Below are 42,282 nucleotides of genomic sequence, written 5' to 3' on the forward strand. Positions count from 1 at the left end.
GCCGTCAGGTTCTGGCGCTGCTGCAAGAGCACGCGTAGGAGACGATATTGCGCGCCATTGCTGTCTTGGTATTCGTCCACCAACAGGTACCGAATGCGATCCTGCCAGTAGGCACGCGCTGCCTCGTCGGTGCTGAGGATACGGGTGGGCAGCAGGATCAGATCGTCCAGATCCACCGCATTACAGGCGTGCAAGGACTTGTTGTATTCGGGGTAGAGCGCTTGCGCCAGAACACCGATCTGATCATCGGCTACGACTTCCTCCGGCGAAAGACCATCGTTCTTGAAGCGCGAGATGCGCGCCTGGACCGCCTCGGCAAGATCCGCTGCGCCGTTGCTCTGGCGCAGCAAGCCACGTACGACTGCCAGACTGTCGCCGGGATCAATGACGCTGAAGGCTGGCCCATAGCCTAGGCGTGGCAGCTCCCGGCGCAGAATCTGCAGGCCCAGGCGATGAAAGGTCGAGACCAGCAACCCCCGTCCGGTCCGGCCCTCCAGACGCTGGGAAATCCGCGCTTTCATCTCGCGCGCCGCTTTGTTGGTGAAGGTAACCGCGGCGATGTGCTGCGCTGCAACCTGCTCATTCTGAATCAGATGGATGATCTTTTGGGTGATCACCCGGGTCTTTCCCGAGCCCGCGCCGGCGAGTACCAGCAATGGCCCATGCACATGGCGCACCGCCTCCCACTGCGGTGCATTGAGATCGGGACCGTTACTCAGCCTGGGCCTCCAACGGCACCGCCGCGCTGTGCGTCTGTTCAGCGAAGCCACCGCGATAGGCCCACCAGATGATGACCGGCCCGAGAAGAATCATGGGAATAGAGAGCACCTGCCCCATAGTCAGGGGACCCAGGACAAAACCCAACTGGATATCCGGTTGCCGCACGAATTCGACCAGAAAGCGGAACACGCCGTAGCCAAATACAAAGAGTCCACCCACCGCACCGATGGGACGGGGGCGACGGCTGTAGATGGCGAGAATCAAAAACAGTAGGACTCCTTCGAGAAGGAATTCATAAATCTGCGAGGGCTGGCGCGGCTGCGGCCCCCCGGCCGGAAAGACCATCGCCCAGGGCAGATGGCTTACCCGACCAAAGAGCTGATCATTGATAAAGTTGGCAATGCGGCCGAGACCCAAACCGATGGGAACTGCGGGTGCGATAAAATCAAGAGTGGGCATGAAACCATGCTCCGGTTTGCTTTTCGCGAAAAGCCAGCAGGCCAACACCACACCAAGCAGGCCACCGTGGAAGGACATACCGCCATCCCAGATATACAGCATGTGCAAAGGATGCTGCACATAGTAGGGGAGATTATACCAGAGCACATAACCCACGCGACCGCCGAGGATGGCGCCGATCGCCACAAAAAACTCGAGATCGACCACCTCGGATTTTTTCCAAGGCGTATGGCTGCGGCGTCCGCGGCGAATGAGCCACAGGGTAGCGATGACAAAGCTGATGATTTCCAGCAGGCCATACCAATGGATGGTAATCGGCCCCAACTGGAAACCCATGGGATTGATATTGGGATAGTGCAGCATGAAACTCCCCCTAGCGATGGCCCACGATGGCCACCCGGTAGCATTCTGTCAAGGCAGCCCCTCAGGCAGGAATCTGCATGGTCACACAATGCAGACTGCCATGCTGGCGCGCCAGCTCCAGACAGGGAAGCAAGACGATTTCCCGGTCCGGAAATGCGGCCGCCAGTCGCTCCGCTGCCACCGCATCGGCGGGATCATCATAGCCTGGCAACAAGACAGCACCATTGATGATCAGAAAATTGGCATAGCTCAGGGGCAATCGCTCGCCCTCTTCATCATAGCGAGCAGCTGGCCAAGGCAACGGAATCAGGTGATAGGGGCGGCCATCGATCTGCGGGAATCCCGCCAACTCCGCCGCCATCTGCTGCAGGGGGGCAAAATGATCGTCCAGGGGGTCGTCGCAGCACTGATAGGCAATGACCCCCGCGCTGCAGAACCGCGCCAGGGTATCCACATGGGCATCGGTATCATCGCCCTGCAGGTAACCGGACTGCAGCCAGAATACGCGCTCGACACCAAGCAGGACACAGAGCTGGCTGCTGATTTCTTCTCGGGACCATTGCGGATTACGATTGGGCGACAGCAGACAGGCGTCCGTCGTCAGCAGGGTACCCTGGCCGTCGCTATCGATGCTACCGCCCTCCAGGACCATGCCCAGGGTCTGCAAAGGCAGATCACCATACGCTCCAGCAGCATGCAGGCGACGCGTCAATTGATTATCGAGATCGGCGGCAAATTTCAGTCCCCAGGCATTGAAGGCAAAGTCCAGCAGTCGACGGCGCCCATCCGGGTGCCGCAGGGTAATGGGGCCATGATCTCGCGCCCAGGAATCGTTGCTGGGACCCCGATGAAAATGGCAACGCGCAAGATCAGCGCCCGCTGCGCGCAACTGTCGTTCACATTCGCGTTGGCTAGCCTCGTCGTGCAACGCTACCAGCAGATCTTCCCGCTGGCTGATGGCCGCACCGATAGCGGCAAATACTGGCAAGACTTGCTCCAGCCTTGGCGCCCAGTCCGTTGCCGGATGCGGCCAGGTCAATTGCACCTCCTGCTGTGCTGCCCACTCTGCAGGCAGGGTAAACCCCTCGGCCATGATCGCTCCCCAGTGCTAACTCAGCCCGCATTGTAGGTCCTTGCAACGCTTCCGTCACCGCCTCCGGGCGGCTACACTCCGCTGATGACTGTTAGACAAGAGCGCCTCGACCACCTTCTTTCCCGGCTCGGCTATTGCAGCCGTTCGGAGGTACGCGGCTGGCTACGCGAGGGTCGCATCCAGGTCGCCGGCGTGGCGGATAGGCTGCGATCTGGAAGCAAGGTCAATCCTGACCAAGTCCGCGTCGATGGTGAGGCCATCGATCCGGCAGGCCCTCTCTATCTGCTCTACCACAAGGATCTGGGCACGGTCTGTGCCCACGATGATCCGCGCAGCATCTATGATGACCTGCCGATGCGCTGGCGCTATCGCCGCCCGCTCCTGAACAGTGCCGGGCGCCTCGATCGCGACACCAGCGGCCTGCTGCTACTGAGTGACGACGGGCGATGGCTGCACCGCTGGAGTCACGCGCGCCACGCGATTCCCCGTCACTATCAGGTGCAGTTAGCGGAGCCATTGCGGGACGATGCCGAGCAGATCCTTGCCAGCGGCAAGCTGCTTCTGGAGGGCGAAAGCATGCCTTGCAAAGCGGCGCAGCTACAGAGACTGGGCGAGCGGGAAATCCGCCTGACCTTACAGGAAGGGCGCTACCATGAGGTGCGCCGCATGATGGCTGCTTTGGGCAATCACGTACAGGCATTGCACCGCGAGGGCTTTGGCCCCTTCACTCTGGGCGATCTGCAGCCTGGTGCCTGGCGCTTTTTGCAGGAAACCGAAATCCAGCAGGAATCTGCCGCATGAGATGGAGCCCGCATGTTACCGTTGCCGCCGTCACCTGTGATACCCACGGGCGTTTCCTTCTCGTCGAAGAGCTCATCGATGGCCAGCCCTGCCTCAATCAGCCTGCTGGGCACTGGGAAAAAGGGGAAAGTCTGATCGACGCGGTCATCCGCGAAACCCTGGAAGAGACTGGTTATGATTTTGTCCCCGAAGCCATTTTGGGCATCTACCACTGGCGACATCCGCACAAAGACCTTACCTATCTCCGCATTGCCTTCGCCGGCCACACCAGCGGGTATGATCCACTGGCTCCTCTGGATGCCGGCATCATTGGCCCGCGTTGGTTGCGGCCAGAGGAGCTCTCGGCGGCACGACTCCGTACGGTAATGGTAGAGCAATGCATTCACGATTTTCTTGCTGGACAACGCTTTTCCCTCGACCTCCTGCACTCGCTGTAAAATGCAAGTGTGCCGCCCGCAAGCGCCCATGACCTCTATCCAGAATTTTGTTAGAGTACGATAAATTCTGTAGAGAGACATAGCGATGATCGACGCAGACGGCTATCGCCCCAACGTGGGCATGATCATTTGCAACCAAGACAATCAAGTACTCTGGGCGAAAAGAGTGGGTGAAAATGCCTGGCAGTTTCCCCAGGGCGGTATTGATGGCAGCGAGAGTCCCGAGCAGGCGGTATTTCGTGAGCTCCTGGAAGAGGTGGGCACCAACAAGGTGTGTATTTTGGGCCGTACCCGGGGTTGGCTACGCTACGATGTGCCCAATGCGCGGAACCGTAACCGGCAACGGCGCTATCGCGGACAAAAACAGATTTGGTTTTTATTGCGCTTTGAGGGTAGCGAAGCAGAAATCAACCTGCAGACTGCGCACCCGGAATTCGAGGACTGGCAGTGGGTGGATTATTGGCGTCCGGCAGCAGAAATCATTGCCTTCAAGCGGCGCGTTTACTGCCTGGCCCTGCAGGAGCTGGCGCCATTGATCGGCGCGCCACCGGCGCCCTTCCCCGTTCCAGAACGGGGCAACCCGCTGCCACATCGCGGAAACCGTTACCCACAACGTCGTCGACACCCAAGCCGCGCAACGTAAAAAGGCTGGCCACGCCGCGGCCAGCCCTTCTTTCCTGCACAAACCTGGATTACTTCTTCTTCAGGCAGCTGCTCATGAAGGACTTGCGCTGCTCGCCTTTCATACCCTTCGCACGGGCATTGCAGGTCTTCATCTTTTCCTGCTGTGCGGTAAGCTTGCGCGGGGCTTTGTGCTGCTCTACCTTCCTTTCCATCTTCTTCGGCGCGGCCGGTGCAGCGGTTTCCGCAAAAGCGGCGCCAGAGAGCAGGAACGACGCGGCAACACAGGAAGCCAATACTTGTTTCAACATGGTGTTCTCCTTTGGTTTGCGTACAGCAGGGCCTGATCCAGACCTCCTGCGACCGGAGCCTCGCCCTCCGGCGTCAAACGATCGATGATCCCTGGGAGGGCCCAACTCAATCCCTGCGTGAGGGTTTGCGGATCCACACCGATTGCGCTGGCGATGTTTTGAATCCGATCACTGCCAATGGCGGATTCGATCTGATCCACGCTGATCGGCTGGTTCTGTCCATTGAACATCCACGAATCGACAACGGAACCCAGCCCGTTATCGTGCAGCTGTTGCAAGGTGCCGCTCACACCGCCGGGCTGACTCGGCAAAAAGCGAACCGCAGAGCCCAAAAAACCACCTTGAGTCAGCACCAAGGGCTGCCATGCCACTGGATGCCACTTATCAAACAGGCCCATGTTTCACCTCCCGTTTTCGCATGTCCGAAACGGAAATACCTCAGGATATCAGGCCATTCAAGGATCAGCGTGGAATGCTGCGCCGCTTACGCACTTCCACGGTAACGGATCGTGTACTCGAACGCGAACTTGGCTGAGTAGTGGCCGGACGTGCCGACTCCTCTGGGATAGGCAGATCTTTTGGGTACCAGAACTGCGGTCGACCAGTCTGATCGATATTTTCGGGGGGCACAGGCTCAACGGAGCGCCGGGGAACGCGCTGTTCCGTTCCAGTTTCCTGATCCCGCGCACGCTTGCGCTCTGGGGTAATACCATACTGCGGTGCAACGATGGGCATATCGCTCCCTGCTCGGTCAATCCTGACATACTTGCTCGACGGGGGAGGCCTTCCGAACCACCCCTACCAGCAAGACTCTAGCATAGTTTGGTGGAAAGAAAAAGAAATATCAGGCAGTTCCAGAAGCAAAGAGGAGGCGACCCGCCCGACTCCGGCGGGTCAACGCGCAGGAAAATCGATTAATAAGATTGTATTAATGTAATAATACGTAAATTTAACCACTAACTTTCAATAAGAAAGGTTATATGATAATCAGAAAAATAAAAAAATAATAGTTGCTTTGCGATTTCTATTTGACTATAAACCAGATGAAAGAATGCTTTTTATCATTCTTTCCATTTTTCGGGACAGGAATAAAGGAGGTACACCTATGAATACACAAACACTCGGGCGGGAAGATCGTATGACCCTATTCTCCTGGCAATTGCTTTTTGCCCGGGGTATCGCCGCGCTAGCTTTCGTTATCGCTGCGTTGCTGGATTTCGGTGCCACCATGACTTTGCTCATCTGGTTTTTTGCCGTCTATGTCTTCTTTGATGGTGGCTACTCGGCAATCCGTCTGACACAGAAAGGCTCTGGCACCTGCCCACGGGTACTGATTGCCTTGAAGGCCATCGTTGGAGTCGCGGCCGGCATCGCCGTTATCATTCTGGCTACGCAGGGCAACATAGTGTTTACGCTGTTGACCGTATTTGCCTGGATCGCCATTGTGGGCGTGCTGGAAGGGATCTGGGTGATCCGCAACGTCCAGAACAAGGAAATGGTCCTGATCATTGGATCTTCCGCCTACCTCGCCCTGGCCATTTGTCTGCAGGTGATTTTTGCCGTCGCTCCACAAGCAGGCTCGGGCATCTACAACTGGATCATCATCGGCTTCTCGGCGGCCTTTTCGGCAGCCATGCTGGGCATGAGCTGGGCGATGCGCCGTAATGCCCTGCGCACCACCAGTGGAGGCAAGCCCTCCACCGTTGTCGCTCATTAGACCCAATTATCAAGATTTCCTGTGCCATCGGCGTGAGGAAGTGCTGAGGCGCTTCCTCCGTGTTAACGGCCACACAACGACCGACTACAAATGTTCAACAAAAATACCGAATGTGCCCTCCGCTGTTTGCTATTCCTTGCAGAGCAGGGAATTGGAGTACCCATTCTCTGTCGCGACATTGCGCACGCCGTAGGGGTTTCGGAACCCTGCGTGGCTAGCGTATTACGGATTTTAGCCAAACGTGGCGTATTGGAATCTCTCAAGGGCAAGGGTGGCGGCTTTGCGCTGCGACCTGAGGCTGCGAGCCTGAGCGCCTATGACATTCTGCAAGCGGTAAGCACTGCCCCAGAAAAACAGGTGCACTGCATTCTCGGACAAAAAGAGTGTTCTGACCTCCACCCCTGCCCGCTGCACACTGCGTGGATGGAATTGCAGGAACAACAGAACAACCTGCTCAGGGGATTCTGCTTGGCCAGTCTGATTCCGTCCTGAGGGACAACAGAAGCGTCATACGTTGAACAGAAAGTTCATCACGTCACCGTCATGGACGACATAGTCCTTGCCTTCGGCACGCAGTTTACCGGCCTCTTTGGCACCCGTTTCGCCACGGTAGTGAATGTAATCTTCGTAAGAGATCGTCTGCGCCCGAATAAAACCACGCTCGAAGTCGCTGTGAATGACCCCGGCGGCCTGAGGCGCAGTAGCCCCTACCGGGATCGTCCAGGCACGCACTTCCTTTTCGCCGGCGGTGAAATAGGTCTGCAGACCTAAAAGCTGGTAGGCAGCGCGGATGATCCGGTTGAGTCCTGGCTCTTGTAACCCGAGGTCCTGCAAAAATGCGAGCTGTTCTTCCGGCTCCAACTCCGCCAGTTCGGCCTCGATGGCGGCACAAACTGGTACCACCTGCGCGCCCCGTTCCCCCGCCCATGCCTCCAAAGGTGCCCGCCACGGGCCGTCTTCGAGCTCGTTCTCCGCCACATTGGCGATGACCATCAAGGGCTTCAGGGTAAGCAGAAAGAGTTCGCGCAGCACTTGGCGCTCCTCTGCCGTCAGCGGCGCGCTTTGTGCCGGCTTGCCGACGTTCAGGTGCGGCTGCAGCTTGTTCATGGCGGCAAGCTCCGCAATCGCCTCTTTATTCCCGCCCTTGGCCTGCCGCGTCACGCGCGTCAGTGCCTTTTCCAGGCTGGCCAGGTCCGCCAAGACCAGCTCCGTCATGACGGTTTCCAGGTCAGCAACGGGATCGACCTGCCCATTCACATGCACCACATTCGGATCGACAAAACACCGGGTCACCAGGGCAATGGCGTCGGTCTCGCGAATGTGGGCGAGAAATTGATTACCGAGACCCTCTCCCTGGGCGGCACCAGCCACCAACCCGGCGATATCGACAAACTCCATCACCGCCGGCACGACCTTCTGCGGATGAACGATTTCCGCCAGGGCCAGCAAGCGCGGATCCGGAACACTGACCAGCCCCACATTGGGTTCAATGGTACAGAAGGGATAGTTTTCTGCCGCAATCCCCGCCTTGGTGATGGCGTTGAAAAGGGTGGATTTACCAACGTTGGGCAGGCCAACAATGCCGCAAGCCAAACTCATGGAGGGCTCCTATTCGCTGTGCAGGGTCTTCATGGCGGCATCCGCCCGCCCGGCGAGAAAATCATCCAGAACACCCAGACTGCGGTCGATGGCGGCATGGATTTCCGCTTCTTCCGTAGCCCCAGGGCGTGCTAGCACATATCCCACGACCCGATCCTTGTGGCCGGGATGCCCAATGCCAATACGCAGGCGCCAGTAGTCCCGCGTCCCCAGGGCGCGATCGAGATCGCGCAGACCATTGTGCCCACCGTGGCCACCAGACCATTTGAAACGGGCCACACCGGGAGGAAGGTCGAGTTCGTCGTGCACCACGAGGATACGCGCAGGCGAAATCTTAAAGAAGGCGGCAGCGGCCTGCACCGGCGCTCCGGAACGATTCATGAAGTCCTGCGGCTGCAACACGACCAGATCATGGCCGCCGATCGCGAACCGGGCAAGCTCCGTCTTCCAGGCCTTCTCCAGGCGCCAAGAAGCTTGGTGGCGCTGCACCAGTTCCTGCACAAAGCAAAAACCCGCGTTGTGGCGGGTTTTTGCATAGTCCGGACCGGGATTACCCAGACCGGCAATCAACCAGTCCATGAAGCGGGTTACTCCGCCGCAGCGCCTTCTTCTTCACTGGCCGCCGGACCATGTGGGGCATGGATCGACACCACTTCCTTGTCATCCCCATGCTTGAGCGCAACCAGCACGACATTGGCCGGCAATTTGAGGTTGGACAAATGGATACTTTCGCCCACTTGCAGCTCGCGCACATCCACTTCAATGGCCTCTGGCAGCTTGCCGACCGGGGCCTGAATCTCGACTTCCGTCAGCGCACGATGCAGCAGACCGCCTCCCATCTTCACTCCTACGGCGTTTTGTTCGTTGAGCAGGTGCACAGGCACACTCAAGGTGACCAACTCACCTTGGTGCACGCGCATAAAGTCCACATGAAGGATATCATTCTTATAGGGATGCATCTGCAGGTCGCGAATCAGCACGCTTTCCTTGCGGCCACCCAGGTCTAGGGTAATGACGTTGCTATACACCTGCTCATTGCCAAGAAACTTGTAGGCGGCAAAGACATCCAGGCTAATGGATTCCGCCGGCTTGCCGTCGCCATAAACGACCGCCGGGATCCGGCCCGCGCGGCGCAAGCGTCGGCTGTTACGACGGCCTTCTTCCTTGCGTGGCTCGGCAGCAAGGACAAAATTTGCTTCGGTCATTGATGATTACTCCTTCTATTGCGTTATCACGAGCGGGGCGAGGGACGACCGTGCCTTTCTCCCCTGAACGAGGCGCAAACTATACGAGGATCAAGACCCTGGCGCAAGGCAGGGATACGCCCTCTCCCCGGGGCGGAATCAGTCACTCCAAGCCGGGGGGAGGACCCATGACGGAATCCTGGGGATATACCTCGCCCGTACCGAGGGTATCGGCACGGCCGGCAGGCACACCGACCTCTCGCGCCGCCTGGGTCATCATGCGCCGATATAATATCGTGCCAGTGCCGGATTTTTGCTGACGCCCAGCCCCTTTTCATAGGCCAGGCCGAGGTCGAAATCAGCCTTCGCCACCCCCAGGTCGGAGGCGATGCGATACCAATGCAGGGCTTGCTCCCAGCTCTTGGGCACCGTGCGTTCCTGTTTGCAAATGGGTGGCGCGTAGAGCGTACCCAGAAAAAACGCCGCCTCAGCATGGCCGTTGCGTGCTGCTCGCTGCAGTTGCGCCAGGGCCTGCGGATCCTGTTCCGCCTGATTGCGCAGGGCTTCCCAATCCTGCGCGAAGGCTGGCAGCGCAAGAAAGGCGGCAACCAGGGCAAGGGCACGGAGGGGCACTCTCATGCGCCGGCATGCTCGCGAGTGGCATGGAAGATGATCTCCGGCCAGCGCTCCTGGGTAAGCTCCAGATTCACCCGTGAAGGCGCGAGATAGGCAAGACGATTGCCGGCGTCTTCCGCCAGATGTTCTTCCAGCTTGCGGCTGAATTCCGCCAGGCGCTTGGCATCCGCGCATTCCACCCAACGCGCGGTCTGCACGCTCACGGGTTCAAAGCTGGCCTCGACGGCATATTCGCTCTTCAGCCGCTCCGCCACCACATCAAACTGCAAGACCCCGACCGCGCCGAGGATGAGATCCCCACCCTGCAACGGACGAAAAACCTGGGTTGCGCCCTCCTCTGCCAACTGCTGCAGACCTTTCTGCAACTGTTTGGCCTTGAGGGGATTGCGCAAACGCACGCGGCGGAACAGTTCCGGGGCAAAGTAGGGGATGCCGGTAAATTGCAGGTCTTCGCCCATGCTGAAGCTGTCACCGATCTGGATGCTGCCGTGGTTGTGCAGACCGATGATATCCCCGGCATAGGCGTCTTCCACCAGTTCACGCTCACGCGCCAGGAAGGTGATGGGATTGTGAATTTGGATCTCTCGCCCCAGGCGCAGGTGACGCACGCGCATGCCGCGCTGAAAGTGCCCAGAACAGATGCGCAGAAACGCGACCCGATCGCGATGCTGCGGGTCCATGTTGGCCTGGATCTTGAAGACGAAACCAGAGAACTTTTCTTCATCGGGCTCGACACAGCGGCTCGTGGCGGGCCTGGGAAGCGGTCCCGGAGCCCAGTCGATGAGTGCCTGCAACAACTCGCGCACGCCAAAGTTATTGATTGCCGAGCCAAAAAAGACCGGCGTTTGCTTGCCCGCAAGAAACGCTTCCAGATCGAAGGGATTGGCGGCGGCACGCAGCAGCTCGATTTCATCACGCAAGTCCGCCATTTCCTCGGGAAAACGACGGTCCAGTTCCGGATTATCGAGACCGGAGATAACCTCCAACTCCTGCTCGCGACTCTCCTGCCCTGGGGTAAAGACCAGCATCTCGTCGCGCAACAGGTGATAGACGCCACGAAAGCGCTTACCCATGCCCACCGGCCAGGTGACTGGCGCGCAGGCAATGCCGAGCACCGACTCGACTTCATCCATCAGCTCGGTGGGGTCGCGGCTTTCGCGATCGAATTTATTCATGAAGGTGATGATGGGGGTATCCCGCAGACGGCAGACCTCCAGTAGCTTGATGGTCTGCGCCTCGACGCCGTTGGCGGCGTCGATGACCATCAGTGCCGAATCCACTGCCGTCAACACGCGATAGGTATCTTCGGAGAAGTCCTGGTGACCTGGCGTGTCGAGCAAATTGATCACGTGATCGGCATACTCGAACTGCATCACCGAACTGGCGACCGAGATGCCACGGCTCTTCTCAATCGCCATCCAATCGCTAGTGGCGTGACGACTGCTTTTACGTGCCTTTACCGTCCCTGCCATCTGGATGGCCCCACCAAAGAGCAGTAGCTTCTCTGTCAGGGTCGTCTTGCCCGCATCCGGGTGCGAAATAATGGCAAAGGTGCGACGGCGACGAATCTCGTCCAAGCTGTGGGGGCGCGCCAGCGCCTCGGCATTTTCCGACATTTCGTTCAACTCTCAGACAACGTGGAGAGGGCATTGATCAAGGAGCGAGACAACACCAAGGCATCCTCGCGACCCTCTTTGTTTCGATAATACTGCAAACGCACGCCAATTTCATGAAAGCCTGCCTGATGGTAGAGCTCCTGCGCGGCATGGTTGGAAACCCGCACCTCGAGAAACGCTCGTTCGGCACCCAGTTGTTTGGCGCGACCGAGTAACTGTTGAAGCATTTCTCGGCCATGACCACGGCGACGATAGAGCGGATGGACTCCCAAATTCAGTACATGCGCCTCCGCCGCCCCCACCGAGAGGACGCCAAAACTGAGCAACTGGTCACCTGCCACCCCCACCCAGGCATCGTAACCGGCAAGCAGACAGTCCCGAAAAATCCCTCGCGTCCAGGGACCAGGGGATATCTGCTCTTCCAAAGCCGCCACGGCATCGAGATCATCGCTGGTCATGATCCGCAGCGCCACTACTTGCCCTCCTCGGCCTGGGAAGGACGGATGTAGTGCGGTTCCAGTGCTTCTGGCGGGACTCCCGGGTCGCTCGACGCGGCGCGCCGCCGCGCGATTTGCAAGACCTGCGCCGCTTGGGGATAGGCGTCGCCGCGCCAGCAACGAACGTCGGACCAGCGCGGCGCATACTGGGTCCAGCCCGTACCCAGGCCCAGCCAAGGATCTGGTGTCGGTGGCCAGGCGAGATCTTCCGGGCGGCAGACCCGTTCTGCGCCAATCAGCTCGGGAATACCAGCTTCATCCGAGCGGAAGGCCGCCGCGTAAACTTCTCCCTTGCGGGCGTCGAAAGCGACCAGCGTTGGCTCAGCCGGCGCCGCCGCGGCAAGGGCCTGGAGGCTCGAGACCGGATAGATCGATCGTCCGCTTGCGATGCCCAGGCCCTGCATCGTGCTAATTCCAAGGCGCACAGCGGTGAAGCCGCCCGGCCCCACGCCACAGGCGAAGGCATCGATCTGCGCCAGCTGCAATCCAGCGTGCGCCAGGAGGCCATCAATCATCGGCAAGAGCAGATCACTGTGGCGGTTGGGGGCTACAACCACGTCCTGCCATAGATTCTGGCCATCCGAAATGGCTACTGAACAGGCCTCAGTTGCGGTCTCGATGGCTAACCAGATTTTCTTCACGCGCGTTCCCGCCAAAAATCCTGCACCTCTGCAAGCTCGCTACTCTGCCGCATGGGCGGCAGACTCTGCAAGAAGATGCGTCCATAACCCTTGCTGCGCAACCGTGGATCACAAAGCATCAACACCCCGCGATCCTGCTCCGAGCGAATCAAGCGGCCAGCCCCCTGACAGAGGGCGATGACCGCCTGCGGGATCTGCAGGTCACGAAACGGGTCGCCACCCCGCTCCCGAATCCGTTGCATGCGCGCTTGCAGCACCGGATCCCCCGGACTGGCAAAGGGAAGTTTATCGATGATCACCGTCGATAGCGCCTCCCCCTGCACATCGACCCCCTCCCAAAAGCTTGCCGCTCCGAGCAAGACTGCATCGCCGGCAGTACGGAAGCGTTCGAGCAGGCGTGAGCGCGGTGCCTGCCCCTGCACCAGTAAGGGATAGCGCAGACGACTGGAAAGAATCGCCGCCGCCTCCTGCAGGGCGCGATGGCTGGTAAAGAGGAAAAATGCCCGGCCTCCACTGGCCTCCAGCACCGGCAGGGCTGCCTCCAGACAGGCACGGGTATAACCGGGACTGCTCGGCTCGGGAAGCCCGGCAGGCAGGTACAGCAAGGCTTGGTGTGCGTAGTCGAAGGGTGCTACTGCCAGAAAATCCTTACTTTCCGGCAAGCCGAAGAGCTTGCGCGTTTGCGCGAAATCTCCGCCAATACGCAAGGTAGCACTGGTGAGCAGGACCGCATCGAATTGCGAAAACAGGTGTTTTTGCAGGGTCTCGGCGGGATCCAGGGGGGTAGCGTGCAATAACAGCCCGCGTCCCCGACGCTCACACCAACGAACTTCCTGCTCCTCCAGACCAGGTGCGGCGAAATGCGCCAAGACACTTTGCAGCTCTTCGCCACGCCGGGCGCACTGCTCCAGACCCTTGCCGCGCGGCGCGGCGCTGCGCAACTGCTCCTGCAAGGGCGCAAAACAGCGCAACAGCGTACGGAACTGCTGGGCGACGCCCGCATCGTCATCCGGGCACCACTCCTGTCGTCCCTCCCCGGCACTCTCCAGCCAACGTTGCACGGCATGTTCCCAATCCTGCACCGCTGCACGCAAGTCGCCATCGTCGGCAGCCTCTGCCAGCGCTGCAACCCGGATATCCCGCCCCCATTCGGCCAGCCGATGGGCACTCAGATGCTGGCCAAAAAACTGTGCCGTCAGCTCCGGCAACTGATGCGCCTCATCCACAATCAGCGCATCTGCACTCGGCAACAGGTCGCCCTTGCCCTCCGCCTTCAGTGCGAGGTCGGATAGCAAAAGATGATGATTGACGACGATCAGTTCCGCTTCCTGCGCCTGACGCCGCGCCTCCAAGACCGGGCAGGAGGACTGAGCGGGACAGTCCGCACCAAGGCAGTTATCCCGGGTAGAGGTCACCAGCGGCCAGATCGCAGAATCCTCGGCCACGCTGCGCAACTCTGCAATGTCGCCATCCCGGGTGGCGGCGGCCCAGTCCGCAACCCGCAGCAGATCACGCTGCAGGGTAGCCGTCACGCCCTCCCGCAGTGCTTCCTGCAAACGATAGGGGCAGATATAATTGCTGCGCCCCTTGAGCCGCAGGCTACGCAGCGACTGCGGCCACGCCGCGCGCAAGATCGGGAGATCCTTTTCGATGAGCTGGTCTTGTAAGGCGCGGCTGCCAGTAGAGACAATGACCTGCCGACCAGAAAGAAGCGCGGGCAGGAGGTACGCAAAACTTTTGCCCGTTCCCGTACCCGCCTCTATCAGCGCCACCCCGCCATCGCCCAATACTGCGGCGACCCGCGCCGCCATTTCCTGCTGTTGGCCCCGCACGCGGAATCCCGGCAACAACGCGGCAAGGGGACTCGTCGCCCCCAGCATCTCCTCCCAATCGACCAGCCTCTCCGCAGCGCTCATGGGCTGGTCCAACGGGCAACTCGACAAAAGAAATCGAGCGGTTTACCCTGCCGTGCATGTATAAACGCCGCGCCCATATCGTCTTTTTGCACGAACAATACCCGGGAATCGCCGAGCGCGCTGTCGCGCTGGCCGAACAGTCTGGCGGAAAATGGCTGGAAGCGCGACATGAACACCTGGATCGAGACTGGCCTGATTTGTTGATCCTATTGGATGGACGAGACCCAGACAAGTTGGAACTCGCCAGCCACACCCGCGGGAAGTCCTGGCCCTTGGGGCCAGACTGGGAGGCAGAACTGCAGCAGCGTATTGGCGGCATGATTGGCGGCTTCCGCCTGCTGGCCCGCCTAGATGACAGCGGCGCGCCAAATCCCTAGCACGTTTTCCGGATCTGTCCCAGCCCGGGCAGTTTTTTCCAAGGAATTGTGCAGCACGGTCCAGCCGGAAATCGACTGTGCACTACAAATCGTGATCCCCCTGAACCTGATCGTGCGGCCCCAGAATTGCTACACTTCGGCAGCAAAACAGCAAAATCAGGGAGGCAACCGCATCATGTCTGTTCAACTCGAACAGCAGTACACCCGTTTTGACAAACCGTTCCCAAGCAGTCTCAAACAAAATCTCGCCTGGACGGCCTTTCTCACTGTCGGCGCCCTTGGCATATGGGTAGTTTTCCAGGCACAGTTCTGGATGTGGCAGTACATCGTCCTCGCTCTGTGGTACGCAGGCCTATTGTGGTTTGGCCTGAAATGGCCGCATTTTCGTTTGTTCACTCTGGCAGTGTTAGCGATTGCCGGTGTTGGTGTAGGACTCTATGGCCTCGGCTACCGGGATGGGGATAGCCTGCTTCTGCGCTACGTCCTCCACAGCAATGCCATGTTCGACTGGATGAGCGTCGCCATTCTCTGCAGTGCCATTGGCTACTATACCTACCTCTTTCGTGGCAGTGAGATTGGCGGACGCTGGGGTCAACGCTTTGCCTGGGCGGCATCGGCCCTGGGCTTCGCCGGACTCGCCATTCGCTGGCGGGAAACCTACATCGGCCACCCCAGTTGGGGGCACATTCCCGTCAGCGACATCTACGACGTCATGGCCTTGTTCTGCGCCATGACCATCCTGTTCTACCTGTACTACGAAGAAGAGAGCCAGAGCCGTGGTCTCGGGGCGTTTGTTCTACCCTTGGTGCTGATTGCCGACATCTTCATGTTCTGGGTGGGCGCGGCCTATCACCTCGACCGCATTGCGCCGTTGATTCCCGCACTGCAAAGCTTCTGGATGAAGATTCACGTACCATCGATGTTTGTCGCCTACGCAAATTTCTATATCTCTGCCATGGCCGGCCTTGTCTATCTGCTCAAGGACCGCGCAGTCAAACAGGGTGGTTTTTTGCGTGATCGCCTACCCAGTCTGGAAATCCTGGAGCGCAGCTACTCGGGGAGCATCGCTTTCGGATTCCTGTTCTTTACTGTCGGCACTATTCTCGGAGCGGTCTGGGCGGCGAAAGCCTGGGGTGGTTTCTGGTCTTGGGACCCCAAAGAGACCTGGGCTCTGATCGTCTGGCTGAATTACGCCGGTTTTCTGCATGCGCGCAGCCAAAAAAACTGGCATGGACGCCCGATGGCCTGGTGGGCGCTGATCAGCCTCATCGTCGTCACCATCTGTTTCATTGGCGTCAATCTTTTCTTGGGTGGTCTCCACTCCTACGGGAAACTCTGAATCACAGAGCCCAGGCGAGGCCGCAAGCCTCGCCTCTCGTTACGCGAAGATCAGGAAAGGCTGACCCCGTGCGGCAGCCGACGGGCACCGTCAAAACGCGCGGCCCAGTAGGGATCGTTGAGACTGGCCACCTGCACGCCCGTAGCTGGCGTTTGCGCACTCACAAACTTGCCTTGACCGATGTAGATGCCAACATGGGAAAACGCGCGATGCATGGTGTTGAAAAAGACCAGATCACCCGGCTTCAGATCCCGGCGGGGGATTGCCGGCAGGGCGGCCGCCTGCGCGTAGGACGTACGCGGGACGAAAATGTCAAACTTGGCGAGGATGTACTTCACAAATCCACTGCAGTCGAAGCCTGTGCGCGGACTGGTCCCACCCCACACATAAGGCGCACCGATAAAACGCAAAGCTGCTGAAACCAGACCATGAGGTGAAAGCCAGCTGTCGGATGCCGCTTCTGCCGTTGCGTCCTGCGCCGCCAAAGCCACATCGTTGCGCAGTTCAGAGCGGGCGTTATCTCCAGCAGCAAAATCCCCTTCCTGCTGCAGCGCCTCCAGAGGATGACTCGCCCAGTAGTAGGCCTGACTGGCAAGCATCTGCAGGGCAACCCCCAGCGTTCCACCCGGGCGCGATGACACGCCATTCTCTGTGGCTGGTGTCACGGCCACGGCCTCGCTCGCCTTGACTGCCGGAGCGGCAGCCACAGGCGCGTTATCCGCCACTTTGTCAAGGATCAGAGCGGCATTGATGAAATGTGCCGAATCCACTGGATGCACTTCGTCAGGGATGGGGCGCGAGAAGGAATAATGTGGCAAGGGGTTGGCCTGCGGTGCAGCCCCTACCCCGGCAAAGGGCACAGGGGAAAGGTGCATCAATTGCAGTGCGCTGGGGGCAAGGCTATCGAAACTGGCCGGCTGGGTATCGAGAGTGTCGCGGTGAACGGATGGCCCGACGGCGTGGCGCTGTCGGTGCAGCACGGGCCTGGCCTTGTGATGATAGGTGACGGCATGCGTACGCTTACCCACTTCGTGATGGCGCGGTTTGGTATGCGCCTGCGCCATGACCGTCCCCGAATAAAATACCGCCAGCGTTACCGCCACCCCCAACAAGCTTCTACGCATCGCGTTCCTCCAAACGCTCTGGAAGCATCGCTGCATGGGTTCTATCGCGAGAACCACAGGCAGAGACACACCCTGACCCAACACCGCCGTCATGCCACGATGGCAGATCGCCTTTCTATACTTGATGCACTGTATTAGCCATAACTAACACGAATGCCTCATAACGCTTGTTTGGGAATCTAGGCGAAAATGTTCCATCGTGCAAGCATTTGTCAGCCACTTGAAACAGGATGATGACTTTCTGCTGGCGCAAATTCTGCTTACTCCCAGAGAAGGCGTTCTACCGGAGGTGCATTGTGGCTACGAGCAAAGTTTTCTGGTCCAGACTTTCGAGAAATTTCCTGGGAATTACAAACTGTTACAAAAATATCCGGCTAGGTTTCGCCCTCGCGCTGCTGCTTCTGCCCCTTATCCCTGGCACGGCACTTGCGCGGGTTGGCGCAGTCCCGGCGAAAGTATGGTCGCAGTTGGGACAGAGCCACTGGATTGCGCAGGGCAATGGGGCGCGCGTGCTCTACGTGATCTTCGATCCCAACTGTCCTTACTGCCATGTGCTCATCGACGAGCTGCAACCTCTGATCAAACCCATGCATCTGCAGGTACGCTATCTGCTGGTCGGGTTCCTGGATCCTGGCAGCAGCCAGGAAAAAGCCGCCTACATCTTGCAGGCGAAAGATCCCCTTGCGGCCATCCTTGAAAATGAGAAGAAGTTCAACATGGAGCACTTCGGGGGAGTGCCCGAGGTACTCCCCGATGCCCGCAGTGAAAAAATCCTCAAGGACAACCTTGCGTTATTGACCAGCATCGGGCAGAAGACCGTACCCACCATGATCTACCCGGAAAAAGACGGAAGCTATCAGGTTGTTCAGAATGCCCTGGGGCCAAACAGCCTGCGTGACGTTCTGAAGGGTATCCCAGAGCAGGCTAAGAGCTTGCCAGCTCAGTAGCCCCCACGTATCCTTCGTCAAAGGAAAATCGCGGAGGAATCATGCGGGTACGGGTAGCTGCCATTCAAATGGCAATTTCGGAAGATCGCTCCGCCAATCTTGCCAAGGCCGAGCACTGGCTGCGCCAAGCGGCTGCGACCGGTGCGCAGATCATCCTTCTGCAAGAACTGTTCAGCACCCCATACTTTTGCAAGGACCAGAACATCGATTTTTTTGCCCTTGCCCACCCCCGCACAGAGGATCCTGCCCTGCTCCGTATGCAGACCCTGGCGGCCGAACTTGGCGTCGTACTGCCCGTGAGCTTCTTTGAGCGCGCGGGCAATGCCTATTTCAACAGCCTCGTCACCTATGACGCCGATGGCCGGGATCTGGGACTCTATCGCAAGGCGCATATTCCCGATGGCCCCGGCTATCAGGAAAAATTTTACTTCAGCCCCGGTGACACTGGCTTTCGGGTCTTTCCCACTCGTTATGGCCGGCTTGGCGTCGCCATTTGCTGGGATCAGTGGTTCCCCGAAACGGCCCGCGTCCTCGCCTTGCAGGGGGCAGAGATGTTGCTCTATCCCACTGCCATCGGTTCCGAGCCATCGGCACCCGAGATCCATAGTCGCGACCATTGGACCCGCACCATGCAGGGCCACGCCGCCGCCAACGTTCTGCCCGTCATTGCCGCCAACCGCATTGGGAAAGAGGATGGGGAGAGCGCCAGCATCACCTTTTATGGTGGCTCCTTCATTACCGACGGTACAGGTGCACTCCTGGCCCAGGCCGATCTGGAAGAAGGATTCATACACGCCGATCTAGATCTTGAGGCCATCGCTCGCCAACGTATCGATTGGGGCCTGTTCCGCGACCGGCGCCCCGACCTCTATGCCCCCATCTGTAGTTTTGACGGTAAAATTCAAAATTAATTTTCGATGAGCGTATGTCCCGCGCCGAATACCGGTGTTTGCCCTAGTATGCCGGTCTAAAGATCGCTGTACCCGGTTGTCTGCCGGCGATTCTGGATCCACGCCAGGAACGCCGGAAACAAGGAAACCAAGATGATCAAAAGCAGGAATGGGGTGAGGTAGGCCTTCACCCAGGGCAAGCGACCCAGGAAGAATCCTGCGAGCAGGAGGCCGACAATCCACAGCACAGCGCCGACCACATTGAAAGAGGTAAAACGCGCCCAGGGCAAGCGCGCAATGCCGGCAACAAAAGGCACAAAGGTGCGAATGATCGGCAAAAAGCGGCCAATGATGATGGCCTTACCCCCGTGCTTGCGATAAAAAGTCTCGGTCATCGCTAGGTGACCGGGCTGCAGACGCCAGCGACCCGAAAACAGATGCGGTCCGAAACGTCGGCCCAGGCTGTAATTGAGTGCATCTCCCAGCACCGCCGCGGACACCAGCAAAGGAACCAGAATCGCCAGCGACATATGTCCAGCGCCGGCTAGCGTACCGCAGACAAAAAGCATGGAATCGCCAGGCAGGATGGGCATGATCACCAGCCCCGTCTCGGCAAAGAGGATGAGAAAGAGGCCGAGATACACCCATGCCCCGTATTCCTGCAGGAACAGAGCCAAGCACTGATCGAAATGCAGGACTACCTGTAGCAGGTGTAACATCAAAATTCGTCGCGATAACGCTCGTAATGGCGCAGGAAAAGGCTTTCCAACTCCGCAATAGCCTCCTCCGCCGGTAAGCCGCCGACCGCATGCTTTGACATCACCGAGGCGGTTTCGTTGAGCATCACCTTGGCGTCGAGCATGTGGTAGGCCTCGCGCAGGCGCTTGATGGCCCCGACCACCGTCTCCCCCTCCCGCGCCGGAATCTGCAAGGGTTCGAGAACGGCAGCGTCGGCATTGGCAGCCGCGTCCTTCCTGCGACTGACAAGAAACTCGGCAAAGGTCAGCAGTTGCTCGCGCTGGGCATCATCCAGCTTGCGGCTCACGCGCAGTAAGCGGCGCTCATACGCATTCATGATTTATCTGCCGGAGCCAAATTGAGAGAAAAAACGCGTGGCTTACGCTTCTCGGACATCAAGGAAAGTTCCTGCACCAAGGCCACCAGTACCCGATCCGTGGTCTTCTGCATCTCGGGCCAGAGCTCGCGCGCCTGCGCCAGCAAGTCCCCAATATTGTCCGGCGTTTCCCGATCCTCTTCCATGAGAATGTCTTCAATCAGGCCCGGCTTCATTTCCGGGCGGAAGAGCAAGGCCATGGCGCCACCGTCCTGCGGTCGGAAGGCGATCCAGCGACCTTCATCGTCTACGACCAAGGGCTCGATGGTGTCCGGCAATTGGGCAGTACCCGCTGCCCAAACCATGACCTGGCGTCCGTCGACTGCCTGCGCCAGGGGATCGTTGCGCCCCGCCTCCGTCGCATGGGCGGTGGTAAAATAGGCATTGTGGTAGGGCTCCAGCGACAGCTCCGCACCCTCTTGCTGAGCAATCAGCAACGCTCCCAGTCCCAAACCCACAATGGGACGTCCGGCCTTGCGAAAGGCAGCAATGGTCTGCAACTCCTGTTCCAGCCAGGGGTATTTGTCCTGCTCCAGGGGGGACATTGGGCCACCGAGCAGGAACAATGCGTCGAAAGTCAGCGCGCTACTCGGCAACTCCTGATTGAGAAAAACACGGAAATAACTGAACCCGATGTCTCGTTTTTCCAGCTGACTCTCGATAATGCCCAAAAACTCGGAATAACTGTGCTGAACGACGGCAAAATGCTTCATGAACGGATCACCCCGCGTTGTTTAGGCAAGGTGAGAAAATCCTTGGCGCAACGCTCTTTGGAAAATTCGAGGAACTCGTCCATCACCAGACTGCGGAATTTCTGTTTCTGGTAGACGAAAAAGTAAGGCCGCGCCAGGGGTGGATTGAGCGGGCGAGCGACAATGGAACCCAGGGCGAGCTCTTTGAGGACCGTTGCCTCAGAGACAACTGCAACTCCCAAACCACCCTCCACCGCCCCCTTGACGGCCTCCGGGCTGCCTAGTTCCATGGTGATATGCAGATCTTGGGGATCAACACCTTCCTGACTGAGGTATTCCATAGTGACTTCCCGGGTACCAGAGCCCTCTTCTCGCGATACGAAAGGGAAGTCGAGCAGTTCTCGAGCGGAAACCGTCTGCTGTTCCGACAGCGCATGATCCGCAGGCGCGATAACGATCATGTTGTCCATGCAGCACTTCAGCGTAGCCAGACTCTTGTTGGTCACCACCCCTTCGACCAGGCCCAGATCGATACTGTTGTCTTCGATCATGTGCACGATTTTGTCGGTGTTGCCGACGTGCAGGCGCACCTGAACATCCGGGTACTTCATTTTGAAATCGCCCAGGACCCGCGGCAGCATGTATTCGGCGATCGTCGTACTGGCGCCGATCAGCAGATGGCCGCGCAGATCTCCGGTCATCTCGCCGACACGGTTGGACATTTCTGTATACAACGATAGAATCCGTTCCGAGTATTCGTACACCACCATACCCGCCTCTGTGAGGCTGATGCGGTTATGGGTACGATCAAAGAGGCGGGTGTTGAACTGCTCTTCCAATTGCTTGACCTGGAAGGTCACCGCCGGTTGTGTCATGTGCAGGGTCTCTGCCGCCTTGGTGAAGCTCAACAAACGCGCCACCGTGTGAAAGACCTGCAATCGTCTGTCTGCCATACTTTTCCCGTCGCCCGCGACTTTGCCAGAGTTTAGGGGTAATATGAGAGCGGTTCAACACATTTTCCGGGAGAATCACTCGTGCCGAAGGCCTGGGAGAAGCTCGACCTCAAGGGCGAGGGGCTGCAGAGCGTACAGATTCGCCTGCAGCAACTGCAAAAAAAACCCACTACCGCATACCTAACCTGGCTAGGCTTCCTCCTCGGCCTACATCGGTTTTACCTACAGCGCCCACTGGCCTGGGCATATCCTGTCGCCAGCCTGGTGGTGGTCATCCTCGCACTGACACTGCCATGGCCGTTTCCTTTGGGCCTGGGGGTATTGATACTGATCGCCGCGCTGATCGACTTGCGCCAGCTGGGCAATTGGGTAAGCCAATACAACCGTGAGCAACGCAAGGCGGCCTGGTTTGCGCAGCAGACGCCAGCGGCACCCAAAGATTTTCAGGGGCGCCCGGAAAATCTCGATGCCGGCCAGCAGTGGGAGAAGGAATTACGGGAATACCGGAACGTCAAGGAAAGCGAACGCGCTGGACATCCCGCCGAACCCGCTGCGACAAAAAAGGGTTTTACGGCCGGCAGCCGCCGCCTGTCCTTTGCCGAACAGGAGCGCCTCCTCGCCGAGATCAGCAAAAAGAAAAAGGAAAGCGACGCCGAGCAACCTTAGGAAACGCCTTTTCTGCTCAGTAAGGAGGATATAGACCCTACTTCTCCTTCTCGAACATGGCCAGGAAGCGCTCTTTCGCCAGGGGGGCCTGCTGGGCAACGGCGAGAAAATCAGCCAGATGCAGGGGGTTGCTCATTCCCACCAGAGTCACCGCAATTCCGGGCGTCGAGCGGACAAATTGCGTAGCGCGCTGCGCAGCATTGGCCAGCTCGGGCATGGCCTCTTGCAATGATGACACCTCTTCCCGCCCCAGCAGCCCCTTACCCAGCGGATGACTGGCCATGACGGTCAGTTTGAGCTGATAGGCCGCCTGAATGGTGGAGGCGATGTTACCTTGGCCAGTCACCTGACTGAAGCGGGTGTAGGCCTCGGGCATCAGGGCGTTGAAGGGAAGTTCGACGATGCGCAGGTGGTGCCGTTTGCCCTCCCCCGCCGCTTTCTCCGCCAGGCCCAGCAGGCTGGTCATCGACTGAAACAAAGGATTATCGGTCTCTACCCGACAGGCGTTGAAGGTAGAAATCCCGTAATAGCGTAATTTGCCTTCTGCCACCGCACCCTCCAACGCGGCGAAGACATCGATGAGCTTGCGATAGACCCGTTCCTTGCCGATGACGGGGATTTGCACCTCGGGCTGATCCACCAGGAAGGCGTCCAGGGTTGCCAGGCCCGTCTGCGCGCGCAGCTCATCGAGTTGCCAAAGCAGATATTCCGGGCTGAGGCAGTGGATACCATGGGCAAGATCTTCTTTTTTACCACGGCCCTTGGCCTCCACCGCTTCGGCAAAGAAGGTTTCGAGATTCTCTGGTTTACCGTTGGGAAAGGTGAGAAAGCCCCCCTTGCCCAAAACAAAGAATTCTTCGCGTTTGCCCCCCGCCTGCAGGGCCTTGGCAATCCCGGCGCCTACCGCGCGGCCTGCTCTTCCATAGCGGTAATTGGCACCGGTATCGATCACATTGATCCCCGATTGCAGGGCTTGCGCCACGATGGCCGCAACTGCCACATCGGTTACCTCGTCGATAGCGCCGGGGAAGGTGCCCACTCCAAGAGAAGAGAGCTTGATACGGGTGTTGAGAAAATCACTGTAATGCCCCTCGGGCAGACCCGCCGCAACAAAGCGCTCGGCATACTTTTTGGTCGCCAGACTGTTGGCGGCACCAGGGACTAGATCAGGGGTGTCACTCATACCTGGACTCTCCTATCGAGAAAAAGGGGGTGCTCCTGGAAAAGGGCTCTTAGCCGCTCGCCGATCTCCGCCCGTATCGGGCCTTCACAAGGCAGGTCATCGAGGCGTTCGAACTGCCGCGAATAATCCGGGGCATCTTCATCATCGAGCTCCCAGTCCACCGCTTCAAGCAGTGCGCGGCCGGGCGCAGGCAGGATAGCGGGCAACTCCCGGCCGGAGAGGATCGCCCAAAGGCCGGTCCAGCAGCGCGCCAGGGCGATGGGATGATAGCCGCCCCCGCCCAACACCAGAAGGCGCGGGCTGTCGGCAACGATGCGCCGCGCCATCTCCCAAAAAAAGACATTACTGATGCGAAATTTGCTGAGCGGATCTGGGGCAAGGATATCGGTACCTGCCTGCAATACCACCACCTCTGGCGCAAAGCTTTCCATCACCCGCGGCCAGAGAGCGGTAAATACCTGCCGGTACTCCGTGTCGTTGACCTCCGACGGCAGTGGCAGGTTCAGCGCCCCACCGGCTTGGTCAGCGAGGCCGCCGCCATGAAAGGGATAGGCATAAGCGGTATCCATATGGATGGAAACCGTCTGCACCGAGGGATCATCGACGAAGGCCGCCTCCACCCCATCGCCATGATGTGCGTCCAGATCCCAATACAGTACCCGCAGACCCGCACGGCGCAGCCGCTGAATGGCCAGTACCGGATCGTTCAGATAACAGAACCCGCGCGCCTGATGCGGCGCTGCGTGATGCATCCCCCCCGCTGGACTGAAGGCCGTCTGCCCCTGCAAAACCAGTTCGGCCGCCTGAATACTCGACCCGGTTGCCAGATTGGGAGTGTCAAAAAAACCCGGGAAATAGGGGTTCTCCAAAGTGCCAAGCTGGTAGATGCGGCGATCCTGATCGGTGACGCGACCCCGAAACTGCGCCTTCTCAAAGGCCTGAATGTACTCGCGGGTGTGAAAACCCCAGAGCTCGATGTGGCTGGCAGGGCGGCCCAGGCGGTACTCCGCTGCACCCATCGCCCCGTAGCTGTTGATAAGATCGAGGGTCAAAGAGACGCGGGGAATGGCAAGGGGATGGTTTTTGCCGTAGCTGTTCCGACGATAACGCGCCGCCCCCACGAAGAGCGCCGGACACGTTGCTGGAATCCGCTCCTGCAGGAGCGCGGCCTCGTTCATCCATGCCCTCGCAGGCGCAGATAGATTTCCGGAAGTCGCTGCGGCAAATGGTCGATCTGGGGCAGGACCAGATAGTGCCCCTGCCCAAAGACCAGGGGCAGATAATCGCCACCGCGCGGATCGAGACTGATACAGAAGGCATGTACCCCGAGGTCCCGTGCCTCGCGCACTGCCATGCGCGTGTCTTCCTGCAGATAGCGGGGATCACCGCCATCGTCATAATCAGCCGGCCGCCCATCCGAAAGAATCAACAGCAAGCGCCGTTGCGCGGGGCTGCGCAACAACTGCCGGGTACTGTGACGAATTGCCGCACCCATGCGCGTTGCCAAGCGTCCGCTCAGGCCACCGAGCACCGCCCGTGCCCGCGCGTCGAAGCGCTCGTCGAAGCGCTTGATTGGATAGAGCAGGACTTCTTGGTGATACTTGCTGGCAAAGCCATAGAGGGCAAAGGGATCTCCCACCTCGACCAGGGCCTCCCCAAAGAGCAGCATCGCCGCGCGGAGGCGGTCGACCACACGAATGCCGGTATCTGCCGCCTCGGCCATGATCGAGGTGGAGAGATCGGCAAGTAGGAGTACGGCAGTATCGCGTTGCAAGGGTCGGCGTTGGCGGTAGATATTGGCCTTGGGGCTCTGCCCGGCGCGACGCTCGACGACAAACTGTACAGCGGCATCAATATCCGGCTCTTCACCTTCCTTTTGTCGCCGCAATGGTGCCATGCGCGTCGGCTTCTGTGCCTGCAGGGCCTTCTTCAGGCGGCGCATGGTGCCTTCATACTCGGCGGCGATCTCCACTGCCCGTGCCTCGTCCTGCTCGCGCAGTTTGCGCTCGTGTACCCGTGCCCAGTTGTCTTTGTACTTTTCCTGCCGGTAGTCCCATTCCTTGTAGGGCCAACCGCCTTTCGGCCCCTGCACCCCGCGGCCACTACCATGCACCTTGGCCGGCATGGGAATCCCCACCCCCACCCGGCCACCGGTCCCTTGAATGTCCTCGGGCGGGATCTCCATGTCTGGATCGTTGCCTTCTGCTTGCTGCGGCGCTTCGCGCGGCTTTTCTTTGTGGCCGGCAGCACCGAGTTGCCCCCCGGCATCCATTTCCACCGCCGCAGTCTGGCCATGTTTGCGCGGATATACGGGTCGCGCGGCATTGGGGGAGTGTCCGGGCAGGAATGCTGGCCCTCGTTCCGCCAGAGCGATGGAGGGAAGTTCGGTGTGCGCGTAGCGTGCCAGGGCCAGACGGAAGGCATCGAGGATGCTAGCGGCGGAAGAAGCAAGAGAGGCCAATTCGCTGGGGAGCTGCCCGGATACGGCTGAACGAGTAAGCTGCAGGGCCTCGCGCCAATAGGCCCCGGCCGCACCAGGGGGCACCGACCGCTGCTCCGCGGCGCGCAGCAGCCGCGGCAGATAACCGGGCATTTCGCGCTCCATGGCAAGATCGACGCGCAGATCTTCCAGTATGTCGAAGATCAACTGAAAGCGCAGGAGATCCTGACCAAACTGGGCAAAAAGCGGCCGCCAGGTGATGCGCTGATCGGCATCGAGCGGCGGGTGTTCCATACCGATTTCGCGGAAGAGCGCATGGATAGCGTCTTCATCGTAGCTGCCAAAGGCGAGATGCGCACCGGTGTGGTAGAAGGCGAGGATGGCCTCTTCCCGATCGGGCATCACCGCCGGCACGAAAAGGCTCCGGCCATCGGTTTCGAGAAAGCCGCGCCCGCCCTCTACGCTCCAATCGCCATCCTCAAAGGGCAGATGCAGACCCGTCCAGGCCTGCAAGAGCAGAGCAAAGAGCCGCTTGTGCGGACCGATGCGGAAGCCTGGCAAGACCTCCAGCAAAAAAGCACGGGCCTCGTCGCTTTCGAGTTTATACCAGGCCTCGCCGCGGATGCGGCCGGCGGCAAGAATGTCGCGACCGCGCAATGCCCAGTCCTGCACCCCATCTAATCCACAGATGGCGCGCACCTTGATTGCACCCTCGAGGTAGCTGGCCAGCCCCAGACGTCCCTTGGCCAGTTCCCGTGCCGGCGCCAGCAGGGTGTGCAGATCCTCGGCACCATAGCTGCCGAAGAGCCGGGCGATGGGCGTGCGAAAATACGCTGCGGCACTATCGACATGACGACCGATCCAGTCCGCGCCTTCCTCATACCAGATCTTCTCTCCGGTCACGCCGTATTCCTCGCGAGCCTGGGCGGCTTGCTCGAAATACCCTACCGCTGCGCGAAAGGTGCCGCGCTGGGTAAGGAAGATGCGCGCCTGCTCCAGCCAGGGGTCGAGACCGCCAAAGGCGCGCACCAGACTCTCGGTTGCATGGAAAAAGGCCTTGCCTGCCTCGCGGTCATAAAAAAAGAGATCGCGCCCTGTCTCCAGATACCGCAAGACGGCTGCCTCGCCGAGCGCCTCGACGGCGGGCAGGGCCGCCCGAGCGTCGCGTCCGGCGACAAAACTGACCGCTTCCAGATGCTCGAGGATCTCCTCGCTGGCGGCAGACACGTCCGCCTCAGGCGCCGAAGAAGGTGGTAAAGATTTCCGTCAGCGCCGAGGCGAGTTCGGGATCGTCCGTCTGCGGACTGATGATGGCGGCCTCGATTGCTTCGAGTGGAGCCAGCCCCGCCGCCATCAAGGTACCGGCATAGACCAGGGCACGGGTGGAAGTGACCTCCTGCAGACCCTGATCCTTGAGATTACGAGCCTTGGCCGCGCCCTGCACCAGCTTGCTGGAGCGCTCGGCATCCAGCCCCGACTCCCGCATCACGATCTGCGCTTCCAGCTCTGCGGGGGGGTAGGTGAAGTTCATCCCGACAAAACGCTGCTTGGTGGAGGGTTTGAGATCCTTCAGCACCGTCTGGTAGCCGGGATTGTAGGAAATCACCAACAAAAAATCGGGATGAGCGCTGAGTTCCGTCCCCAATTTATCGATCGGCAGATGACGGCGATGGTCGGTCAGAGGATGGATGACGACGGTGGTATCGGTGCGCGCCTCGACGACTTCATCCAGATAACAGATGGCGCCCTCACGCACCGCGCGGGTAAGAGGACCGTCCTGCCAGACGGTTTCGTCACCTTCGATCAGGAAACGTCCCACCAGGTCCGAGCTGGTCAGATCCTCGTGACAGGCTACGGTGATCAGCGGGCGCTTGAGGCGCCATGCCATGTGCTCGAGAAAACGGGTCTTGCCACAGCCCGTCGGCCCCTTGAGCATGACCGGCAGGCGCCGCCCCCAGGCCGCCATGAAGATCCCCAGCTCATTTCCCACCGGCTGGTAAAACGGTTCTTCGCTGATATAGCGCAGGGCATTGTCGCCGTGGCTGCTCCGACTCATGATGTCTCCTCTTGCGATTGTTCGGCATGGCTGCGGGCATATAGATATAAATGGCGCAGGGTGTGTAACAGCATTTTTTGCGGTTGCGGCGGCAAGGCATCTGCGCGCTCCATTGCCAGACAATTCTGGTAATAGACCAGTTCGCGGCAATTATCGCGGATGGTATTCCAGTGCGGTTGCCCCTTCACCAGGGTTTTCCAGAGCGCGAGCAAATCCGCATCTGGATCGGATTCCTTGCCTTCAGATGCCAGCAACGCCCGCAAAATGTCGCTCGCAATCGCCATGCCTTCCTGCAGATTTGCAGAAAACTCGTGATTTGCAGCATTGCGCCCAAGCGCCTCGATACGAGCTTGCGCCGCGTCCAAACGCGCCAGCGTCAGGGTTTTGTCGTACATGAGAACTCCTCTCGCCTCGGCCTAAGCTACCTTTTTTCCTCTGCTTCGTCTAGGATATGCGTGTTTTACCTATCGACATCCACAATGGATTTTATGCACGGAAAAGGGGCTTTCATGAGCAAGACACTCGTCAAGATGGTTAAACTGAACAACCTGCAGTACAACGCCAATCGTGACCCGCAGGTCTATCGTCGCGTGGTGGGTCATCCCTTTCGCATCCAGGCCATGCTCGACGGGCAAGGAACCGCCAAGGTGACCCTAACCTGCGAAGGCAAGACCCTGAAAGAGAGCAATATCGAGTTGCCCGGCATGTTCTCCTACGAACTGACCTTCAAGGATGCGGGCGTACGGGTTGCCACTCTGACGGTTTCCAGTGATGGACAGAGCGAGAGTCACGAGCTGCTCCTCGACACGGAGGCGCACGCCAAGGTTGGCTGATCGACTGCGGTGCCCGCCTACTGACGGGCACTGAATTACCAGGAAAATTGGCGCAGAAACTCCGGCAGTTTCTGTAGGATTTCGTCCTGATTGAAGAAGCGGTCGGCCCGCGCCGAGCGGGCTGCCAGCCGGTCCTCTTCGCTGCCCCCATAGCAGAAAATGGGGATATTCAGTTGGTGTTCACGGCGGATTTCGTCGATCACCGCGTGGTCGATCGCCGGGTCTCCCAAATCCAGTACCAGAAAACGATGCAGCAGGATCTCCTGCCAGTCGTCAAAATCCTCCACCGCCAGAGCTGCGGTCAGCGACCACTCTGCTGGCAGACTGTCACGCGCAAGCTGGAGCATTTCCTCATCGCTCGTCATCCATATCAGACGTTTGCGTAAACGATCTTCGATACTCGGCATCCCATTCTCCTGTTCTTCATTGATCGGACCAGACGGAAAGTTCTTCCAGTCGTTTCTGCCAACGCCCGGCGCTGCTACCCAAATAGCCATCCAAGAGGCTGGCTAGCAAGGGAGATCGAGCAGCAACGCCAGCCAGGGCCCAACTGAGCTCCGGCGGCCAGGCATCGCTCTCCACTTCCCGATAGCAACCGTCTTCCGTCCAGACACGTAGCCAGCCATCCGGCCAGTGTTGTTCGGTGAGGAATGCCCCAGCGCGCAGCTTGATGCCATTGCGCACCCGTCGGCGGCCCTGGCTCTGCCAATCCACAGGCTCCCATTCTACCTGCTGCCACGCGGCACACTCGCTGGCGTGGAGCTCCTCCTCGAAAATCTGCCAGCCCTGAGCCAGTAGTTGCGCCTGCCACGCACTCTTCAGATCGGCATGGCTAGGCATCATCTTGGGCCCTAGCTCAGTTTCCCAGCTGGTGAGGGAGGCGGACAGGGCGCGCGCCAGGGTGTTGCGGAACTCGAGCGACGGCGTGGCGACACTGGCAACAAAGGGGCGCCAGTCAATCCGCAGCAGATAGCTCCCCGCCAGCACCAGACTCTTACTGATGGTAGCAGCACCAGTACTGCCAATGCGCCGCCCGCGATAACGAAACTCCTGCCCCGCCGCCAGCTCCGCAGGCAAACCATACTGCGCATGAACGGCTTGAATGGAGGGCGCCATCGCCGCCAGCAAGTCCTCCGGACGCCGACACTGTACATCTGGGGTAGACAGGAGAAAATAATTCAGATGTGTCGGCTCCACCCAGACCAAGCCACCGCCGAGAGGGCGCTGAAGGACAGCTACGGATCCGCAAGCGGCCTCATTCAGCTCCGCAGAGGCAGACTGAGCAGCACCGAGGCTCAGATGCGCATCGGCCGTCGCCAGCACAAGGAAGGCAGGATCATCGGCACGACGCAGGGCAGCCAGGGCCTGATAGGACTGATGCAGCTCCTCGGCAGTCAAATGCCCGAGATCCAGCCAGCGCAGTTTCCTTTGCTCTGCGGGCACGACGCTCGACTCTATTCTGCGCGCTCCTTGGGCCGGTAAAACGAGGAAAAGTAGAAATCGCGCGCGTTGAGCTCCTCGTGCCAGCGGGCCCGATCCTGCACCCCTTGCTGCATGATGGCAGCAATGGCCATCGCCTGCTCCCCATCGAGGATCAAGATGGCATCGATCAAATCTTCATCGAGTTCGATGAAATGGGCGGCCAAGCCCTGCGGCTCCTGTACATGTACCAGATAAGACTTACACGCAGGATCTTCGGGGTCGAGAGGCGTCATGATCAGGCGTCCCAGATAGCCCATACGCGCCAGCTGGTTGAAACGGGGTATTTCGAGCTTCTTGCCCTTCTTGTATTTGTTAAGTTCATTCTTGAGGGTACTGACATCGGCAATCGGTATGGTCTTCATAGGCTCCTCGCGTATCCACTGCCGCCTAGTGTCTGGCCTGCCGGCTCTCGATGCAAGCCCGTAGAACGCAAAAAGGGGGAGACTTACGTCTCCCCCGTACCCTTGAGGAGGGGTAAGAGTCTTAGAAGTCGTAGCCGACTTGGATGCCGTAGGAGTTCTCGCCCAGGGTCGAGGACGCAGCCTGCATAGGATCGCCAGGAGCGAAAGGTGCCGACCCAGGCGCGCCAGTCAGGGTATTGGCGAAGGCGTGCATGTACGCTTCCGTCAGCTTCCAGCCCATCCCCAGTTTCTGCGTCGCACCGAAGGTGACGGCATTCTGGATGAGAGCCGGGAAGATGGTGTTGGCAGCAATCGCTGCACTGTTGTTCGGCACCGGGTTGGATCCCCAGGCATAACCCGCACGGACCTGCAGCCAGTCGTTTACATCATATTGGGTACCAAAGTTGGCAACCCACTGGTTACGCCAGTTCAAAGGCAACGCAACCACATCCGTACCCTGCCATGGGCCATGGATATTAAAAGTATTGAGGGTGTTGTGCCAATTGATCCACTGCCCTTCCACACTGATCAACCACTGGCGAATGGGTCGAATTGCGATACCCAGAGCCACCTGCTGCGGGTAGTTCAAATGACCACTGTATTGACCTGGACCCCCCTGAATTTGCGTTCCGTTGGGTCCTGGAGCAACTTGAGCGCCACCCTGAAAAGTCATTGGCGTAAAAATCATGGGTGATTTATACGTTGCACCCAAGGTAACCATGTCGTTCACCTTGTACAGCGCTCCAATGGTCACGCCAACGCCATAGGCCCACGACGGGGTCGCAAGATTTAACCCTCCACCAATCGGTACAATATATGGATGCGTAGGGTACGGACTGATGTTCGTGAACTGCGTCATTGTCTGCTGAAAAGAGCCTTGCTCCGCGGCGATATTCAGAGAAGCGCCAACTGCCAAATGGGAGTTCACCTTCATAGCAATCGAGGGAGCCATCTCCATGAAAGTAATGCTACTGTACGCTTGGGCGTAGCCACCATATGGTAGCTGAGGGTTCGGAGCAACGTTTTGAAGATAATTAACACCCAATCCAGCTGTACCATACACACCACCACCGAACACGATGCCGTCGCCAAAGGCAGGGGCAACCCAGCCGATCGCGGGAACACCGTAAACGTTGCTATGGCTACCAATCTCCCCAAAACCCATATTGGTCTTGCGGGTAGGGTTAAAAATCTCGGCAGAGAAGGCCGCCTGCGGACGCATCAGGGCCAGACCCGCCGGGTTGCTGATGGCCGCAGACAAAGGGTCATCGGGGGCCGCGACCACGGCACCACCCATACCAATCGCATACTGGCCGATACCGATCAACTGATAGCCGTTGGTGGCGAAAGCATTGCCAGAGAAACCCGCGGCAGCGACGGCTGCGGCAACTGCATAGCCTAAAATTTTCGTCTTCTTCACTTCCTCGCCCTCTGTTGTCAAAACGTATTTTGATTGTGGCGGATAGAACAAGGTGTTGCAAGAACTGTCACAATCAAAGTTTTTTCGCTTCGATCAAAAGAGAAAATACTGTGATTTGATGATATTTCTTATCATAACATTCTAATAAAACAAAAAAGGGGCCACTCGGGCCCCTTCTTTTCGCAGCGATCCAGATCAACCAGGGAACTGCAGGTCCTTCAGGCGCATCTGACGCCGCACAATCTCCACATCCTGCTTGTTGAGGGCGAAGGGGAAGGAGCGGATATCGGATGGCGAAGAGTCCCCATAGGGACGATTGCAGGCGCTCACCTCTTCGTCATCCTTACCCGGGCAACCGGAAGTCTGGAAGGGCTTGCCCGAGTCGATAATGTCCTCGAGTTCCGCCTGCGGGAAGCCAAACTCTGCCACCCGACCATACTCATCAAAGTTCATGTCTTCAAAACGACCACCAGCATAATCAATGAGGAAGCGACCCAACTGCACCCGCCGCCACTGGTCCTGCGGCACCGGATCCCAATCTTCCATCATCGAGCCCTTTTCCGGGAAGAAGGCAAACATGTGGTTGTGCCCGCCCATATCCTTCATCCGCTGGCAGACCTGCAGGATTTCCTGCTCGGTCTCGCCCATGCCACAGATCAGGTGGGCACCGAACTTCTCCGGCCCGTAGATCTCGGCAGCCCACTCGATCACCTGCCAATACTTGTCCCAGGAATGGGGGCTTTGCACCGTCTTGCCGCGGGTGCGCTCGAAGATTTCCGGGGTGACCGCATCGAGAGCGACGGTGAAGATATCTGCGCCCAGCTCTTTCAGGGTGATGAGGTCCTGCTTCTCCATGGTCGTGGGGTTGGACAGGATCGACACCGGAATATGCGGCGCTACCTCCATCCACCGCTTGAGCACCACCTGGGTGTCGTAGTCGGAATCGGGGTGGGTGATCATGCTGATGCACATGCGCTCGAACTGTCCCTTGTCGCTGTTGGCAGCGATCCGCTCCAGCATCTCGTCCACGCGAACCGTCGGCCAGTCGACGCGGATGAAGTTGCGGTCGGCGTAGTCGCGGCTTTCCTCCCGATGCCGGGCCAGACCGCAGTAGGTGCAGTTGGCGCGACAACCTTCGGGGTAGGTCATCAGCAGGTTCAGGCAATGGGTGCAGCTGGTGCGGTGCATCACCCCGGGAATGAGTCCCAGGGTGATGGCTGCCGCCGTGCTCAACTGCACATAGTCGGGAGACCGCATGGCCGGCGTCTTGACGAAGTAGTCGGGCCGATAGAAGTTCAGGGGTTGATTGGTTTCCGGGGCTACCGCACTCATGGGACATCCTCCTCGACAATCCGCCCTCAGGCGGCAAAATATTCCTCAAAAGCAATCCATCCAGACCGCATCACGCGATCCTCCTGTGCCGCCGGCTTGCGCCAGACGGCTTCCAGTTCGCGCCGCCGCTGTACGGCGCGCTGGAGTGCCGGACCGAATTGGTCCGTCATATCCTCTACGTACGCTTCGAGGGCATCCGTATCACCTGCCAGCCAGGCAATGGTCGCCCGCCCGGCGGCTTCACCGCTGATGACTGCCGCGGGAATACCGGCGCCCGTAATAGGATGCGTTAGGCCTGCAGCATCCCCCAGCAATAGGGCCCGCGCATGTACCATGGGGCGGATTCCCCCCACCGGAATCGCACCCCCGGTGCGCCCAAGGATCTCTGCCCCAACGATACCGCGCTCCTGCATCTGCTGGTGCAAAGTCTCCAAGGGTACCTTGAGGTTGCTCTCGAAACGACGATCCGCCCCCAGCCCCAAATTTGCCACTGCACCCCGGGGAAAGAGCCATGCATAGCCACCGGGAAAGGCATCGGAGAGGAAGATGTCGGTATCAAAGTACTCCTGCAGGAGTGGTACTGTGTATTGGCGGGTGAAAACCACCGCCTGATCTGGTAGACCGAGAGCTGCCGCCACCGCGCTATGGGGGCCGTCAGCGCCAAGAAGAAAACGAGGGCGTAGGGCAATGCTCTCGCCGTCGCGCTGGACTACAGCAATCTCGCCATCCCAGGAGCGGAATTGGGTGCGTCGCCAGATCTTAGCGCCTGCCGCTTCAGCAAGCTCTGCCAGGCCCTGATCAAAACGCGCGCGGTCAATCATCAGGCCGGGAAACGCAGAATGCTCCGCGGCTCCAGAGGGCAGGACGGTGAGCATTCCACTCACTTCCTGCACCCGCGACAACGTCTCATGAACCGTGCGCATAAGAGGATTGGGAACAAACTCGGCACACTGCACCGGAACACCAATCTCACTGCGCTTGTCGACGGCGATGGTATGCAAACCCGCGGCAGCGGTGACCCGGGCCGCTGCCGCGCCCCCCGGTCCCACGCCCACCACGAGTACGTCGCAGTCGATCACGCGCATGGCAATGCCTCGCGTACGACCTGGACGAAATCGCTTGGCTGCAGACCCAATGCATCGACAGGAGTCTCGTGGTACCAACGCTCGACGATCTGCGGTAAGTCTTCGATATGACTGTTGCGCAAGGCTGCCTCCAAATCCAGAACCGCGCGCCGCGGTTGGACAAAGAAATCGCCGCTGAAGGCGATTTGCCGAATCCGCTTGCCGCGCTCGTCCCAGAGTAGCTCACTACGCAAGGTACCTCCGCTACCCCGGTGCACGGCCTGCAAGAGAGCTTGCTCACTGCGCGGGCGATCCTGCAGTTGCAGCCATTCCGGGTCGCGCACAATAGCCAAGGCCTCGGGGAGATATGTCGTCAGCACTTCGGGCACCGGTGTCTCGCACATATCCCACGCGAAGTGGGCGCGGAAACCCTCGACCAATGCCTCTTTGACCTCTGCTTTGCTGGGTAGCCGCCCGAGCAAGTCACGCAGACTGGTGACACGCTCCGCGACCGATTGTATCGCATGGGCATCGAGCTTTTCGAGCGGCACGCGCAGGATGCGCAGCATCCGCGGGATATCCAGATCGATTAGGACGGTGCCCTGAAAGAGCACCACCTGACCATCGATGATGCCGCCGGTGCCAGAGATTTTCCGCCCCTCTACTTCGATATCGTTGCGGGGACGAAACTGCGCGTCGACACCGAGCTGACGCAGACCCAGGGCCGCCGCTTCGCAGATTTCTTGCGCCAAGAAGCTCATGTCCCCAGCAGGCAGGGCTTCACGCCGGCAGACCAACTCCCAACCCAGCTGGGTTTCATCGAAGATGATTGCCCCGCCGCCGGTCAAACGGCGTTGCACCTGCACGCCTTCGCGGGCGCAGAAGTCGAGATCGAGTTCCTGCCGGGGGGACTGATGATGCCCGAGTAAGGCGCAGTCACGAAAATGCAGGAAGCGGAAGCTGGCGCCCAGCCTTCCATCGGCTACGGCGGCCATCAGGGCGTGGTCGAGGGCCATATTCTCGTCCGCATCGCGCAGGCCAGTATCGATCACCGCCCATTGCGCGTTGCCACGCTGCCGCCCTGCCTCTCGCTCAGCCATGATCCTTTGCTTCCAGCACTCAGGCGGTCACGACGATGGGGATATCGCGCAGTGCTGGGCGCCGCTTGGGTGCAGCCGGGATATGATCCAATGGAATGGCCCCACTTTCCTCGCCCAGGGCAAGAACTTCTTCGCCGACGATCATCGAACAGCAAGACGGGGTAACGAAAACGTCGCGATCCAGATGCTTGGCCAATGCCAACATGCCATCGGAGGGGAAAGCAATGCCGTTCAGCCCTGCCATCACCGCGTAGCTGTCCGTTTCCATGCGATGCAGGCCACTGGGCCGCGCACAGCCGAGCAACACCGGGGTGTCCGGGAGGCTCGCACGCGCGTCCATGAAGAACTTTCCGACCTCGTTGCTGGGTGGGGTGGCAAAGGGCCGACTCTGGCTGGCGTACTGCGACATGATCACCACCAGCACCAAAGCGCTGGGCAGATGTCGCTGCACAATTTCGAGGGAGTTCCACTCGCCCAGCATCTCGCCATAATGGAGCCCAATGACAATATGTGGCACCACCTTCATCTTGGTGGCGACCAAAGCCTCCAGTGCTGCTTCGAAATCATCGACACTGCGGCGCAGATGGTAGACCTGGGAAATCGTGTCCTGGGCGCCAATGACATCCATCATGGCGACGTCGACTCCGGCATCCTCCATACCACGGGCGAATTCTGGCGTGGCGATACCCGTGTGCATCGCGATCTGCAGATTGGGGTAGCGCGCCTTGATCTTACTGACCGTCGGAAAATACGGTTCATAATGAACGACATTCTGGTGATCAGAACCACCCGACAACAATAATCCGCGTCCGCCCTCCAGAACAATCTGATCAACTAGACGATCGAGCTCCTCGGGAGAGCGCACGGGGATCATCGGTTCGAGAATTTTTGCCTTGCAATGGTCACATTGCAGCTTGCAATCACCACCGGTGATGGAAATGGCCGGGAAAGCATTCTTGCCACAACTGCTGGTAGACAGTTCGGAGGTTTCGTGATGCCGAAACGATGGGGTATAGAAGTTCATCCGCCCGACCTGACTGCCCGAAAGTCCCTGCCAACGCTCGCGCATCGACGCAACCAGATTGGCATCGAGTTGCAAGTCTTCAAGGGCCTCTACCTGGGAAACAGCGTCCAACCATGGGTTCATGAGTTCGTCCGTCCTGCGTCAGTAAAAAGACTGCAGCGGCCACCGAGGCGGCCGCTGAGCGATAGCAAGAGAAATCTTAGCAGCCGCCGAAACCGTCGGCGTTCATCTTCTCTTCGAATGCTGCCAGGGCATCAGCTCCGGTCTTGAGCTCACCAGAGTCGCCAGCGAAATCCGCCGGATTCAGCTTGGCAATCCAGCCGCTGCCGTACGGATCCTTGTTGATCAGACCCGGATCCTTTGCGACCTCATCATTGATCGCAGTGACCGTACCACCGACCGGGCTCTTCAACGGACCTACCCATTTTCCAGATTCGACGGTGGCGGCCGACTTGTCTTTTTTGATGTCCTTGCCCGCAGCCTTCGGGGTGTAGGAGACGATTTGGCCGGCCAAAGCGCAGGCATACGCGGTCATGCCGATGGTCACGCTGCCATCATCTTCCTTGCGCAACCACACGTTGTTTTCGACGTTGTACATCAGATCTTCAGGAATTTCACAACCACGAACGGTACCCATAATGTCCTCCTTAGGGTGTACGGAAAAAATCCAGTTAGAGATAAATCCCTCAAAAAAATAACAAGCGATCGACCGACAGAATGAGGTCGGCCAGATCCCCGGCTGAAGCTACGTGGTCGACCTCATCGATCAGGCCCGTCTCTTCCATGGCATATCCGGGCAACGCGGGCCGACAAACATAGAGCTCCGCTCCGGCATTTTTCGCATCCCGAATGAATTCGATGATACGTTTGCCACCTTCCATGGCTGCCATGTTCTCGGCAACACCTTTCTCCATGAGCTTGACCGCCTCCATGGTGCAAAAAATCTTAACCTCTGCATCCATGGATGACAACAAGGAACCCAGGTAAAACGGCGTCGCACAGCGATGCGCCGTGCTCGGCCCGCTGGTCATGACAATGACCACGGTTTTCTCTTCGTCATCTTCCAGATAATGACTGCTCATCTCATTCCCCGCTCACAGTGAATGTCGTCCCGCAGACAGCGCGCCTTATACATCTCGAAGGCGGCATCACCCGTTACCATGTCTTTCAACGCGACCTCCAGACTCGCCACCGGACGCACGCGGGCGATCCAGGCTTCGTAGGGTTCGATATTGAGGAGATTGGGGTCTTCCAGCACATCCTCGTTGGCAAGTTCGATCACACAGTCGAAGACATTGGGAACCGGTCCGGCCCATTTACCACTTTCAATGGTGGCAACTGGCTTGCCGATGGGTCGCCGCGTACCGGGTCGGCGCACGCGCACATGCAGAATCTTGCCGGCAATGGATTGGGAAATGTCGGTCATGCCCACGGTGAGCGTGCCATCATCCTCACGTCGCGCCCAGACCTGACTTTCCTTGTCATAGTAGAGCTCGGCGCGAAATTCACAGCCGTTACATTCCATGGCCTGTTCCTCGTTATATGCTGCGACGAAAAAAAACGCCCCCGATCAGGGGGCGCATTTCGCAACTCGGTCAGACGATCCCTTTGGCAGCAAGCAGATCCATGGAGTCACTGACATTGTCGGGGATACCGACTTTCCGCGGCGAAAGTCCCATGGCCAAGCCCAGCAGCTGGGTGAAGTAGATGACCTTGACGTTGGTTTTGATACCGAACTCTACTTCCGCGCGCACCTGATGCATTTCCAGACCGGAATGACAGGTCGGACATTCGGTGGCAATGACTTCGGCCCCGGCGTCCTCAGCGGCTTGCAGGATATTCAGCACCAGCTGCGTGGAGGTGTCAGAGTCGGACAGCGTGTGAGCACCACCACAGCAGGCCGTCTTCAACGGAAAATCGACTGCCTCGGCGCCAGCGGCATTGAGTAGATCATCCATGAAGTGCGGTGCGTAGGAAGATTCCGATCCGGGGCCCTGATCCTTTTCCGGGAAGATCTGCCGCGGCCGGGTGTACATGCAGCCATAGTAATTGGCGATTTTCAGCCCATTCAGGCTTTTCTTCACCCGGCTCTTGATACCCTCCGGTCCGACTTCCTCCATGAACCACTCCAGCGCGTGCAAGCTGCGCACATCGCCATCATAGACCGGATCGCCAGACTTTTCGGCGAGGTCCTGAACCGTCTTCATGGTCTCTTCCGAAGTCGCGCACTCGTATTCGGTCTGCTTCAGATTGCGATAACAACCATTGCAGGGGGCCATGACGGTGTCACAACCCTGGAGTTTGCTGGCAATCGCCAAGTTACGTGCAGACATGTAGGTCTGCAGCATGGGGTGGATATTCTTGACCTCCATGGCCCCACAACAGTTGTAATCTTCGAGATTTTCCATCTCGAGACCCAACTCCTTCACCAATACGCGAGTAGACTTGTCGTAGGGCCCGCCAGAGCCCTCCAAGGCACAACCGGGATAATAAGCAACCTTAGCCATGATGCGCGGCCTCCTTCTGCGTCTTGACGTACTCAGCAAGCACTTCACCGGTGCGACCCCAGGATTTAGTCTTGGGACGAAACACGACGTTCAGGCCCATCTTGGCCAACTGACCCAGGGGCATGTGTTTGCTGAGATTCTTACCGAAATTGATAATCCAGGTCTGCACGAGTGGCTGCCCGGATCGTTTGAAGAAGCCCATCATGACTTCCGTGTCTTCGATCCGACCATACTCCAGACACTGATGAGTGAATTCCTCATCGAAGTGGGTGGATAAGGTCTTGGGGGTGTAGCCATTTTCTTCCAGCCAGTGCGCGGTGGCTTTCATCACGCCCTCCGGACGGACATCTTTGGGGCAGATGTTGGTGCACTTGTTGCAGGAAACGCATTGCCAGATGATGTCTTTGTCCTTCATCAGCTCGGCCTTCAGACCCAGGCGAATCAGGTAAATCCAATAGCGTGGATTAAAGTCCACATTCTGCGCATACATAGTGCAGGAATTGGTGCAGGAACCGCACTGCCAACAACGATGTACATTCTCGCCACCGCCGTAGCTCTGAATGATCTTTTCGAAATCCGGCTCGTAATCCACCAGGGTACGAGGGGAGATCATGGTATTCCAAGATCCCGACACATCCACACCATCCACGACCAGATGATCGTGCTGGAGAATGCGATCGGGATCGATCAGTGTCTTCTCATGAATAGCCATAACCAGGAACTCCTAAATTTGGAAAACTAATGAACGTCTTTGCCTTTGATCCGTGAGCCGCCCATACGCCGCTGGGTTTCGACTCCCAGCAATTTATGGATTTGCTCGATGAAATCCGATTGCCCGCCGAAATCCGAGCGCAGGAACCCTTCTGCCATGGCCCGCAAATATTGTGAGTATTGATATGCCAACAACACATCGATGAGATAGGGTAGATCGCGATACACGCCAAGTTCGGACAGCCCTTGCCGCATCCACTCCCGCACACCCTCAAACATCTCCGGGCTCTCCCCTAAGGGAAAGTCGGTGATGTAGTCACCTCCACGCACAAACTCGCGTACCGCTCCAGAGCTCGTACCTTGATCCCAGACCCAACGGGTCATGAGCGGGTATACCTCTGGATTTGAGAAGTGCAATAGTTCCGCCGCCAGATCCCGTAGGGCTCTCTGCGCCTTGCCTTGCGCCGGTATGGCCTCTTGGAAGCGCTGCATGCGTTGCGGCAAATCTCCGTGGCCGCTGAGCAGATCAGCGATCGCAGAGCGCAAAGCCGGCGCTCCATAGGCTTCCAGGGTCGGCCAGAGCTTGCGCCGCGCAGTGAACATCCGTTCTACCAGCGTGCGCATCCCGTCAACATCTAAGTCGCTGTCTATACCGGAGAGAATTGACTGAAATACTGCGCCTTTGTCCTCCAGCATAGCAATCAGATCAGACAAACCCTGCTGCCCTTCGAGGGCCTCCTCAAGCTCGTAGAACGATTTCTTGAGCAGGCCGACATCGAGATCGATAGGCAACTTGGCCGGCGTTACGGACTCTTGCATCAGACTCAAACGGCCACTTTCTGCGCGGAGAACAGATCCGCCACCGCACGCGAGCCAGCGGACTGACCCTGAGCGATAGACGTATCGATGTCTTCAGGACCGGTAGAAGCACCGCAGGTATAAATACCCTTACGGGTGGTCCCTTGGCTGTTGGTGTACTGCTCGGCCTTGTCGATGAAACCGTGCTTTTCCAAGCCGATGCCAAAGGTTTTGGCGATTTCGGGATTCAGGGCGTTGGGATCCATGCCAATGGCATGTACGACAATATCCATGGGGATCACGATCGGACGCTTGACCAGAGTATCTTCACCCTTCACCAGCAGGCGGCCATCCGGTGATTTGGTCACCTCGGCGATACGCGCTTTGACGAACTTGGTCTTGAATTCTTCCTGGCTCTTCCAGTAGAACTTGTCTTCATACAGGCCAAAGGTACGGATGTCCATGTAGTAAATGAACACGTCGGTGCTCGGAGAAATCTCTTTGATCTCCATGGCCAGATTTGCAGAAACCGTGCAGCAGATCTTGGAGCACCACTCACGCCCAATCTGGCGGTCACGCGAGCCGACGCAGAGCAGAATGGCGACGCGCTCCGGCACACGACCGTCCGACGGACACTGAATCTTGCCAGTAGCGACCATCTGCTCCATCTGGGAGGTGGTCAACACGTCTTCGTAGGTACCAAAACCCCATTCCGGCTTGTTGATGGAATCGAAGTGGGTGAAGCCCGTAGCAAGTACGATGCTACCAGCTTCGACCTTGCTGCCGTTACTCAAGGTTGCGGTGAAATTACCGGCCTCACCATCCAGCTGGGTGACCTTGGTGGACTTGTGAATACTGACATTGCCATCCCCTTCCACCCGGCTCACCATGCGACCAATAGCATCCTTGGCCCACTCACCCGAAGGAACCAGCTTGGCATACCCCGAGATGATCGGTGCACCACCAAGAACATCTTCCTTTTCAACGATAACTGCTTTCTTGCCCATGGCTGCCACGGTGGCTGCCGCCGAGAGGCCCGCCGGGCCCGCACCTACTACTAGAACCGTATCTTGTGCACTCACTGATCGTTCTCCTCAAGCACCCGTCTTCATATTGATTTGCTGATTGGTAGCGAGTTCGGGGTTGTAGAGGTATTCCACATTCCCTTGCTCGACCTGCTTCAGATATTCCTGGAAATCGGCCTTGGCCTTGTCCCAG

Annotated in this window: 50 protein-coding genes (1 of these 50 cut by a window edge); 11 read left to right on the top strand and 39 right to left on the bottom strand. The window is 58.7% G+C overall.

Going from position 1 to position 42,282, the window contains the following annotated elements; all coding sequences use genetic code 11:
* The 3 genes from AC2VNM_RS00745 to AC2VNM_RS00755 all read right to left on the bottom strand — a co-directional run.
* Positions 1 to 677 carry the 5' portion of a UvrD-helicase domain-containing protein gene (locus tag AC2VNM_RS00745; protein WP_486912702.1) on the bottom strand. The gene continues 1,273 nt to the left of window position 1, outside the view, so 677 of the gene's 1,950 nt are visible here — the first part of the coding sequence; the start codon lies at positions 675 to 677; its stop codon lies off the left edge, out of view.
* 34 nt (positions 678 to 711) lie between these two features.
* Positions 712 to 1,542 (bottom strand): prolipoprotein diacylglyceryl transferase, encoded by an 831-nt coding sequence (gene lgt / locus AC2VNM_RS00750; RefSeq protein ID WP_483165926.1) that lies wholly within the window; start codon positions 1,540 to 1,542, stop codon positions 712 to 714.
* Positions 1,543 to 1,603: 61 nt separating this feature from the next.
* On the bottom strand, positions 1,604 to 2,635 hold the full coding sequence (locus AC2VNM_RS00755) for an agmatine deiminase family protein (RefSeq protein ID WP_483165925.1): 1,032 nt from the start codon (positions 2,633 to 2,635) through the stop codon (positions 1,604 to 1,606).
* Between the two features lie 84 nt (positions 2,636 to 2,719).
* Here AC2VNM_RS00755 and AC2VNM_RS00760 point away from each other — a divergent pair, with 84 nt between their 5' ends.
* From AC2VNM_RS00760 to AC2VNM_RS00770, 3 genes are all read left to right on the top strand, one after another.
* On the top strand, positions 2,720 to 3,436 hold the full coding sequence (locus AC2VNM_RS00760) for a pseudouridine synthase (protein ID WP_486912703.1): 717 nt from the start codon (positions 2,720 to 2,722) through the stop codon (positions 3,434 to 3,436).
* A complete protein-coding gene (locus tag AC2VNM_RS00765; RefSeq protein WP_483165923.1) occupies positions 3,433 to 3,873 on the top strand; it encodes an NUDIX hydrolase in 441 nt (146 codons plus the stop codon). The genes AC2VNM_RS00760 and AC2VNM_RS00765 overlap by 4 nt, the downstream gene beginning before the upstream one ends.
* An 85-nt stretch (positions 3,874 to 3,958) precedes the next feature.
* Positions 3,959 to 4,516: an RNA pyrophosphohydrolase gene (locus AC2VNM_RS00770; protein ID WP_483165922.1), complete on the top strand. Its 558-nt coding sequence runs from the start codon at positions 3,959 to 3,961 to the stop codon at positions 4,514 to 4,516.
* 49 nt (positions 4,517 to 4,565) lie between these two features.
* Here AC2VNM_RS00770 and AC2VNM_RS00775 read toward each other — a convergent pair whose 3' ends face one another.
* The 3 genes from AC2VNM_RS00775 to AC2VNM_RS00785 all read right to left on the bottom strand — a co-directional run bounded on the left by AC2VNM_RS00775 (position 4,566) and on the right by AC2VNM_RS00785 (position 5,540).
* Positions 4,566 to 4,805 carry a PsiF family protein gene (locus AC2VNM_RS00775; protein ID WP_486912704.1) on the bottom strand — a complete coding sequence of 80 codons (240 nt, stop codon included), beginning with the start codon at positions 4,803 to 4,805 and terminating at the stop codon, positions 4,566 to 4,568.
* Positions 4,799 to 5,203, bottom strand: coding sequence for a YidB family protein (locus AC2VNM_RS00780; protein ID WP_486912706.1), 405 nt, complete (start codon positions 5,201 to 5,203; stop codon positions 4,799 to 4,801). Before AC2VNM_RS00780 ends, AC2VNM_RS00775 begins: the two co-directional genes overlap by 7 nt.
* Positions 5,204 to 5,267: 64 nt before the next feature.
* On the bottom strand, positions 5,268 to 5,540 hold the full coding sequence (locus tag AC2VNM_RS00785; protein WP_483165919.1) for a hypothetical protein: 273 nt from the start codon (positions 5,538 to 5,540) through the stop codon (positions 5,268 to 5,270).
* Positions 5,541 to 5,910: 370 nt separating this feature from the next.
* Between AC2VNM_RS00785 and AC2VNM_RS00790 the strand changes: the two genes are divergently transcribed.
* Entirely contained in the window at positions 5,911 to 6,522 is a 612-nt protein-coding gene (locus tag AC2VNM_RS00790) for a hypothetical protein (RefSeq protein WP_486912707.1), read from the top strand.
* Between the two features lie 90 nt (positions 6,523 to 6,612).
* The gene (locus AC2VNM_RS00795) at positions 6,613 to 7,014 is read left to right on the top strand and encodes an RrF2 family transcriptional regulator (RefSeq protein WP_483165917.1); all 402 of its coding nucleotides are present in this window, start codon (positions 6,613 to 6,615) and stop codon (positions 7,012 to 7,014) included.
* A 15-nt stretch (positions 7,015 to 7,029) separates the two neighbouring features.
* Here the strand turns inward: AC2VNM_RS00795 and ychF are convergent, their stop codons facing one another.
* From ychF to yoaA, 8 genes are all read right to left on the bottom strand, one after another.
* Positions 7,030 to 8,121 carry a redox-regulated ATPase YchF gene (gene ychF / locus AC2VNM_RS00800; protein ID WP_486912708.1) on the bottom strand — a complete coding sequence of 364 codons (1,092 nt, stop codon included), beginning with the start codon at positions 8,119 to 8,121 and terminating at the stop codon, positions 7,030 to 7,032.
* 9 nt (positions 8,122 to 8,130) lie between these two features.
* Positions 8,131 to 8,700: an aminoacyl-tRNA hydrolase gene (pth, locus tag AC2VNM_RS00805; protein ID WP_486912709.1), complete on the bottom strand. Its 570-nt coding sequence runs from the start codon at positions 8,698 to 8,700 to the stop codon at positions 8,131 to 8,133.
* An 8-nt stretch (positions 8,701 to 8,708) separates the two neighbouring features.
* A complete protein-coding gene (locus AC2VNM_RS00810; RefSeq protein WP_486912710.1) occupies positions 8,709 to 9,326 on the bottom strand; it encodes a 50S ribosomal protein L25/general stress protein Ctc in 618 nt (205 codons plus the stop codon).
* Positions 9,327 to 9,581: 255 nt separating this feature from the next.
* On the bottom strand, positions 9,582 to 9,944 hold the full coding sequence (locus tag AC2VNM_RS00815) for a tetratricopeptide repeat protein (protein WP_486912711.1): 363 nt from the start codon (positions 9,942 to 9,944) through the stop codon (positions 9,582 to 9,584).
* Positions 9,941 to 11,557 (bottom strand): peptide chain release factor 3, encoded by a 1,617-nt coding sequence (locus tag AC2VNM_RS00820; protein WP_483165912.1) that lies wholly within the window; start codon positions 11,555 to 11,557, stop codon positions 9,941 to 9,943. Before AC2VNM_RS00820 ends, AC2VNM_RS00815 begins: the two co-directional genes overlap by 4 nt.
* Positions 11,558 to 11,562: 5 nt before the next feature.
* Positions 11,563 to 12,030, bottom strand: coding sequence for a ribosomal protein S18-alanine N-acetyltransferase (rimI, locus tag AC2VNM_RS00825; RefSeq protein WP_486912712.1), 468 nt, complete (start codon positions 12,028 to 12,030; stop codon positions 11,563 to 11,565).
* On the bottom strand, positions 12,030 to 12,695 hold the full coding sequence (gene tsaB / locus AC2VNM_RS00830) for a tRNA (adenosine(37)-N6)-threonylcarbamoyltransferase complex dimerization subunit type 1 TsaB (RefSeq protein ID WP_486912713.1): 666 nt from the start codon (positions 12,693 to 12,695) through the stop codon (positions 12,030 to 12,032). The genes rimI and tsaB overlap by 1 nt, the downstream gene beginning before the upstream one ends.
* Positions 12,692 to 14,611 carry a DNA repair helicase YoaA gene (yoaA, locus tag AC2VNM_RS00835; RefSeq protein ID WP_486912714.1) on the bottom strand — a complete coding sequence of 640 codons (1,920 nt, stop codon included), beginning with the start codon at positions 14,609 to 14,611 and terminating at the stop codon, positions 12,692 to 12,694. The genes tsaB and yoaA overlap by 4 nt, the downstream gene beginning before the upstream one ends.
* Positions 14,612 to 14,667: 56 nt before the next feature.
* Between yoaA and AC2VNM_RS00840 the strand changes: the two genes are divergently transcribed.
* Positions 14,668 to 14,988 (top strand): hypothetical protein, encoded by a 321-nt coding sequence (locus AC2VNM_RS00840; protein WP_483165908.1) that lies wholly within the window; start codon positions 14,668 to 14,670, stop codon positions 14,986 to 14,988.
* A 175-nt stretch (positions 14,989 to 15,163) separates the two neighbouring features.
* Positions 15,164 to 16,327: a c-type cytochrome biogenesis protein CcsB gene (gene ccsB / locus AC2VNM_RS00845; RefSeq protein ID WP_486912715.1), complete on the top strand. Its 1,164-nt coding sequence runs from the start codon at positions 15,164 to 15,166 to the stop codon at positions 16,325 to 16,327.
* A 50-nt stretch (positions 16,328 to 16,377) separates the two neighbouring features.
* Here ccsB and AC2VNM_RS00850 read toward each other — a convergent pair whose 3' ends face one another.
* Positions 16,378 to 17,451 (bottom strand): C40 family peptidase, encoded by a 1,074-nt coding sequence (locus AC2VNM_RS00850; protein WP_483165906.1) that lies wholly within the window; start codon positions 17,449 to 17,451, stop codon positions 16,378 to 16,380.
* Positions 17,452 to 17,747: 296 nt separating this feature from the next.
* Between AC2VNM_RS00850 and AC2VNM_RS00855 the strand changes: the two genes are divergently transcribed.
* On the top strand, positions 17,748 to 18,398 hold the full coding sequence (locus AC2VNM_RS00855; RefSeq protein ID WP_483167121.1) for a thioredoxin fold domain-containing protein: 651 nt from the start codon (positions 17,748 to 17,750) through the stop codon (positions 18,396 to 18,398).
* A 41-nt stretch (positions 18,399 to 18,439) separates the two neighbouring features.
* The gene (aguB, locus tag AC2VNM_RS00860) at positions 18,440 to 19,309 is read left to right on the top strand and encodes an N-carbamoylputrescine amidase (RefSeq protein WP_486912716.1); all 870 of its coding nucleotides are present in this window, start codon (positions 18,440 to 18,442) and stop codon (positions 19,307 to 19,309) included.
* A gap of 56 nt (positions 19,310 to 19,365) precedes the next feature.
* Here the strand turns inward: aguB and AC2VNM_RS00865 are convergent, their stop codons facing one another.
* Genes AC2VNM_RS00865 through AC2VNM_RS00880 form a run of 4 tightly spaced genes read right to left on the bottom strand, consistent with a single transcriptional unit; the run spans position 19,366 to position 22,047 of the window.
* The gene (locus tag AC2VNM_RS00865; protein ID WP_483167123.1) at positions 19,366 to 20,007 is read right to left on the bottom strand and encodes a VTT domain-containing protein; all 642 of its coding nucleotides are present in this window, start codon (positions 20,005 to 20,007) and stop codon (positions 19,366 to 19,368) included.
* Positions 20,007 to 20,363 (bottom strand): hypothetical protein, encoded by a 357-nt coding sequence (locus AC2VNM_RS00870; RefSeq protein ID WP_483167124.1) that lies wholly within the window; start codon positions 20,361 to 20,363, stop codon positions 20,007 to 20,009. Before AC2VNM_RS00870 ends, AC2VNM_RS00865 begins: the two co-directional genes overlap by 1 nt.
* Positions 20,360 to 21,115: a type 1 glutamine amidotransferase gene (locus tag AC2VNM_RS00875; RefSeq protein WP_483166839.1), complete on the bottom strand. Its 756-nt coding sequence runs from the start codon at positions 21,113 to 21,115 to the stop codon at positions 20,360 to 20,362. Before AC2VNM_RS00875 ends, AC2VNM_RS00870 begins: the two co-directional genes overlap by 4 nt.
* Complete coding sequence (locus AC2VNM_RS00880; protein WP_483166840.1) at positions 21,112 to 22,047, bottom strand: selenium metabolism-associated LysR family transcriptional regulator; 936 nt, start codon at positions 22,045 to 22,047, stop codon at positions 21,112 to 21,114. Before AC2VNM_RS00880 ends, AC2VNM_RS00875 begins: the two co-directional genes overlap by 4 nt.
* Before the next feature lie 81 nt (positions 22,048 to 22,128).
* Between AC2VNM_RS00880 and AC2VNM_RS00885 the strand changes: the two genes are divergently transcribed.
* Positions 22,129 to 22,713, top strand: coding sequence for a TM2 domain-containing protein (locus AC2VNM_RS00885; RefSeq protein WP_486912717.1), 585 nt, complete (start codon positions 22,129 to 22,131; stop codon positions 22,711 to 22,713).
* Positions 22,714 to 22,750: 37 nt separating this feature from the next.
* On the opposite strand, the gene AC2VNM_RS00890 is transcribed toward AC2VNM_RS00885, so the two are convergent.
* Genes AC2VNM_RS00890 through AC2VNM_RS00910 form a run of 5 tightly spaced genes read right to left on the bottom strand, consistent with a single transcriptional unit; the run spans position 22,751 to position 28,787 of the window.
* Positions 22,751 to 23,896 carry an aldo/keto reductase gene (locus AC2VNM_RS00890; protein ID WP_483166842.1) on the bottom strand — a complete coding sequence of 382 codons (1,146 nt, stop codon included), beginning with the start codon at positions 23,894 to 23,896 and terminating at the stop codon, positions 22,751 to 22,753.
* Positions 23,893 to 25,074, bottom strand: a complete 1,182-nt coding sequence (locus AC2VNM_RS00895; protein WP_486912718.1) for an acetoin utilization protein AcuC — start codon at positions 25,072 to 25,074, stop codon at positions 23,893 to 23,895. Before AC2VNM_RS00895 ends, AC2VNM_RS00890 begins: the two co-directional genes overlap by 4 nt.
* A complete protein-coding gene (locus AC2VNM_RS00900; RefSeq protein ID WP_486912719.1) occupies positions 25,071 to 27,563 on the bottom strand; it encodes a nitric oxide reductase activation protein NorD in 2,493 nt (830 codons plus the stop codon). Before AC2VNM_RS00900 ends, AC2VNM_RS00895 begins: the two co-directional genes overlap by 4 nt.
* Positions 27,564 to 27,570: 7 nt before the next feature.
* Entirely contained in the window at positions 27,571 to 28,392 is an 822-nt protein-coding gene (locus AC2VNM_RS00905) for an AAA family ATPase (RefSeq protein ID WP_483166845.1), read from the bottom strand.
* Positions 28,389 to 28,787 carry a hypothetical protein gene (locus tag AC2VNM_RS00910; RefSeq protein ID WP_483166846.1) on the bottom strand — a complete coding sequence of 133 codons (399 nt, stop codon included), beginning with the start codon at positions 28,785 to 28,787 and terminating at the stop codon, positions 28,389 to 28,391. Before AC2VNM_RS00910 ends, AC2VNM_RS00905 begins: the two co-directional genes overlap by 4 nt.
* Positions 28,788 to 28,901: 114 nt before the next feature.
* Between AC2VNM_RS00910 and AC2VNM_RS00915 the strand changes: the two genes are divergently transcribed.
* Positions 28,902 to 29,225 carry a hypothetical protein gene (locus tag AC2VNM_RS00915; RefSeq protein WP_483166847.1) on the top strand — a complete coding sequence of 108 codons (324 nt, stop codon included), beginning with the start codon at positions 28,902 to 28,904 and terminating at the stop codon, positions 29,223 to 29,225.
* Positions 29,226 to 29,260: 35 nt separating this feature from the next.
* On the opposite strand, the gene AC2VNM_RS00920 is transcribed toward AC2VNM_RS00915, so the two are convergent.
* The 15 genes from AC2VNM_RS00920 to AC2VNM_RS00990 form a co-directional block, all read right to left on the bottom strand.
* Positions 29,261 to 29,632: a hypothetical protein gene (locus AC2VNM_RS00920; RefSeq protein WP_483166848.1), complete on the bottom strand. Its 372-nt coding sequence runs from the start codon at positions 29,630 to 29,632 to the stop codon at positions 29,261 to 29,263.
* A gap of 16 nt (positions 29,633 to 29,648) precedes the next feature.
* Positions 29,649 to 30,668 carry a lipoyl protein ligase domain-containing protein gene (locus AC2VNM_RS00925; protein WP_483166849.1) on the bottom strand — a complete coding sequence of 340 codons (1,020 nt, stop codon included), beginning with the start codon at positions 30,666 to 30,668 and terminating at the stop codon, positions 29,649 to 29,651.
* Positions 30,669 to 30,679: 11 nt separating this feature from the next.
* Complete coding sequence (locus AC2VNM_RS00930) at positions 30,680 to 31,069, bottom strand: hypothetical protein (RefSeq protein WP_483166850.1); 390 nt, start codon at positions 31,067 to 31,069, stop codon at positions 30,680 to 30,682.
* Between the two features lie 121 nt (positions 31,070 to 31,190).
* Positions 31,191 to 32,579 (bottom strand): OmpP1/FadL family transporter, encoded by a 1,389-nt coding sequence (locus AC2VNM_RS00935; RefSeq protein ID WP_486912720.1) that lies wholly within the window; start codon positions 32,577 to 32,579, stop codon positions 31,191 to 31,193.
* Between the two features lie 144 nt (positions 32,580 to 32,723).
* Positions 32,724 to 33,860 carry a radical SAM protein gene (locus AC2VNM_RS00940; protein ID WP_483166852.1) on the bottom strand — a complete coding sequence of 379 codons (1,137 nt, stop codon included), beginning with the start codon at positions 33,858 to 33,860 and terminating at the stop codon, positions 32,724 to 32,726.
* Positions 33,861 to 33,886: 26 nt separating this feature from the next.
* Positions 33,887 to 34,945, bottom strand: coding sequence for a geranylgeranyl reductase family protein (locus tag AC2VNM_RS00945; protein ID WP_483166853.1), 1,059 nt, complete (start codon positions 34,943 to 34,945; stop codon positions 33,887 to 33,889).
* Positions 34,936 to 36,024, bottom strand: a complete 1,089-nt coding sequence (locus AC2VNM_RS00950) for a lipoate--protein ligase family protein (RefSeq protein ID WP_483166854.1) — start codon at positions 36,022 to 36,024, stop codon at positions 34,936 to 34,938. Before AC2VNM_RS00950 ends, AC2VNM_RS00945 begins: the two co-directional genes overlap by 10 nt.
* A 19-nt stretch (positions 36,025 to 36,043) precedes the next feature.
* On the bottom strand, positions 36,044 to 37,171 hold the full coding sequence (locus tag AC2VNM_RS00955; RefSeq protein WP_483166855.1) for a radical SAM protein: 1,128 nt from the start codon (positions 37,169 to 37,171) through the stop codon (positions 36,044 to 36,046).
* 76 nt (positions 37,172 to 37,247) lie between these two features.
* Complete coding sequence (locus AC2VNM_RS00960; protein ID WP_483166856.1) at positions 37,248 to 37,685, bottom strand: glycine cleavage system protein H; 438 nt, start codon at positions 37,683 to 37,685, stop codon at positions 37,248 to 37,250.
* Between the two features lie 49 nt (positions 37,686 to 37,734).
* Positions 37,735 to 38,130 (bottom strand): DsrE family protein, encoded by a 396-nt coding sequence (locus tag AC2VNM_RS00965; protein WP_215872341.1) that lies wholly within the window; start codon positions 38,128 to 38,130, stop codon positions 37,735 to 37,737.
* On the bottom strand, positions 38,127 to 38,573 hold the full coding sequence (locus AC2VNM_RS00970; RefSeq protein WP_215872342.1) for a biotin/lipoyl attachment domain-containing protein: 447 nt from the start codon (positions 38,571 to 38,573) through the stop codon (positions 38,127 to 38,129). The genes AC2VNM_RS00965 and AC2VNM_RS00970 overlap by 4 nt, the downstream gene beginning before the upstream one ends.
* A 70-nt stretch (positions 38,574 to 38,643) precedes the next feature.
* Positions 38,644 to 39,555 carry a CoB--CoM heterodisulfide reductase iron-sulfur subunit B family protein gene (locus AC2VNM_RS00975; RefSeq protein ID WP_483166857.1) on the bottom strand — a complete coding sequence of 304 codons (912 nt, stop codon included), beginning with the start codon at positions 39,553 to 39,555 and terminating at the stop codon, positions 38,644 to 38,646.
* Positions 39,548 to 40,267 (bottom strand): 4Fe-4S dicluster domain-containing protein, encoded by a 720-nt coding sequence (locus AC2VNM_RS00980; protein ID WP_483166858.1) that lies wholly within the window; start codon positions 40,265 to 40,267, stop codon positions 39,548 to 39,550. Before AC2VNM_RS00980 ends, AC2VNM_RS00975 begins: the two co-directional genes overlap by 8 nt.
* 26 nt (positions 40,268 to 40,293) lie before the next feature.
* A complete protein-coding gene (locus AC2VNM_RS00985; protein ID WP_483166860.1) occupies positions 40,294 to 41,085 on the bottom strand; it encodes a hypothetical protein in 792 nt (263 codons plus the stop codon).
* A 5-nt stretch (positions 41,086 to 41,090) separates the two neighbouring features.
* Positions 41,091 to 42,146 carry a CoB--CoM heterodisulfide reductase iron-sulfur subunit A family protein gene (locus AC2VNM_RS00990; protein ID WP_483166859.1) on the bottom strand — a complete coding sequence of 352 codons (1,056 nt, stop codon included), beginning with the start codon at positions 42,144 to 42,146 and terminating at the stop codon, positions 41,091 to 41,093.
* Between the last annotated feature and the right edge of the window lie 136 nt (positions 42,147 to 42,282).

The organism is Acidithiobacillus sp. TH-A67, assembly GCF_057473545.1.

What these genes read in the sequence shown, in the direction of transcription:
- lgt (WP_483165926.1), bottom strand. Translation starts at nt 1,542, where the DNA reads ATGCTGCACTATCCCAATATCAATCCCATGGGTTTCCAGTTGGGGCCG.
- AC2VNM_RS00755 (WP_483165925.1), bottom strand. Translation starts at nt 2,635, where the DNA reads ATGGCCGAGGGGTTTACCCTGCCTGCAGAGTGGGCAGCACAGCAGGAG.
- AC2VNM_RS00760 (WP_486912703.1), top strand. Translation starts at nt 2,720, where the DNA reads ATGACTGTTAGACAAGAGCGCCTCGACCACCTTCTTTCCCGGCTCGGC.
- AC2VNM_RS00765 (WP_483165923.1), top strand. Translation starts at nt 3,433, where the DNA reads ATGAGATGGAGCCCGCATGTTACCGTTGCCGCCGTCACCTGTGATACC.
- AC2VNM_RS00770 (WP_483165922.1), top strand. Translation starts at nt 3,959, where the DNA reads ATGATCGACGCAGACGGCTATCGCCCCAACGTGGGCATGATCATTTGC.
- AC2VNM_RS00775 (WP_486912704.1), bottom strand. Translation starts at nt 4,805, where the DNA reads ATGTTGAAACAAGTATTGGCTTCCTGTGTTGCCGCGTCGTTCCTGCTC.
- AC2VNM_RS00780 (WP_486912706.1), bottom strand. Translation starts at nt 5,203, where the DNA reads ATGGGCCTGTTTGATAAGTGGCATCCAGTGGCATGGCAGCCCTTGGTG.
- AC2VNM_RS00785 (WP_483165919.1), bottom strand. Translation starts at nt 5,540, where the DNA reads ATGCCCATCGTTGCACCGCAGTATGGTATTACCCCAGAGCGCAAGCGT.
- AC2VNM_RS00790 (WP_486912707.1), top strand. Translation starts at nt 5,911, where the DNA reads ATGAATACACAAACACTCGGGCGGGAAGATCGTATGACCCTATTCTCC.
- AC2VNM_RS00795 (WP_483165917.1), top strand. Translation starts at nt 6,613, where the DNA reads ATGTTCAACAAAAATACCGAATGTGCCCTCCGCTGTTTGCTATTCCTT.
- ychF (WP_486912708.1), bottom strand. Translation starts at nt 8,121, where the DNA reads ATGAGTTTGGCTTGCGGCATTGTTGGCCTGCCCAACGTTGGTAAATCC.
- pth (WP_486912709.1), bottom strand. Translation starts at nt 8,700, where the DNA reads ATGGACTGGTTGATTGCCGGTCTGGGTAATCCCGGTCCGGACTATGCA.
- AC2VNM_RS00810 (WP_486912710.1), bottom strand. Translation starts at nt 9,326, where the DNA reads ATGACCGAAGCAAATTTTGTCCTTGCTGCCGAGCCACGCAAGGAAGAA.
- AC2VNM_RS00815 (WP_486912711.1), bottom strand. Translation starts at nt 9,944, where the DNA reads ATGAGAGTGCCCCTCCGTGCCCTTGCCCTGGTTGCCGCCTTTCTTGCG.
- AC2VNM_RS00820 (WP_483165912.1), bottom strand. Translation starts at nt 11,557, where the DNA reads ATGTCGGAAAATGCCGAGGCGCTGGCGCGCCCCCACAGCTTGGACGAG.
- yoaA (WP_486912714.1), bottom strand. Translation starts at nt 14,611, where the DNA reads ATGAGCGCTGCGGAGAGGCTGGTCGATTGGGAGGAGATGCTGGGGGCG.
- AC2VNM_RS00840 (WP_483165908.1), top strand. Translation starts at nt 14,668, where the DNA reads ATGTATAAACGCCGCGCCCATATCGTCTTTTTGCACGAACAATACCCG.
- ccsB (WP_486912715.1), top strand. Translation starts at nt 15,164, where the DNA reads ATGTCTGTTCAACTCGAACAGCAGTACACCCGTTTTGACAAACCGTTC.
- AC2VNM_RS00850 (WP_483165906.1), bottom strand. Translation starts at nt 17,451, where the DNA reads ATGCGTAGAAGCTTGTTGGGGGTGGCGGTAACGCTGGCGGTATTTTAT.
- aguB (WP_486912716.1), top strand. Translation starts at nt 18,440, where the DNA reads ATGCGGGTACGGGTAGCTGCCATTCAAATGGCAATTTCGGAAGATCGC.
- AC2VNM_RS00865 (WP_483167123.1), bottom strand. Translation starts at nt 20,007, where the DNA reads ATGTTACACCTGCTACAGGTAGTCCTGCATTTCGATCAGTGCTTGGCT.
- AC2VNM_RS00870 (WP_483167124.1), bottom strand. Translation starts at nt 20,363, where the DNA reads ATGAATGCGTATGAGCGCCGCTTACTGCGCGTGAGCCGCAAGCTGGAT.
- AC2VNM_RS00875 (WP_483166839.1), bottom strand. Translation starts at nt 21,115, where the DNA reads ATGAAGCATTTTGCCGTCGTTCAGCACAGTTATTCCGAGTTTTTGGGC.
- AC2VNM_RS00880 (WP_483166840.1), bottom strand. Translation starts at nt 22,047, where the DNA reads ATGGCAGACAGACGATTGCAGGTCTTTCACACGGTGGCGCGTTTGTTG.
- AC2VNM_RS00890 (WP_483166842.1), bottom strand. Translation starts at nt 23,896, where the DNA reads ATGAGTGACACCCCTGATCTAGTCCCTGGTGCCGCCAACAGTCTGGCG.
- AC2VNM_RS00895 (WP_486912718.1), bottom strand. Translation starts at nt 25,074, where the DNA reads ATGAACGAGGCCGCGCTCCTGCAGGAGCGGATTCCAGCAACGTGTCCG.
- AC2VNM_RS00905 (WP_483166845.1), bottom strand. Translation starts at nt 28,392, where the DNA reads ATGAGTCGGAGCAGCCACGGCGACAATGCCCTGCGCTATATCAGCGAA.
- AC2VNM_RS00910 (WP_483166846.1), bottom strand. Translation starts at nt 28,787, where the DNA reads ATGTACGACAAAACCCTGACGCTGGCGCGTTTGGACGCGGCGCAAGCT.
- AC2VNM_RS00915 (WP_483166847.1), top strand. Translation starts at nt 28,902, where the DNA reads ATGAGCAAGACACTCGTCAAGATGGTTAAACTGAACAACCTGCAGTAC.
- AC2VNM_RS00920 (WP_483166848.1), bottom strand. Translation starts at nt 29,632, where the DNA reads ATGCCGAGTATCGAAGATCGTTTACGCAAACGTCTGATATGGATGACG.
- AC2VNM_RS00930 (WP_483166850.1), bottom strand. Translation starts at nt 31,069, where the DNA reads ATGAAGACCATACCGATTGCCGATGTCAGTACCCTCAAGAATGAACTT.
- AC2VNM_RS00940 (WP_483166852.1), bottom strand. Translation starts at nt 33,860, where the DNA reads ATGAGTGCGGTAGCCCCGGAAACCAATCAACCCCTGAACTTCTATCGG.
- AC2VNM_RS00945 (WP_483166853.1), bottom strand. Translation starts at nt 34,945, where the DNA reads ATGCGCGTGATCGACTGCGACGTACTCGTGGTGGGCGTGGGACCGGGG.
- AC2VNM_RS00950 (WP_483166854.1), bottom strand. Translation starts at nt 36,024, where the DNA reads ATGGCTGAGCGAGAGGCAGGGCGGCAGCGTGGCAACGCGCAATGGGCG.
- AC2VNM_RS00955 (WP_483166855.1), bottom strand. Translation starts at nt 37,171, where the DNA reads ATGAACCCATGGTTGGACGCTGTTTCCCAGGTAGAGGCCCTTGAAGAC.
- AC2VNM_RS00960 (WP_483166856.1), bottom strand. Translation starts at nt 37,685, where the DNA reads ATGGGTACCGTTCGTGGTTGTGAAATTCCTGAAGATCTGATGTACAAC.
- AC2VNM_RS00965 (WP_215872341.1), bottom strand. Translation starts at nt 38,130, where the DNA reads ATGAGCAGTCATTATCTGGAAGATGACGAAGAGAAAACCGTGGTCATT.
- AC2VNM_RS00970 (WP_215872342.1), bottom strand. Translation starts at nt 38,573, where the DNA reads ATGGAATGTAACGGCTGTGAATTTCGCGCCGAGCTCTACTATGACAAG.
- AC2VNM_RS00975 (WP_483166857.1), bottom strand. Translation starts at nt 39,555, where the DNA reads ATGGCTAAGGTTGCTTATTATCCCGGTTGTGCCTTGGAGGGCTCTGGC.
- AC2VNM_RS00980 (WP_483166858.1), bottom strand. Translation starts at nt 40,267, where the DNA reads ATGGCTATTCATGAGAAGACACTGATCGATCCCGATCGCATTCTCCAG.
- AC2VNM_RS00985 (WP_483166860.1), bottom strand. Translation starts at nt 41,085, where the DNA reads ATGCAAGAGTCCGTAACGCCGGCCAAGTTGCCTATCGATCTCGATGTC.